This window comes from Massilia sp. HP4 (genome assembly GCF_005222695.1).
Lineage (GTDB): Bacteria > Pseudomonadota > Gammaproteobacteria > Burkholderiales > Burkholderiaceae_D > Telluria.
The window spans coordinates 55,349-113,019 of sequence record NZ_STGG01000023.1; the positions used below are offsets into that span (position 1 = coordinate 55,349).

The 57,671-nt window shown below is 65.6% G+C and carries 45 protein-coding genes and 1 riboswitch (1 of these 46 cut by a window edge); of the genes, 25 read left to right on the top strand and 20 right to left on the bottom strand.

What is annotated here, in order from left to right:
* Nucleotides 1-18 precede the first annotated feature (18 nt).
* Complete coding sequence (locus tag E8M83_RS11060; RefSeq protein WP_137173416.1) at nucleotides 19-918, top strand: ion transporter; 900 nt, start codon at nucleotides 19-21, stop codon at nucleotides 916-918.
* Nucleotides 919-971: 53 nt separating this feature from the next.
* On the opposite strand, the gene E8M83_RS11065 is transcribed toward E8M83_RS11060, so the two are convergent.
* On the bottom strand, nucleotides 972-1,766 hold the full coding sequence (locus tag E8M83_RS11065; RefSeq protein ID WP_137173417.1) for a hypothetical protein: 795 nt from the start codon (nucleotides 1,764-1,766) through the stop codon (nucleotides 972-974).
* Nucleotides 1,767-1,952: 186 nt separating this feature from the next.
* On the opposite strand from E8M83_RS11065, the gene E8M83_RS11070 reads away from it, so the two are divergent.
* A complete protein-coding gene (locus tag E8M83_RS11070; protein WP_137173418.1) occupies nucleotides 1,953-2,543 on the top strand; it encodes a phasin family protein in 591 nt (196 codons plus the stop codon).
* A gap of 12 nt (nucleotides 2,544-2,555) precedes the next feature.
* On the opposite strand, the gene E8M83_RS11075 is transcribed toward E8M83_RS11070, so the two are convergent.
* The 3 genes from E8M83_RS11075 to E8M83_RS11085 form a co-directional block, all read right to left on the bottom strand.
* On the bottom strand, nucleotides 2,556-3,785 hold the full coding sequence (locus E8M83_RS11075) for an acyltransferase family protein (RefSeq protein WP_137173419.1): 1,230 nt from the start codon (nucleotides 3,783-3,785) through the stop codon (nucleotides 2,556-2,558).
* An 80-nt stretch (nucleotides 3,786-3,865) separates the two neighbouring features.
* Nucleotides 3,866-4,591 (bottom strand): LytTR family DNA-binding domain-containing protein, encoded by a 726-nt coding sequence (locus E8M83_RS11080; RefSeq protein ID WP_137173420.1) that lies wholly within the window; start codon nucleotides 4,589-4,591, stop codon nucleotides 3,866-3,868.
* A gap of 1 nt (nucleotide 4,592) precedes the next feature.
* Nucleotides 4,593-5,648 (bottom strand): sensor histidine kinase, encoded by a 1,056-nt coding sequence (locus E8M83_RS11085; protein ID WP_137173421.1) that lies wholly within the window; start codon nucleotides 5,646-5,648, stop codon nucleotides 4,593-4,595.
* Nucleotides 5,649-5,783: 135 nt separating this feature from the next.
* On the opposite strand from E8M83_RS11085, the gene E8M83_RS11090 reads away from it, so the two are divergent.
* Nucleotides 5,784-8,213, top strand: a complete 2,430-nt coding sequence (locus E8M83_RS11090; RefSeq protein WP_137173422.1) for an ATP-binding protein — start codon at nucleotides 5,784-5,786, stop codon at nucleotides 8,211-8,213.
* Between the two features lie 16 nt (nucleotides 8,214-8,229).
* On the opposite strand, the gene E8M83_RS11095 is transcribed toward E8M83_RS11090, so the two are convergent.
* The 3 genes from E8M83_RS11095 to ribA form a co-directional block, all read right to left on the bottom strand.
* Nucleotides 8,230-9,249 (bottom strand): FHA domain-containing protein, encoded by a 1,020-nt coding sequence (locus tag E8M83_RS11095; RefSeq protein WP_137173423.1) that lies wholly within the window; start codon nucleotides 9,247-9,249, stop codon nucleotides 8,230-8,232.
* Nucleotides 9,246-10,721 (bottom strand): serine protease, encoded by a 1,476-nt coding sequence (locus E8M83_RS11100; protein ID WP_137173424.1) that lies wholly within the window; start codon nucleotides 10,719-10,721, stop codon nucleotides 9,246-9,248. Before E8M83_RS11100 ends, E8M83_RS11095 begins: the two co-directional genes overlap by 4 nt.
* 94 nt (nucleotides 10,722-10,815) lie before the next feature.
* Complete coding sequence (gene ribA, locus E8M83_RS11105; protein WP_137173425.1) at nucleotides 10,816-11,511, bottom strand: GTP cyclohydrolase II; 696 nt, start codon at nucleotides 11,509-11,511, stop codon at nucleotides 10,816-10,818.
* 243 nt (nucleotides 11,512-11,754) lie between these two features.
* Between ribA and E8M83_RS11110 the strand changes: the two genes are divergently transcribed.
* Nucleotides 11,755-14,037 (top strand): ATP-binding protein, encoded by a 2,283-nt coding sequence (locus E8M83_RS11110; RefSeq protein WP_137173426.1) that lies wholly within the window; start codon nucleotides 11,755-11,757, stop codon nucleotides 14,035-14,037.
* Between the two features lie 104 nt (nucleotides 14,038-14,141).
* Here the strand turns inward: E8M83_RS11110 and E8M83_RS11115 are convergent, their stop codons facing one another.
* From E8M83_RS11115 to E8M83_RS11125, 3 genes are all read right to left on the bottom strand, one after another.
* Nucleotides 14,142-15,461, bottom strand: a complete 1,320-nt coding sequence (locus E8M83_RS11115) for a hypothetical protein (protein ID WP_137173427.1) — start codon at nucleotides 15,459-15,461, stop codon at nucleotides 14,142-14,144.
* Between the two features lie 65 nt (nucleotides 15,462-15,526).
* Nucleotides 15,527-15,925 (bottom strand): response regulator transcription factor, encoded by a 399-nt coding sequence (locus tag E8M83_RS11120; protein ID WP_137173428.1) that lies wholly within the window; start codon nucleotides 15,923-15,925, stop codon nucleotides 15,527-15,529.
* A 73-nt stretch (nucleotides 15,926-15,998) separates the two neighbouring features.
* Complete coding sequence (locus tag E8M83_RS11125; protein ID WP_137173429.1) at nucleotides 15,999-16,220, bottom strand: DUF3820 family protein; 222 nt, start codon at nucleotides 16,218-16,220, stop codon at nucleotides 15,999-16,001.
* Between the two features lie 65 nt (nucleotides 16,221-16,285).
* On the opposite strand from E8M83_RS11125, the gene E8M83_RS11130 reads away from it, so the two are divergent.
* On the top strand, nucleotides 16,286-16,702 hold the full coding sequence (locus E8M83_RS11130) for a DUF1810 domain-containing protein (RefSeq protein ID WP_170976766.1): 417 nt from the start codon (nucleotides 16,286-16,288) through the stop codon (nucleotides 16,700-16,702).
* Between the two features lie 7 nt (nucleotides 16,703-16,709).
* Here the strand turns inward: E8M83_RS11130 and E8M83_RS11135 are convergent, their stop codons facing one another.
* Together E8M83_RS11135 and E8M83_RS11140 are read right to left on the bottom strand one after the other, a co-directional pair.
* Nucleotides 16,710-17,135, bottom strand: a complete 426-nt coding sequence (locus E8M83_RS11135; protein WP_137173431.1) for a hypothetical protein — start codon at nucleotides 17,133-17,135, stop codon at nucleotides 16,710-16,712.
* A 67-nt stretch (nucleotides 17,136-17,202) separates the two neighbouring features.
* Nucleotides 17,203-19,134: an ATP-binding protein gene (locus E8M83_RS11140; protein WP_137173432.1), complete on the bottom strand. Its 1,932-nt coding sequence runs from the start codon at nucleotides 19,132-19,134 to the stop codon at nucleotides 17,203-17,205.
* A 210-nt stretch (nucleotides 19,135-19,344) separates the two neighbouring features.
* On the opposite strand from E8M83_RS11140, the gene E8M83_RS11145 reads away from it, so the two are divergent.
* The 10 genes from E8M83_RS11145 to E8M83_RS11190 all read left to right on the top strand — a co-directional run bounded on the left by E8M83_RS11145 (nucleotide 19,345) and on the right by E8M83_RS11190 (nucleotide 36,147).
* Nucleotides 19,345-20,031 (top strand): hypothetical protein, encoded by a 687-nt coding sequence (locus tag E8M83_RS11145; RefSeq protein WP_137173433.1) that lies wholly within the window; start codon nucleotides 19,345-19,347, stop codon nucleotides 20,029-20,031.
* 124 nt (nucleotides 20,032-20,155) lie between these two features.
* The gene (locus E8M83_RS11150; RefSeq protein WP_137173434.1) at nucleotides 20,156-21,679 is read left to right on the top strand and encodes an NYN domain-containing protein; all 1,524 of its coding nucleotides are present in this window, start codon (nucleotides 20,156-20,158) and stop codon (nucleotides 21,677-21,679) included.
* Between the two features lie 120 nt (nucleotides 21,680-21,799).
* Entirely contained in the window at nucleotides 21,800-22,231 is a 432-nt protein-coding gene (locus E8M83_RS11155) for a hypothetical protein (protein WP_137173435.1), read from the top strand.
* 81 nt (nucleotides 22,232-22,312) lie between these two features.
* A complete protein-coding gene (locus E8M83_RS11160) occupies nucleotides 22,313-23,785 on the top strand; it encodes a sodium:solute symporter (RefSeq protein ID WP_137173436.1) in 1,473 nt (490 codons plus the stop codon).
* Nucleotides 23,786-23,819: 34 nt separating this feature from the next.
* Nucleotides 23,820-25,676 (top strand): signal peptide peptidase SppA, encoded by a 1,857-nt coding sequence (gene sppA / locus E8M83_RS11165; RefSeq protein WP_137173437.1) that lies wholly within the window; start codon nucleotides 23,820-23,822, stop codon nucleotides 25,674-25,676.
* A gap of 250 nt (nucleotides 25,677-25,926) precedes the next feature.
* Nucleotides 25,927-27,291 (top strand): efflux RND transporter periplasmic adaptor subunit, encoded by a 1,365-nt coding sequence (locus E8M83_RS11170; protein ID WP_137173438.1) that lies wholly within the window; start codon nucleotides 25,927-25,929, stop codon nucleotides 27,289-27,291.
* A 37-nt stretch (nucleotides 27,292-27,328) separates the two neighbouring features.
* Nucleotides 27,329-30,424 (top strand): efflux RND transporter permease subunit, encoded by a 3,096-nt coding sequence (locus E8M83_RS11175; protein ID WP_137173439.1) that lies wholly within the window; start codon nucleotides 27,329-27,331, stop codon nucleotides 30,422-30,424.
* The gene (locus tag E8M83_RS11180) at nucleotides 30,421-33,690 is read left to right on the top strand and encodes an efflux RND transporter permease subunit (protein WP_137173440.1); all 3,270 of its coding nucleotides are present in this window, start codon (nucleotides 30,421-30,423) and stop codon (nucleotides 33,688-33,690) included. Before E8M83_RS11175 ends, E8M83_RS11180 begins: the two co-directional genes overlap by 4 nt.
* Before the next feature lie 5 nt (nucleotides 33,691-33,695).
* Entirely contained in the window at nucleotides 33,696-35,120 is a 1,425-nt protein-coding gene (locus E8M83_RS11185) for an efflux transporter outer membrane subunit (protein WP_373995047.1), read from the top strand.
* A gap of 55 nt (nucleotides 35,121-35,175) precedes the next feature.
* Nucleotides 35,176-36,147 (top strand): HDOD domain-containing protein, encoded by a 972-nt coding sequence (locus tag E8M83_RS11190; protein WP_137173442.1) that lies wholly within the window; start codon nucleotides 35,176-35,178, stop codon nucleotides 36,145-36,147.
* 202 nt (nucleotides 36,148-36,349) lie between these two features.
* Here the strand turns inward: E8M83_RS11190 and E8M83_RS11195 are convergent, their stop codons facing one another.
* Nucleotides 36,350-37,672, bottom strand: coding sequence for a diguanylate cyclase (locus E8M83_RS11195; protein ID WP_137173443.1), 1,323 nt, complete (start codon nucleotides 37,670-37,672; stop codon nucleotides 36,350-36,352).
* Between the two features lie 159 nt (nucleotides 37,673-37,831).
* Here E8M83_RS11195 and E8M83_RS11200 point away from each other — a divergent pair, with 159 nt between their 5' ends.
* The 3 genes from E8M83_RS11200 to E8M83_RS11210 all read left to right on the top strand — a co-directional run bounded on the left by E8M83_RS11200 (nucleotide 37,832) and on the right by E8M83_RS11210 (nucleotide 41,177).
* On the top strand, nucleotides 37,832-39,970 hold the full coding sequence (locus E8M83_RS11200; RefSeq protein WP_137173444.1) for a S46 family peptidase: 2,139 nt from the start codon (nucleotides 37,832-37,834) through the stop codon (nucleotides 39,968-39,970).
* 86 nt (nucleotides 39,971-40,056) lie between these two features.
* Nucleotides 40,057-40,659: a nicotinamide riboside transporter PnuC gene (pnuC, locus tag E8M83_RS11205; RefSeq protein WP_137173445.1), complete on the top strand. Its 603-nt coding sequence runs from the start codon at nucleotides 40,057-40,059 to the stop codon at nucleotides 40,657-40,659.
* Complete coding sequence (locus tag E8M83_RS11210) at nucleotides 40,656-41,177, top strand: AAA family ATPase (protein WP_137173446.1); 522 nt, start codon at nucleotides 40,656-40,658, stop codon at nucleotides 41,175-41,177. The genes pnuC and E8M83_RS11210 overlap by 4 nt, the downstream gene beginning before the upstream one ends.
* A 3-nt stretch (nucleotides 41,178-41,180) precedes the next feature.
* Here E8M83_RS11210 and E8M83_RS11215 read toward each other — a convergent pair whose 3' ends face one another.
* Complete coding sequence (locus tag E8M83_RS11215) at nucleotides 41,181-42,320, bottom strand: hemin-degrading factor (protein ID WP_137173447.1); 1,140 nt, start codon at nucleotides 42,318-42,320, stop codon at nucleotides 41,181-41,183.
* Nucleotides 42,321-42,636: 316 nt separating this feature from the next.
* On the opposite strand from E8M83_RS11215, the gene E8M83_RS11220 reads away from it, so the two are divergent.
* The 5 genes from E8M83_RS11220 to E8M83_RS11240 all read left to right on the top strand — a co-directional run bounded on the left by E8M83_RS11220 (nucleotide 42,637) and on the right by E8M83_RS11240 (nucleotide 48,945).
* On the top strand, nucleotides 42,637-43,605 hold the full coding sequence (locus tag E8M83_RS11220; protein ID WP_137173448.1) for an HDOD domain-containing protein: 969 nt from the start codon (nucleotides 42,637-42,639) through the stop codon (nucleotides 43,603-43,605).
* A 310-nt stretch (nucleotides 43,606-43,915) separates the two neighbouring features.
* Nucleotides 43,916-46,672, top strand: coding sequence for a type VI secretion system Vgr family protein (locus E8M83_RS11225; RefSeq protein WP_137173449.1), 2,757 nt, complete (start codon nucleotides 43,916-43,918; stop codon nucleotides 46,670-46,672).
* Entirely contained in the window at nucleotides 46,669-47,958 is a 1,290-nt protein-coding gene (locus E8M83_RS11230; protein ID WP_137173450.1) for a hypothetical protein, read from the top strand. The genes E8M83_RS11225 and E8M83_RS11230 overlap by 4 nt, the downstream gene beginning before the upstream one ends.
* Nucleotides 47,959-47,960: 2 nt before the next feature.
* The gene (locus tag E8M83_RS11235) at nucleotides 47,961-48,308 is read left to right on the top strand and encodes a hypothetical protein (protein ID WP_137173451.1); all 348 of its coding nucleotides are present in this window, start codon (nucleotides 47,961-47,963) and stop codon (nucleotides 48,306-48,308) included.
* Nucleotide 48,309: 1 nt separating this feature from the next.
* A complete protein-coding gene (locus E8M83_RS11240) occupies nucleotides 48,310-48,945 on the top strand; it encodes a hypothetical protein (protein ID WP_137173452.1) in 636 nt (211 codons plus the stop codon).
* Nucleotides 48,946-49,251: 306 nt separating this feature from the next.
* Here the strand turns inward: E8M83_RS11240 and E8M83_RS11245 are convergent, their stop codons facing one another.
* From E8M83_RS11245 to E8M83_RS11255, 3 genes are all read right to left on the bottom strand, one after another.
* Complete coding sequence (locus E8M83_RS11245) at nucleotides 49,252-49,518, bottom strand: PAAR domain-containing protein (RefSeq protein WP_137173453.1); 267 nt, start codon at nucleotides 49,516-49,518, stop codon at nucleotides 49,252-49,254.
* A gap of 252 nt (nucleotides 49,519-49,770) precedes the next feature.
* Nucleotides 49,771-51,912 (bottom strand): TonB-dependent siderophore receptor, encoded by a 2,142-nt coding sequence (locus E8M83_RS11250; RefSeq protein ID WP_137173454.1) that lies wholly within the window; start codon nucleotides 51,910-51,912, stop codon nucleotides 49,771-49,773.
* 81 nt (nucleotides 51,913-51,993) lie between these two features.
* Nucleotides 51,994-52,091, bottom strand: a riboswitch (TPP riboswitch).
* A 61-nt stretch (nucleotides 52,092-52,152) separates the two neighbouring features.
* Nucleotides 52,153-53,046 (bottom strand): DUF535 family protein, encoded by an 894-nt coding sequence (locus E8M83_RS11255; protein WP_137173455.1) that lies wholly within the window; start codon nucleotides 53,044-53,046, stop codon nucleotides 52,153-52,155.
* Nucleotides 53,047-53,359: 313 nt separating this feature from the next.
* Between E8M83_RS11255 and E8M83_RS11260 the strand changes: the two genes are divergently transcribed.
* A complete protein-coding gene (locus tag E8M83_RS11260) occupies nucleotides 53,360-54,067 on the top strand; it encodes a glutathione S-transferase (RefSeq protein ID WP_137173456.1) in 708 nt (235 codons plus the stop codon).
* A gap of 4 nt (nucleotides 54,068-54,071) precedes the next feature.
* Here E8M83_RS11260 and dkgB read toward each other — a convergent pair whose 3' ends face one another.
* Together dkgB and E8M83_RS11270 are read right to left on the bottom strand one after the other, a co-directional pair.
* On the bottom strand, nucleotides 54,072-54,881 hold the full coding sequence (dkgB, locus tag E8M83_RS11265) for a 2,5-didehydrogluconate reductase DkgB (protein WP_137173457.1): 810 nt from the start codon (nucleotides 54,879-54,881) through the stop codon (nucleotides 54,072-54,074).
* 20 nt (nucleotides 54,882-54,901) lie between these two features.
* Nucleotides 54,902-56,107, bottom strand: coding sequence for an MFS transporter (locus E8M83_RS11270; RefSeq protein WP_137173458.1), 1,206 nt, complete (start codon nucleotides 56,105-56,107; stop codon nucleotides 54,902-54,904).
* Nucleotides 56,108-56,231: 124 nt separating this feature from the next.
* On the opposite strand from E8M83_RS11270, the gene E8M83_RS11275 reads away from it, so the two are divergent.
* Complete coding sequence (locus E8M83_RS11275) at nucleotides 56,232-57,128, top strand: LysR family transcriptional regulator (protein WP_137173459.1); 897 nt, start codon at nucleotides 56,232-56,234, stop codon at nucleotides 57,126-57,128.
* A gap of 36 nt (nucleotides 57,129-57,164) precedes the next feature.
* On the opposite strand, the gene E8M83_RS11280 is transcribed toward E8M83_RS11275, so the two are convergent.
* A protein-coding gene (locus E8M83_RS11280) for a TonB-dependent siderophore receptor (protein WP_137173460.1) crosses the window boundary here: on the bottom strand, nucleotides 57,165-57,671 show its end. It continues 1,992 nt past the right edge of the window; the window shows 507 of its 2,499 coding nt (coding positions 1,993-2,499); its start codon lies off the right edge, out of view — the gene reads right to left on this strand; its stop codon occupies nucleotides 57,165-57,167.

Genomic DNA, 57,671 nt, shown 5'->3' on the forward strand with positions numbered 1-57,671 from the left:
GAAAGGCCCGCCCGTCGCATGATCCGGTCGACCGACAGCAAGTTTGTTCCCATTCCGCCGCGCGACCTGCCCACCATCCTGGGCCGGCCGGCCATCGGCTGGCGCGCGCGCATGTTCGACGTCATTTTCGGCAACGATACGCCGGCCGGCCGCCGCTTCGACATCGTGCTCGTGATCCTGATCCTGCTCAGCATCCTGGTCGTGATCCTCGACAGCGTGCCGGCCATCTACAGCCAGTATTCCGGGGTGACCTCGGTGCTCGAGTGGGGCTTCACCCTGCTGTTCACGGTGGAGTACATCGCGCGCCTGGTGTGCATCCAGCGCCCGGTGCGCTATGCGCGCAGCTTCTACGGGATCATCGACCTGGTGTCGGTGCTGCCCACTTACCTGTCGCTGCTGCTGCCCGGCAGCCAGGTGTTCCTGGACGTGCGCATCCTGCGCCTGCTGCGCGTATTCCGCATCTTCAAGCTGACGCTGTATATCGAGGAATACACGCGCCTGGGCGAGGCGCTGGTCGCGAGCCGGCGCAAGATCATGGTGTTCCTGTCGGTGGTGCTGATGCTGATCCTGATCCTCGGCACCGTGATGTACGTGATCGAAGGCCCCGAGAACGGCTTCACCAGCATCCCGATGGCGATGTACTGGGCCACGGTGACCATCACCACGGTCGGCTATGGCGATATGGTGCCGCACACGCCGGTCGGCAAGGCGATCGCCTCGTTCATGGTGCTGCTGGGCTGGGGCATCCTGGCGGTGCCCACGGGGATCGTCTCGGCCGAGATGACTTCGCAGAAGATGTCGCGCCACGCGCCGCGCGGCACGCCGCGTCGATGCGGCGCCTGCGGCAGCGGCGACCACGATCCGCGCGCCCACTTCTGCAAGGATTGCGGGGCGCCGCTGGCGCCGGCGCAAGAATAGCCTAGCGCAAGAACGGCGCAGCGCACCACGATGGAGCGGCGCACCGCGATCGCTCAGGCCATGGCGGCGTGCATCGTGAACCTCGCAGGTGCATGTACCGGTGCGCGTTGGGGCGCAGGGCGCGCCGGCGTGACCGGCTGCGGCACGCTGGCGTCGCGCTCGAGCCAGTAGTTGAACTGGCCGAAGCTCGGCAGCGCACCGGCCTCGACGTCCTTGAAGCATTCCTCGATCATCTGGCGGTAGGCGGCGCGGCGCGAGAACTCGTCGTGGCTGGCCGCGTAGCGCGCGGCGGCGGCGCGGAAGATCGCGCGCATCCGTTCGTCGGCATTGGTGCCGGTGGCGGCATCCTTGCGCGGCCGCCCGCGCTTGATGCCGGCCGTGACCGCGCGGGTGCGCCCCGGGGCGCCCGAGTTGCCGTAGTCCGGCAGCAGGGCGTCGGGCGACTGGCCGCGCTCCCAGTAGCGGCGCAGGTAGCGCAGGACGCTCGACTTCGAGATGCCGTGGGCCGCCGCATAGGCGGCGAGCAGCCCGGCGCGCTGGCGCGGATCGACCAGCGCGCGGCGGTCGGCATGCAGGGTGCGCACGGCGGACCAGGCCTTGGCCTGCAGGTCCAGGTAACCCTGCGGCACCGGCTCGCGCGGCGGCGCCGCGGCGAACGGGTCGACCAGCAGGCGCCGTGCGCGGCCCGAGGCCAGCGCTTCTTCCAGCGCCGCCACCCGCACCGGCTCGGGCATGGCAGCATGGCTGCCCAGTTGATAGGTCCAGGCCAGCGCCGCGTCGATCCACAGCACCCGTACCGTGCGGCCCGGCATGCCCGCGTACTCGACTACATCGTTTTGTCCAATCATCGCCATCTCCCACAAAGCTCAGGTGACATTCACCATGCTTTCTGACATGCAAGGATCGGGCCAGCGCGCTCGTCTGGGGGCGTGCACGTTTGGTGCACCTCAACTGTGCAGGACGTCGTGCGCTTTAATCTTGGTTGTTCGTGCCCAGGCACGCCATCGGTTCAATCATTTCAAAGAGAGGCTTGCATGTATCCGTTCCCGCAATCCGTCACGCCGGCCGTGCGCACCCATGTGGACGCCCAGGCCGCCTTCGTCAACGAGATGTCGAAATCCCTGTTCCGTTCCTTCCAGCAGATGTGCGAGCTCAATATCCAGCTGGCCCAGACCATGCTCGAAGAAACCACGCTGGCCAGCCAGCACGTGCTGAGCGTCGATCGCCAGTCAGAGTTGCTGGGCGCCGCCTCGGCGCGGGCCCAGCCGGCCACCGAGAAACTGCGCGCCTACCAGCAGCACATCGCGCGCCTGGCCTCCGACGCCCAGGTCGAGCTGGCGCGGGTAACCGAGCAGCACGTGCAGAACACCACCCGCACCGCGCGCGCCGTGGTCGACGACCTGGCGCGCACCTCGGTCGAGGAGACCGAGCGCGGCATCCGTAGCCAGCAAGAGGCGCTGCGCACCATGAGCGACCCGTTCGCGCGCGCCGATGGTGCGATCCATGCGCGCGCCGATGGCGCCGCGCAGGCTGCGCAGCAGGCCGGCCAACAGGTGGCGCAGCAAACGGCACAGCAGGCCGCTCAGGCTAGCCAGCAGGTGCGACAGGCCGGCACGACCCACTGAGTCGGCGCCGGCTCAGCGGCGCGCCCGTGCCGGCGCCGGTGGCGTATCTTGTGCAGGCGCCACCAGGCTGGTCCTTGCTCGCGGCGCCAGGCCGAACAGCGGCCGGGCCCAGGGCAGGCGGCGCACGGCTTCGTACAGCGCGAAACTGCCGGTGGCGGTGAGCACCATCAGCAGCAGGGCTTCGACGCCGGGCGCCAGGTCGAGTGGCTTGAAGGCGTGCGCCATCGCCACGATCAGCGTCTGGTGCGCGATATATACCGGAAACACTGCGTCGGTGAGGTAGCGGCGCGCCGGTCCGTCGCGGTCCAGGTGGCGGTGCGCGAAACCGCAGGCGGCGACGATGGCGCTCCAGGCGCACAGTGCGACCACGCAGCGCATGATCGGCCGCCAGGTCGCCATCATCTGCTCGGTGTGCTCATGATGGGGTGCTGCATACCACACCACCGTGGCGGCCCATCCGGCCAGCGCGATGCCCAGGGCGGCCCAGCGCAGGGTCTCCATGTTTTGCCATACCGGGCGGCTGCGCGCCACCAGGGCGCCCAGCAAGAACACAGGCAGGTAGGTGGCGTGGTTGAACCAGTCGTCGACCAGTGCGTGGGTCGAGGGAAAGCGGTCGGCCAGCAGGATGCGCACGGTGGCCAGCAACAGCACGGGCAGCACGAGCAGCTTCCAGCCATCCAGGGCGGCGGCGCTGCGCCGCGCCACGGCATCGAGGCGGCCGGCCGGCAACAGCGCCGCGCACGCGGCAAGCACCAGCGTGTATACCCACAGGTAGGCGACGAACCACAGGTGATTCCAGGTCGGCAGGACCAGGCAGCCATCCTTGCAAAAGCCCCCATAACCGGTGAGGTACAGGCCCATGAAGGACTTGACGCCGTCGGCATAGCCGAGTTTCTCGACCACCTCGAAATAGGGCTGGGGCGGCACGATGACCAGCATGCCGAATAGCAGCGGCACCAGCAGGCGCAGGCTGCGCCGGCGCACGAAGGCGCCGGGAGCGGTCTTTTGCAACATGAAATGCGAGGCCGCGCCGGCCACGAAGAACAGCAGGGCCAGGCGCCAGGGCGAGGACAGCAGCATGAACGGTTCCGGGCCGGGGCCGGCGTGCGGGCTGTTCACGTGCCAGTCCCAGCTCACGTAGTACATGCCCACGTGATAGGCGATCAGCACGAAGAAGGCCAGGATGCGGACCCAGTCGAGGAAATACAGGCGGTGGTCGGTGGTCGACATGGCTGGCTGCATGGCGCGCGCTCGTGATGGAGGAGCTGCCAGCATCGCGCAAGGCGCAAGCGGGGCGCCAGCACGCTGGGGCGAAACGGGCTTCAGGCGGGGCGGGCCGGGTCCAGCAGCGCCAGCAGGGCGGGGCGGTACTGGCGGCTGCACGGCACCCGGGCGCCGCCGCGCAGCACCAGTTCGCAGTCGCCCTTGTCCAGCGGCGCGATGCGCTCGATGGCCGCCAGGCGCACCGCCGCGCGCCGGTGGCAGCGTACGAAGCCGGGACCGAGCTGCTCCAGCAGGGCGCCAAGGGTCTGGCGCAGCAGCGGCGCGCCGGCCGGCGTGTGCAACGCCACGTAGTTGTCGGCCGTCTCGAGCCAGTCAATGTCGGCCACTTGCACCACGCGCGTCACGCCGCGTTCGCTCACCAGCAATTGGCGAGGCGGACTGACGAGCGCCGCCACCGTTGGCACCGGCGCTGCCAGGCGCGCCTGCAGCCGCTCGAGCGCCCGCTGCAGGCGGGCCTGGTCGAAGGGTTTGAGCAGGTAGTCGACCGCTTCGCTGTCGAAGGCGCGCAGCGCATAGTCCTGATGGGCGGTGACGAACACCACCAGCGGCGTCGGGGCCGGCAGCGAAGCGGCAAGGTCGATGCCCGACAGTTCGGGCATCTCGATATCGAGCAGCAGCGCATCCGGCCGTTCGCTCTCCACCATGCGCAGCGCCTCGAGGCCATCGGCGGCCTCGCGCACCGATTCGATGCCCGGCGCCAAAGCCAGCATGCGGCGCAGCCGGTCGCGCGCAGGGCGTTCGTCGTCGACGATCAGCAGCCGCATGTCAGTCCCGGCATGGCACCCTCATCTCGGCGCGTACGCCGGCGGGCGCCAGCGCGGTCAATTCCAGGCCCGCGTCCAGGCCGTGCAAGGCAGCCAGTCGCGTACGCAGGTTGCGCACCGTGATGCCCGGCGTGCCCGCATCTTCCAGCACGCCGCCATCGTCCTCGACCCGCAACACCATGGCGTCGCCGTCGATGCGCGCCACGACCCGGATCGCGGTCGCCTCGCGCCGCCGTCCGACCGTGTGCTTGAACACGTTCTCGAGCAGCGGCTGCAGGCTGATGGCGGGCAGCAAGGCGTCCAGGGCGGCGGGATCGACGTCCCACGCCAACGTCACCCGTTCCTCGAAGCGCTCGGCCATCACCGCGGCATAGCCCTGGGCCAGGCGCAGCTCGTCGCGCAGGCTAGCCTGCGGCCGCTCTCCCAGGGCCAGCGTGGCGCGCAGCACGTCGGCCAGGCGCACCAGGGTGGCGTCGGCGCGCGCCACGTCGGTATGCATCAGCGAAGAAATCGTGTTGAGGGCGTTGAACAGGAAGTGCGGCTGCATCTGGCGCGTCAGCCGCTCAAGCTGGGCTTCGCGCAGCAGGGTGCCGGCCTGCTCGGCGCGCACCCTTTCCTTCATCATTTCGCGGTAGGACAGCAAGCCGAAGCCGATGGTCATGAACAGGCCGAAGTACAGCGAGATCTTGAGCGCCTCGTACACGAACACCTGGCCCCAGGGCTCGTGGTCGTAACTGGCGCCGGCCAGCGCATAGATGGCGTGGCGCACCGCAAACACGATCGGCGTGAAGCAGAACCAGTACATCGGCAGCCAGCGCAATTGCCGGCCGAACCAGCGCCGCGGCGTGGCGACCAGCGCGTCGTCGCGGCTGCTGAAGCGCCGCTGGACCAGGAACAGGAGCGTCGCCACCGCGGCGGACGAGGTCTCCCACAGGGTCGGCCGCCAGGGCGCCGTGCCGCCGTCGCGCCGGTAATCCTCCAGCGCGACCAGCACCATCAGCGTCCAGAACAGGACCCAGGCGACGCTGGCAAGGGTGAGGATGCGGTTGGAGGGCATGGACGGCAAGCAGGAAACGACAGGGCCGATCATCGTGCATTCCCCTGCGCTTGTCAAAACGGCGCGCCCGCACGCAGATGTGACAATTGGTGACGATTGCCGTGCCAGCCATGCTCATCGTGCGACAATGGGCCAATGAGCGCACTGAGCCAACACAGCGACGAACATACCGGCCAGCCGGCAATGCGGGCATTGCTCGCCGCCTACGACTGGTCCGCCAGCCCCATGGGCGACCCAAGTGCTTGGCCGGTCGAGCTGCGGGTGGCGTTCGACCTGATGCTCGACTCTCCGCATCCGACGCTGGTGTGCTGGACCGGACGCTACCTGATGCTGTACAACGACGCCTACGCCGGGCTGCTGGGTGCGCGCCATCCTTTCGCATTCGGCAGGCCGCTCGAGGACGTCATGCCCACCATGTGGCCCGACGTCCAGCCGCTGGCCGATGCGGCCATGGCCGGGCGTCCTGGCCACATCGATGAATTGTGCGTGACGCTGCCACCGGCGCAGGGACAGGAGTGCGAGCGCTGGTTCAGCGCATCATACGTGCCCTTGCGCAGCCCGGCGGGCGAGGTCGGCGGCTTCGTGCACACGGCTTTCGAAACCACCGGGCGCGTGCTCGAGGCGCGCCGCGCCGACCAGGCGCGGCGGGCGAGCGACGCGCGCCTGTCGGCCCTGTTCGACAGCCTGCCGGTCGGGGTCGGCGTCAGCGACGCCAGCGGCGCAATCGTGTTGGCCAACGATGCGATGGAACACTACCTGCCGACGCGCCGCATGCCGTCCCTCGACGAGCAGCCCCTGGCGCGCTGGACGATCCTCGACGCCGACGGCAATCGGGTGGCGCGCGCGGACTACCCGGGCGCACGCGCCCTGCGCGGCGAGCGCGTGGTGCCGGGCGTGGAGGCCCTGTACCGCGAAGACGACGGCCGCGAGACATGGGTGCATATCAGCTCGGTGCCGATCGTCGATGCCGACGGCAAGGTCAGCGGCCAGGTCTCGGCGGTCACCGACATCGACCGCGTCAAGCGCACCGAGGCGGCCCTGCGCGAATCCGAGGAAAAATACCGCAAGCTGTTCGAGGAAGTGGACGAGGCCTTCTGCATCCTGGAGGTGAAGTTCGATGCCGACGGAGCGCCGATCGACCTGGTGTTCCTCGAGGTGAACCCGATGTTCGCGATCCAGAGCGGCATCGTCGACGCCAGGGGACGCTCGGTGCACGAGCTGGCGCCGGGCCTCGAATCGGTCTGGCTGGAGCGGTATGGCGCCGTGGCGCGCAGCGGCGAGTCGATCCTGTTCGAGGAATACTCGCCCATGCTCGAACGCTGGTTCGAGGTCAATGCCTCGCGCATCGGCGCGCCCGAGGTCGGCCACGTGGCGCTGGTGTTCCGCGACACCAGCGAACGCAAGCGCATCGAGGAAGACATGCGGCGCCTGGCGCGCGAGGCGTCCGAGGCGAGCCGGCGCAAGAGCGAATTCCTGGCGGTGCTGGCGCACGAGCTGCGCAACCCGATGGCGACCATCCGCACCGGCCTCGAGATCATGCGCCTGCGCGCCGACAGCCCGGACACATTGGCGCGCGTGCGCGAGATGCTCGAACGCCAGACCCACCAGCTGTCGCACCTGGTCGACGACCTGCTCGACGTCGCCCGCGTCAGCAGCGGCAAGATCGAGATCCGCAAGCAGCTGGCCGACCTCAATCGGGTGGTGACGGGCGCGGTCGAGACCAGCACGGCGGTGATCCAGGGCGCGCGCCACCGGCTCGAGGTCGGGCTCTGGCCCGAGCCGCTGCTGCTGGACATCGACCCGATCCGCATCGCCCAGGTGGTGAGCAACCTCTTGACCAATGCCGCCAAGTACACGCCGCCCGGCGGCGACATCCGGCTGGCGGTGCGCAGGCAAGCCGATGCGGCCGTGGTCGCCGTGAGCGACAGCGGCGTCGGCATCCTGCCCGAACACCAGGGCGCGATCTTCGAGATGTTCAGCCAGGTCGGCGACAACGGTGGGCTGGCCCAGGGCGGGCTGGGCATCGGGCTATCGCTGGTGCGCCAGCTGGTGAACCTGCACGGCGGGACCATCGCGGTACATAGCGCTGGCGCCGGCCAGGGCAGCACCTTTACCGTGCGCCTGCCGCTGGGCGTGCGTCCCGCCGCCGGGCACGACGTCGCGGCGCCAGGGCTGCGGCGCGAACAGCGCGCGGTGCCGCGGCGCAGCTTCCGCATCCTGGTGGTGGACGACAATACCGATGCCGCCGAGAGCCTGTCGCTGCTACTGCAGCTGAACGCCCACGAGATCCGCAGCGCGACCAATGGCCGCGACGCGCTGGCGCTGGTGCGCGACTTCACCCCCGATATCGCCTTCCTCGACATCGGCATGCCGGGCATGACCGGTTATGAGCTCGCGCGGCAGTTGCGCGCGCTGCCGGCGCTGGCGCATACCACCTTCGTCGCCGTCACCGGCTGGGGTTCGGAAGAAGACCAGGCACGCTCGCGCGAGGCCGGTTTCGATCACCACTTCACCAAGCCGATCGCGGCCGAGACGGTCAGTCGCCTGCTGGGCCAGCTGGGGTAGGGTGGCCGCGCCTGGCTCAGTTCGTGCCGCCGCGCTCTTCGTCGATCTCTTTCTTCATCGCCCCGACCTGGTCGATATAGTCGGCCACCGGCACGTCCGGGCTGGCGCGCAGCTCGGGCGGCAGCAGCACCGGCATGTACAGTTCGTCGGCGGTACGGCCGTGGCGCTGCATATTCCCGGCCAGGATCAGGATCGACGACAGCACCGCGAGCAGGGCGCAGGCCAGGCGCAGGCGGCGCCGGAACTGCGGGGTGACGGTGGCGAGGTGGAAGTAGACCGCCACCGCCGCCGTGATCACCGCCGCATGCGAGGCATAGGCGGTGAGCCACTCGATCGACCAGGCATAGGCCACGACGCTGGCCAGCAGGCGCACGCCGACCAGCGCCGCCAGCGCGCAGCCGAAGATGAACAGGTGGCGCCCGAGGCGCGCGCGGCGACCGAACAGGCGGTTGCCGAAGGCCCACAGGCCGCTCCAGGCCAGGCCGATGCCGGCCGCGGCGGCCGGGAACTGGGCATAGCGTTCGAGGTCATTGCTCGAATCGGTCAGCCAGGCCACCAGCAGCGCCGCCAGCACCGCCAGCACGATGCCGGCGCCGCCCGGGAGCATGCCTTCCCAGCCGTGCATGGTGCGGTCGACCAGCTCGGGCGGGACCGGGTGTCCGGCGCCGCGGATGCGCAGCGTCGTATGGCCCATGCGCACCACGGTGCCGCCGTCCAGCGCCAGCTGGTCCTTGATGCGCCGGCCCTTGTGCACGATGCCGTTGCGGCTGCCGAGGTCGCGCAGCCGCAGCTTGCCGTCCGGCCCGGCCTCGACCACGGCGTGGTGGGAGGCGGCGTAATCGTCGTCGACGATGAAGTCGTTGTCATAGGCGCGCCCCATGCGGATCGGCAGTGCCGCGACGCGTTGGCGGTGCAGCACCTCGCCGTTGCGGGCCAGGGTCTCGACCGTCCACGGACCGCGCAGGCGAGCAGTGGCCGGTGCGCTCGCCGGCTCACCCATCGATGCATTGATCGTTTCGCTGGTCGACTCGCTCATCGGCGGCCGCTGCGCCCGAAGGCGCCCAGGTAGGCGCGCGTGACGCGCAGCCCGTTTTCGTAGGAGACGCCGGACACGTCGAGGCGGCTCTGCAGGCTCGATTGCGAGGCGTCGGTACTGGCGGTGAGCAGGGTAAAGTTATACAGGCCCTCGAACTTGCGGTAGGCGCGCACGCAGGTGACGGCCCGCATCGGCAGGCTGCGGGTGTGCACGAAGCGCTCGGTGCAGAACGGCTTGGTCAGGCGCGGGTCGCCCGTGCTGCCCAGGTTATTGACCTGGAAGGTGTCGCTGGCGAGCGTCGCGAAGCGCATCGGGTCCATGGTGCCGCTGCGGATGTACTGGTGGGTCATGGCCACGTTGCCGGTCTGCTGGACGTCCGACACGAACACCGCCGACTGCATCACGCAGCTCATCGCATCGGTGCTGTAGACCGCGCCGCGCGCGTTCGAGCGACCCCAGCAGCGCACCTCGCCCGATTCGCGCACCGGCACCAGGTACTGGCCCATGCCCTTGAGCGTAAGCGGCTCCTCGAGCAGCTTGTCGACCATGCTGGCCTGGTGCGCCAGCAGCTGCTTGCCGATCAGCGGGTTGAAGTCGCCGGGCGGCGCCGCCTGCTCGGCCACCTTGCGCAGCAGTTCCTGCGCGTGCTTGACCGGCACCAGGAAGCTGACCGATTCGCCGTCGCGCCGGCGCGAGACGTTGATGCCGGCCACGGTGCCGCTGGCGGTCACGCTCGGCCCGCCGCTCATGCCCGAGTTGATCGGACCGGAAAAGATCAGGCGGTCGTAGAAGCTGCGCGTGAGCACGCCGTTATACGCGCCTTCCGAGATCGCGAAGCCCAGGTCGAGCGGATTGCCGAGCGAGTACAGGCGCTGCCCCTGGCGCAGCCGCACCGGCTGCTCGGGCACCTTGAAGTAGCCGCTGCCGTTGCGGTTGATGCGCACCACCGCCAGGTCATGCAGCACGTCGACCGCCATCAGCTCGACCGGGCCGGTATTGCCGTCGGTGTCGATGTATTCGGCGGTATAGATGGCAGGGTCGAGCGCCATCTGCGACACCACGTGGTAGTTGGTCAGCGCCAGGTTGCTGGTGCCGACCAGGAAGCCCGAGCCGACCGTCGACTGGGTGCGGCCGTTCTTGAGCAGCATGCGGATCTGCAGCAGGTCGCCGCGCGCCGATTCGTACAGGTCCTGGGCCGCCGACGAAGGTTCGGGCAGGGCGTCCTGGGTCTCGGACTCGCCCGGCAGCGGCGCGTTCGGGGTGGCGGCAGGCGCGGTGTCGACCGGCATCTGGGGCGCGCCGACGTCGGCCCCGGCCCCCACCCCCGCAGCGGCCGTGTTCCGGGTCGCTTGCGGCGAAGGTTGCGCCAGGTTCTGCCCCTGGGGCTGGGCGGCAGCCGGCGGCGACATCGCCTCGAGGGCGGCGCCGATGGCGGTACAGGTCAGCAGGAAGGCCAGGACAGCTCGTTTCATGCAATATATTGATGGCAGTGTGAGATGCTATCTTGCCACCGGATCAACGAGCGTTGCGCGCGTTAGCGCACGTTTGACGGCAATTACGCGGCAATCAAGCGGCAGATTCCGGGCTTTTGGCGGCAACGACCAGCGCCTGCTCGCCCTGTTCGACGGCGGTCAGCGGCGCCATCATGTGGCCCAGCTTGGCCTGTTTGGTGTCCAGGTAGCTGTTGTTGTAGACATTGCGATTGACCAGCAGCGGCACGCGCTCGGCGACCTCGACGCCGATGCGGTTCAGGGCGTCGATCTTGCGCGGGTTGTTGGTCATCAGGCGCACCGATTTGATGCCGAACTGTTCCAGCATCGGGCGGCACAGCTCGTAGTTGCGGGCGTCGGCATGGAAGCCCAGCTGCAGGTTGGCCTCGACCGTGTCGGCGCCGGCTTCCTGCAAGCGGTAGGCGCGGATCTTGTTGACCAGGCCGATGCCGCGGCCTTCCTGTCGCAGGTAGAGCAGGATGCCGCGGCCTTCGTGGGCGATGCGCTGCAGCGCGCCTTCGAGCTGGGCGCCGCAGTCGCAGCGCTGCGAGAACATGACGTCGCCGGTCAGGCATTCGGAGTGCACCCGCGCCAGCACCGGCTCGCCGGTCGACAGGTCGCCCAGGGCCATCGCCAGGTGTTCCTTGCCGGTCGCCGGCTCGACCCAGGCGTGCAGCGTGAACTGGGCCCACGGCGTCGGCAGCGCGCACGAGGTGGCATAGTCCAGCAGGGGAGGCGGAGGCGAAGTAAGGGCGGCGGCGGTGGCTTGCATGACGGTGTTCCCAATCGATATCGGTGTACTTATAGCCGTCAAGTTTACCGGAAATCGGGCGTGGCCGTGCGGAATCACCCGCATTTGGGCCGGTGAGGCCGGGCACTCTGCCGTAAGGTAGAAGACACACGCTTTATGCGTGCCGGATGGAATGCGGTCGTGACGCACGATTGACCAGCTCTCCTCTTGCAGGAGCAGGTGAGTGGCGTGATACGCTGGCAAGAAAATAATCCCAGGTGCCGCATGCCGAACTTCCCCCGCTTCCCCGCCAGCCTGACTCCACGTGGCCTGGGCGCCTGGCTGGCGCTCGCATTCTCGGCGCTGACCGTGGTCCTGACCCTGCTGCTGGTCGAGGTGGTCGAGAGTGCGGCCACCGAGCAGGTCAAGAACAGCATCGGCAATGGGCTCGGCGAGATGGCGATGCAGACCGCCGACAAGCTCGATCGCGGCATGTACCAGCGCTATCGCGAGGTGCGGCTGATGGCGCGCCGCGGCGACCTGGTCGCGGCCGGCGCTTCGCAGGCCGAACGCCGTCGCATCCTGGCCGACATCCAGTCGACCTACGGGTACTACGAGTGGATCGGCATGGCGGCCCTCGACGGCACCGTGCTGGTCGAGGCGCGCGGCCTGCTGGAGGGGAAGAATGTAGCCAAGCGGCCGTGGTTCATCAACGCCCTGAAAGGCAACTACGTCGGCGACGTGCACGAGGCGGTCCTGCTGGCCAAGCTGCTGCCGGTACAGGAGGGTGAGCCGCGCCGCTTCGTGGACGTGGCATTTCCCTGGCTGGATGCGGACGGCAAGCCGGCCGGGGTGCTTGGCACCCACCTGTCCTGGGAATGGGCGCGCGACATCGAGCGCTCGATCATCGCGCCGGTGCAGACGCGGGGCCGGGTCCAGGCCCTGATCGTCAGCGCCGAAGGCGTGGTGCTATTGGGGCCCGCGGGGCTGCAGGACGCCAGGGTCGACCTGGCCAGCCTGGGCGAGGCGCGAAAGAAACGCACCGGCTATACGGTCGAGCGCTGGCCCGACGGGCGCGACTACCTGGTCGGCTACGCGGCCACGCGCGCGGTGGGCGACTATCCGGGCCTGGGCTGGCATGTGCTGGTGCGCCAGGACATCGAGGACGCCTACCGTCCGGTGCGCGAACTGCGTACGCGCGCGCTGTGGAGCGGCGCCGCGCTGGCGCTGCTGTTTTCACTGGCCGGCCTGCTGCTGGCGCGCCGCATCACGCGTCCGCTGGAAGCCCTGGCCGCATCGGCTGACCGCCTGCGGCGTGGCGACAGCGAGCAACTGGTGCCGGCGCGGCGCGGCTACACCGAAGTGCGCCAGTTGTCGGGGGCGCTCAATGCGCTGGTGAGTGCTCTGGTGCGCCAGCGTGGAGAGCTGCAGGCATTGAACGACACGCTCGAAGTGCGGGTCGAGCAGCGCACGCAGGAACTGGAGCGCGCGCTGGCCTCGGTGCGCGCCAGCGAGCAGCGCATGGCCGCCATCGTCGGCGCGGCCCAGGACGCCTTCATCGCGGTCGACCAGCGTGGCATGATCCTCGACTGGAACCCGGCCGCCGAGCGCATGTTCGGCTGGAGCCGCCACGATGCCGTGGGCTGGCCGCTGGCCGAGATGATCCTGCCCGAGCGCTACCGCACCAGCATTGCCAAGGCGTTGCGCGGCTATCACCAGAGCGGCGCATTCTCGTATGACCGGCGGCTGGAGCGCACCGTGGTCAACCGCCAGGGCGCCGAGTTCACGGTCGAAGTCACGGTGGCGCTGGCGGGCGAGGGCGAGGACACGTTCTTCAGCCTGTTCCTGAACGATATCTCCGAGCGCAAGAAGGTCGACCGCATGAAGAGCGAGTTCGTGTCCACCGTCTCGCACGAGCTGCGCACGCCGCTGACGTCGATCCACGCCTCGCTGTCGCTACTGGACACCGGCATGGCCGGCGAGCTGCCGTCCGACGTCGCCAAGCTGATCCACATCGCCAGCCGCGGCTGCGACCGCCTGATGCGGATGGTGAACGACCTGCTCGACATCCAGAAGATCGAGGCCGGCCAGATGGAATACGTGCGCAGTGTGCAGCCGCTGGCGCCGATGCTGCGCCATGCGGCCGAGATCATGGAAGGCCAGGCGCAGCAGGCCGGGGTGGCCCTGCGTCTCGACCTGCCCCCAGGCTCCGAACGGGTCGAGGCCGCGGTCGACCAGGACCGCATGGTGCAGGTGTTCAGCAACCTGCTGTCGAACGCGATCAAGTTCACGCCGGCGGGCAAGGCGGTGACGGTCGGCCTGGCACAACGTCCGGGCTGGGCGCGCCTGAGCGTGACCGACGAAGGGCCGGGCATCCCGCCCGCTTTCCAGGGCCGCATCTTCGAGCGCTTCGCCCAGGCCGACGGCGCCGATTCGCGCCAGCGCAGCGGCACCGGGCTGGGGCTGAGCATCAGCAAGGCGATCGTCGAGGAGCATAACGGGACGATCGGGTTCGAGACCAGGGTTGGTATGGGGACGCGGTTTACGGTTGAATTGCCGCTCGGGTAGGGTTGGCGGCTATGCCGCCGACGCGGTGACGGTTGGCGGCGAGATCATCCGGCGCGAGAACGGTGCCGAAAACAATCGACGCGTCGGCGGCGCAGCCGCCAACCCTACCGCAACTCGTGCACCACCAGCCCGCCAAAGCTTTTCCACGCACCGAATGTACGTTCGAGCTGCGGCAGCAGCCGCATCAGCGCGGGCTTGTCGAAGTGGAAGGTAGTGGCCGAGCCGGCGATGTCGCGGCGCCCGCCCAACAGGTAGCCCTGCGCTTCCTCTTGCGCCGCCGGCACCTTCAGCAGCATCAGCACCTTCTGTCCGCCGATCTCGAACAGCAGCAGGTCGCCTTTCGCGCCAGGCCCCGTGCGCCGGTAGCGGCGCTCGACGCCGATGCCGGCCGGTCCCGCCTCGAGCGCGATGCGCACCTGTTTGCCATGCTTGACGCCCCAGTCCAGGAAAGGCGCCGCATTGCGCCGGATTTCGCCGGGATCGGTGCGGTAGTTGCGCACCGTGAGCGCGTCGGCGTGGCGGGCCAGGCCGCGCAGCAATGCCGGCTCGCCGCTCCAGGCGGCCGGCGCCACGAACTCGAGCCGCATTTTTCCTGCGGCCTGGCGCAGCGCGGCGACCAGTTCCAGGTAGTGGCCGTCGCGCGCCGCCTGCGGCAGCTTGTCGTCGGCGAGCAGCTGAGGCTGGACGTCGAACTGGACGCCCCTCAGGCGCGCCTTGTCGCCGGCCTGCGCGTTGTAGGCGACGTAGGCGCGCATCCGGCCGATGGCGTCTTCGCGCCCGGTCGGCAGGATCAGGTCGGGGCCGTCCTCGAAGGCGGTGATGGCGATGCCGCGGCGTGCGGCCTCGCGCACGAAGGCCGCCAGCGCGTCGGGTTCGGCCACCCGGCCATCGCGCACCGGCACATTGATGAACAGTTCACCCATGCGCTCGGTGGCAGCCCAGTCGAGCATGGCCCCGGCGCGTTCGCGCCAGGCGTTCGGGCTCCAGGCCCAGGTCGCGCGCGGGGCGCGCGCGCGCACGTCGGCGGCATCGTCGGGGCGCTCGGTCGCCAGGCCCGGCGTCGCCGGAGCCGGAGCCGGCCGCTCGCTGTCCAACGTATGTCCGGTGACGGTGAATTCCTTGTTCTGTTCTTCTCCCTGCAGCAGGATGAGGTCGCCGGGCGTAGTGTCGGGCGGCAGGAAGTGCAGGGCCGTGACGCCGCTGGCGGCCACGTTCAGCGGCATGGCGTGGCAGCCGGGTTCCGGCTTGCCCGGCGCCTCGGTGACGATGGCGCGCATGCGCGCGCCCAGCGGCGTGGTGTAGTCCTCGGTCACGGCGCCGGACGAGGCGAGCGGCGCGCCGGGGCACAGCAGCAGGGTGGCGGCCTGGACCTCGAAGGACAAGGCCAGCAGCAGCGGCAGGGGTAAAAGTTGATATCGTGACATGCCCCAGAGTGTAAGCGAGGCAGTCGATTCGCCGCGCCCGCTTGGGGGGCGATCGGGGAAGCGGCTCAGGCGGCGGGCAGCAGCAGGCGGCGTACGCGCGCCAGCAATTCGTTGGGCTGGAAGGGCTTGCTGACGAAATCGTTGGCGCCGGCATCGAGCGCGCGCACGGTGTCGCGCTCGGTGTTCTTGGCGGTCAGCATCAGGATCGGCACCGCCGCCCAGCCGGCGCGGGCGCGGGCCAAGGCCACGATCTCGAAGCCGTCGAGATAGGGCAGCATCACGTCCATCAAGACCAGGTCCGGCACCTCGGGACTGGCGTCGACGTACTCGCTCGCGGCGCGGCCGTCGGCCAGGTGCATGACGCGATAACCCTGGCGTTCGAGCATGAAGCGCAATACCTGGGCGATGTGGTCGTCATCCTCGACCACCAGCACCAGGGGTGCGGGAGCGTGTTCGTTGAGCATGGTGGTGTCTTCGTTGAATGTTCGATTATACCCATGCCCAGGTAAATTTCGGCGTGTGTATTGCTAGAAGGAATTACCTAGTTCGCGCGCCCCGCAGCGGATCGAGCAGGCCGCGCAAGTCATTGTGGTCGAGCTCGTACATCAGGGCCAGCAATTGCCCCAGTTCGCCGCGCGGAAAGCCTTCGCGCGCGAACCAACCCAGGTAGTGGCCCGGCAGGTCGGCCAGCTTGCGGCCCTTGTATTTCCCATAGGGCATTTCGTGGACCAGGAGAAGTTGCAGGTGTTCAGCGTTCATCGTGCGGCACTTTAGCAAACAACGGCGACGTTGTAGCATTTCGCTGACAAGGGGAGGGAAACATCATGGATGAATTCAATCTGGCGCGCTTCGTCCAGGCGCAGGAGCCGGTCTATGCCAGGGTGCTGGCCGAATTGCGCGCCGGGCACAAGCGCAGCCACTGGATGTGGTTCGTCTTTCCGCAGATCCAGGGGCTGGGCAGCAGCGAGATGGCGCAGCGCTATGCCATCGCCTCCGAGGACGAAGCGGCTGCCTACCTCGCGCATCCGGTGCTGGGACGGCGCCTGCGCGAATGCGCTGGCATCGTGGCGGCGCTCGACGGGCCGTCGGCGCACGATATCTTCGGCGATCCGGACGCGCTGAAATTGCGCTCGTCGATGACCCTGTTCGCCGACGTGGCGCCGGACGAGGCGGTGTTCCAGGCCTGTATCGACAAATACTTCGATGGCGAGGCAGACCCGGAAACGCTGGCGCGGGTATAGTGCAGGTTCAGGCGTCGGCGAACTGCGCCAGCAGTTCGTCGGGCCGGCCGCGCACGGCCACGTGCAGGATCACCGCGGTGGTAAAGCGCAGCGCCGGATGGCTGGCGCGGTGGCGCGCGAACCAGAACACCTCGTCCAGGTCTTCATCCTCGTGCGCCGTCGTCAGCACGCTGTGTTCCGGCGCGACGTCTTCGTAATTGGCCGCTTCGAGCGCGGCGTCTTCGACCGCCTCGTTCCAGCTCGCGCACTCCTTGCCCCAGGCCAGCATGAAGCGGCAACCCGAGTCGACCAGCCAGCGCGCCACGTCCCAGCGCCACATCTCGTCGCTGTCGTCGTCGATCACGACCACCGCCATGAACGGCGCCAGGTGTTTCAGGTCGGGCAGGGCGTCATGGGGACGCAGCTGCAGGTAATGTGCCTTGTGTGCTTGCATGATGAAAGTGTCGAACAGGATGGCGCCATTATCGCCTTCTGTCGCGGATCGTGGAAGGGCGCGGCGTTCAGGCCGCTGGCACCGCCGCGCCTTCGAGCAGCGCGTACAGCCGCCCGGTATCGATCGGCTTGACCAGGTGGTGGTCGAAGCCGGCGCCCAGGATCTGCTCGCGGTCGCGCTCCTGGCCATAGCCGGTAACGGCAACCAGCACCGCCTCCATCGTTTCGGGCAGCGCGCGCAGGCGCCGCGCGAGCTCGAGCCCGTCGATCCCGGGCAGGCCGATATCGAGCAGGCAGACCTTGGGCACGAACCCGTGTGCGCATTCCAGGCCGCGCAGCGCATCGTGTTCCACCGCTACCAGGTGGCCGGCCGACTCGAGCAGCATCGACAGGGTGACCGCCGCATCGACGTTATCGTCGACGATCATCACGCGCAGCGATCCCGGCTGCGCGGCGCTGCGCAGTTCCTCGCTTGGCGGGGCGGCATCCGGGGCCTGCCGTTCCAGCAGCGGCAGGCAGACCGAGAAGCGGCTGCCGCGGCCCTGGCCGTCGCTGTCGCAGGCGACGGTGCCGCCATGCAGCTCGACCAGGCTTTTTACCAGCGCCAGGCCCAGGCCCAGCCCGCCCGAAGAACGGTCGGACGAGCGCTCGGCCTGGGCGAACAGCTCGAAGACGCGCACCGACAGCTCGGGCGCCATGCCGATGCCGTTGTCGTGGACATCGATGCACAGGCGCTGGGCGGCGTCGATGGAGGATGCAAGCTCGAGGCGGCCGCCTTCCGGCGTATACTTGGCGGCGTTATTGAGCAGGTTGGCGACCACCTGCACCAGCCGCTTGCGGTCGCCCGCGACCAGCGTGCCCGCCGGCGGCAGGCGCAGGGCCAGCTGGTGGCGGCGCGCCTGGATCAGCGGCGTGACCTGTTCCACCGCCTCGTGCAGCACGGCGCCGAAGTCCAGCGGCGCGCTGTCCAGCTCGACCAGCCCGCGCGTGACGCGCGACACGTCCAGCAGGTCGTCGATCAACGCCGTCATGTGGCCGACCTGGCGCCCGATGATCTGGCTGGTGCGCTGGATGATCGCTTCGTCCAGCTTCATGCGCTGCAGGAGCTCGGCCGCGGCGCCGATCGGCGCCAGGGGATTCCTCAGTTCGTGCGCCAGCATGGCCAGGAATTCGTCCTTGCGGCGGTCGGCCTCGCGCAGCTTTTCTTCGGATGCCTTGCGCTCGGTGATGTCGCTGGCGGCGCCGATCCATTCGTAGACCTGGCCGGCGGCGTCGAACATCGGCACCGCGCGCGAAAGGGTCCAGCCGTGGCTGCCGTCGGCGCGCCGCACCCGGTGCTCGAGCTCGAACACCGAGCTGTCGCGGATGGCGCGCGCGATCGCCTGGTGCAGCCGGGCCTGGTCCTCGGGCGGGATGTACTCTTCCAGCCAGAAGCGGGTGACGTCGGCCGAGTCCTTCAGGAAGCCGCGGCCCTCGAGATGGCGCAGCTGCGTCCAGTCGGGGCTCATGCGATAGATGACCTCGGCCGTCGCATTGGTCAGCGCGCGGAAGCGCTTCTCGCTTTCGCGCACGGCGGCCTCCGAGCGGACCTGGGCGGTCACGTCGCTGTTGCTGTGCGAGATGCAGACCAGTTCGCCGCCGGGGCCGAAGATCGGCGTGCTGGTCGAGGTCCAGAAGCGCTCCTCGAACACTGTCTCGCCATTGGGCTGCACGACCGGGATCGGATAGCGCACCGCGGGCAGGGTGTCGGGCCGGCCGGTCGCGCGCACCTTGTCGAGCGAAGTGCGCAGATCGGCTTCACCGGTATCGTTCGGATCGTCCGGATTGCCGGGGAAGGCCTGGAACAGGCTGACCCCGACCAGCTCCTCGCGCGTGCGCGCCGACGCCTTGAGGAAGGCATCGTTGACGGCAAGGATGATCGCGTCGGGCGTGGGCGACAGCAGGTAGTGCCCGAAAGGCGAGCTGATGAAGGCTGACTCGAACAGGATGGATGGGAACATCGTCGGCGACCGGTGGCAGGAGCCGAAATTATAGGGCAGAAGCGGGCGTGTTAAACGGACAATTGAAGCGGTCACAATCCTTGTATGCACGATTGGTAATTATTTCTGAATTGAAATAATGTGGCAGCTCTTCGCTATCATCGGGATTTGCACCGATCGTTGTTTCATTACCGTGATCGGGCTGTTCCCGAAATGGATAACGGAGAATTCATGGCTGACGCAGACCTTCATACGATCCTGGACACTCTTCATCAGAAGAAGCCCTTGCGGGTCGAGGATACGGAGAGCCGATTGGCGAAAATGCTCAAGAAACCTGCGCGTTACTTGCTGTGGTGTTCTGCCCTGTCATGCGTGGCCCTGGCTCTGCTCACGGTATTGGCCAGGTGGTTCGACCTTTCCGCAGCCTATTGGGCAAGCACAGCGTTATTTCTGTTCATCGGGTCTGCCGGGACGGGACTGTTATGGCTGGTTGTCGATACCGTGCCGGACCTGGTCGATATGTTCATTTATAAGGATGACTTTCACAGGGCGAAAAAGCTGACGCTTGTTCACGATTTGAATCAGGCAAAAGATCTTCACCGTTTTGATATCGCCGCCCTGAAACTGACGGATCAATGGCTCTCGCTTCGAATCGAACGGATGCGTCTTCAACTGGGCCTGCTGATCGGCGGCTCCGACAAGGTCGCCGTGTTAGGGCTCCTAATGGGGGCATGGGGAATCTGGACCAATTATCCAGCCAGCGGCATCATGCTGGCGCACTACGGATACGTGGTCGTCGGTGGGGCGCTTGCGGGAATCGGGGTTGGTGGGTTGCTCGCGAACGTCGTCATCAAGGAACTTTCCTACCAACGTGACTTGCTGTCGCTCGCATTGACTACGGCGACGAGCGACCGTTAGGCGAGCGCCCGATTCGGCCGCGAAACCGATTTTGAGATAGTGCGGCGAGCAAGACCCGGCAAAACGCTTCGGTTGCGTATAATCGCCGTACGCTTGTCTTATCATTATCAGAAAACAACAACTTATGGCCTCATCTTCCGACAACATCAGCATGGCGGTGTTCTGCGACTTCGAAAACGTCGCCCTCGGCGTACGCGACGCCAACTACGAGAAATTCGACATCAAGCCGGTGCTCGAACGCCTGCTGCTCAAGGGCAGCATCGTGGTCAAGAAGTCCTACTGCGACTGGGACCGCTACAAGGGCTTCAAGGCCGCCATGCACGAGGCGAACTTCGAGCTGATCGAGATCCCGCACGTGCGCCAGTCGGGCAAGAATTCGGCCGACATCCGCCTGGTCGTCGACGCCCTCGACCTGTGCTACACCAAGTCGCACGTCAATACCTTCGTCATCATCAGCGGCGACTCCGACTTTTCGCCGCTGGTGTCGAAGCTGCGCGAGAACGCCAAGCAGGTGATCGGCGTCGGCGTCAAGCAGTCGACTTCCGACCTGCTGGTGGCCAACTGCGACGAATTCATCTTCTACGACGACCTGGTGCGCGAAAAGAACCGCGCCACCGCCAAGCGCAAGGAAGAACAAGAGGCGCGCAAGGGCCAGTCGAATCGCCGTTCGGGGTCGACGGCCGGCGCCAGCGACGACAAGCGCAAGGAAGAACTCGAGGCGCGCAAGGTGCAGGCGCTGGACATGGTGGTCGAGACCTTCGACGCCCTGGTGTCCGAACGCGGCGACACCGGCAAGATCTGGGCGTCGCTGCTGAAAGATACCCTCAAGCGCCGCCGTCCGGACTTCTCCGAGACCTATTACGGCTTCCGCACCTTCGGCAACCTGCTCGAGGAAGCGCAGACCCGCGGCCTGTTCGAGTTCGGCCGCGACGAGAAGTCGGGTACCTATGTCTACCGCAGCGCCAACGCGCCGCTGCTGGCGCCAGGCCTCGACAGCGCAGCGCAGGATGGCGCGGAGACCGTGGTCGAAGACGGGATCGATGCCGCCACCCCGGTCGACGCCGCGCCTGAAGAAGCGGCCAAGCCCGACACCCGTCGCGGTCGAGGCCGCGGTGGCCGCAAGCAGGGCGGCCGTGGCGAATCGTCGTCCTCCGCGCCGATTCCTGCCCTGCTGGAGCCGGTGGCGATCGAACCCGATGCCCAGCCGCAGGACGAGGCCATCGAACAGCCGGCATCGCAGCCGACGCTGTTCGTGAGCGAACCCGAGGCGCCGGTCGCCGACGCCCAAACCGCTGCCCCGGCGCCTGAAGAAGCGCCGGCCCCGGCCAAGGAGCGCCGCCGCGCGCCGCGCAAGCCGTCGGCCAAGAAGCTGGCCGAGCAGGCTGCGCTCGACGCCGCCGCCGCCGCGCAGGCTGCAACGCCGGCCGTGGTCGCGCCCCCGGTCGATCCGCAACCGGACGCCGACTACGAGGAATCCGACGAAGCAATCGACGCCGCGGCCGAGGCCAAGCTGGCGCAATACGATCCGGATCGTCCAGCCCGCAAGGCGCCGGCCCGCAAGGCAGCCCCAGGCAAGGCTGCCCCGCGCAAGGCTGCGCCACGCAGCCGTCGTCCAGCCAAGCCGAAGGCCGGTTCCGACAAAGGCTGATCGATAGCGCACGCGGGGCACGCGCGCGGCGCGTGCGCCCTTGTGTGCCAGGCGATGCAATAATGGCATCGCCTGGCGCTCCTGCACAGGCATCGTCCGGTCGCGACCAAGGAGCCCGCCATGCGCGCCATTGCCAGCCTGTTGCTATTGTCCCTGCTCTGCGCCAGCCAGCCGGCGTTCGCGCAGAAGGGGCCGGCGTCCGACCATCCGATCCTTGGCATCTGGCGCCTCGAGGTGCCCGACACCGGCTGCTCCGAGACCTACCGCTTCCGCGGCGACGGCACCACCCTGGTCACCAGCGCCGCCGAGATTTCCGAGAGCGTCTACACGATCCCCAACGAGCCCGATGCCGAGGGCTTCTACCGCCTGACCGACCGCGTCACCAAGGACAACGGCAAGCCCGATTGCTCCGGCAATGTGATGAAGCCGGGCGCCAACGCCACCCATTTCGTGCGCTTCCACCCGTCCGGCAAGCTGTTCCTGCTGTGCGCCGAGGCCTCGATCGACGCCTGCATCGGCCCCTTTACGCGGGTGCGCGGCGAAGAAATCTAGTTGCCAGGCCGAGCACCCGGCCCTTGGGCCATGCCCGATGAAGGTGTATATTGCTGAGCGAAACGACAACCTCGGCACGCCATGTCCCCGCTACTCCTGTTCTGCATCCTCATCGCTTATTTCGCACTGCTGCTCGGCGTCGCCTGGGCCACTTCGAAAGGCGCCAACAACGACAGCTTCTTCATCGGTAACAAGAGCAGCAACTGGATGCTGGTCGCCTTCGGGATGGTCGGCACGACCCTCTCCGGCGTTACTTTTGTCAGCGTGCCGGGCGCGGTCGGCGTCGACGGCTTCGGCTACGCCCAGATCGTGATCGGCTACGTGATCGGCTACATCGCCGTGGCCTATGTGCTGCTGCCGCTGTACTACCGCCTGCAACTGACCTCGATCTACCACTACCTCGACGTGCGCCTCGGCCGGCGCGCCTACCAGAGCGGCGCGGGCTTTTTCATTATTTCGCGCCTGCTCGGCGCCACCGCGCGCCTGTACCTGGTCGTAAACATCCTGCAGGCCATCATCCTCGACAGCCTGGGCATCCCGTTCTGGCTCAGCACCCTGGTCGTGCTGGGCATGATCCTGCTCTACACCTACCAGGGCGGCGTCAAGACCATCGTCTGGACCGACACCCTGCAGACCAGCGGCATGCTGTTCGGCCTGTTCGCCTGCGTCTGGATCCTGCTGGGCGAACTGGATATGTCGGTGCCGGAGAGCCTGAACCAGATGCAGTCGCAGGGCCTGGCCACTATCTTCACGCATGACGTGGACAGCCCCAATTTCTGGCTCAAGCAGATCATCGCCGGCGCCCTGATCACGATCACCATGACCGGCATGGACCAGGAGATGATGCAGAAGACCATCTCGGTCAAGACCCTGAAGGACTCGCAAAAGAACATGCTGACCCTGACCGCGGTGCTGGTCGTGGTGCTGCTGTCCTTCCTGTTCCTGGGCGGGCTGCTGTACCTGTATGCGCCGCTGGCCGGCGTGACGGCCACTGGCGACAAGATCTTCCCGGCGGTGGTGATGGGCCACCTGCCGGCGGCCTTGCAGATCATCTTCCTGATCGCGCTGATCTCGGCCCTGTTCCCCAGCGCCGATGGCGCCATCACGGCGCTGACCTCGTCGACCTGCATCGACCTGCTGGGCATCAAGCGCCGCACCGACCTGTCGCAAGCCCAGGCCGAAAGCCTGCGCCGCCGCGTGCACCTGGGTTTCGCCTTCCTGTTCCTGCTGCTGGTGCTGGGCTTCAAGGCGGCCGACAACCCGAGCATGATCGGCGTGATCCTCAAACTGGCCGCCTATACCTATGGGCCCTTGCTCGGCCTGTTCGCCTTCGGCATGCTGACCCGGCGCATGCCCCGCGACGGGCTTGTCCCGCTGGTGACGATCGGCGCACCCGTCCTGTGCGCCATCCTTGAGTACAATCAGGCATACCTGCTCGGCTCATACCGGCTCGGGCTGGAATTGCTGATGATTAACGGCATACTGGTGTTTGCCGGCTTGTATGCGATCTCGCGACGAGACCCCGGCGTTGCCGGGGCCGGGCAGGTCCCCTGAGCATTCGTTACATTTGACTTTGACTGGAGTTTCGATGGCTTTCAAGCCCCTCTACGCCTTGCGGCGTGGGTTCGTGTTCCTGTGGACCGCGCTCGACGTGACCCGCCGCACCTTCTTCAATCTGCTGTTCCTGCTGATCCTGATCGTGATCGTCGCGATGTTCTTCGGCGGCGGCGTCAAGCCACTGTCCGAAAAAACGGCGCTGGTGGTCGAGGTCAGGGGCGACCTGGTCGAGCAGTACGAGACCACCTTGCGCGACACGGTGCTCGACAACGTCGGCGGCGACAGCAAGCGCACCGTGCGCCTGCGCGACGTGATCCAGGTGCTCGACAATGCCGCGCGCGACCCCAACATCACGAGCGTGGTGCTGCTGCTCGACGAGATGAACGGCGGCGGCATGGCCATGCTGCGCGAGTTCGGCGCCGCGGTCGAGCGCGTCAAGAAGGCCGGCAAGACGGTGGTGGCCTGGAGCGGCCAGTACGACCAGAAGCGCTACCTGGTGGCCTCGCATGCCAACGAGGTGTATGTGCACCCGATGGGCATGGTGCTCATCGAAGGCTTCGGCGGACGCCGCAACTACTACCGCGACGCGCTTGACAAGGTCGGCGTGACGGTCAACCTGGTCAAGGTCGGCACCTATAAGAGCGCGGCCGAACCGTATATCGCCAATGGCCCATCGGACGCCGCGCGCGAAGCCGACGCCTACCTGTATAACGCGATGTGGGCCGGCTACACCGGCCTGGTCGAAAAGAACCGCAAGCTGGCCGACGGCACGCTGGGCAGCTTGATCGACAGCCTGCCCGAGCGCATGGAAGCGGCCGGCGGCAGCGCCGCCAGGGTCGCGCTGCAGGCCAGGCTGGTCGACGGCCTCAAGACCCGCGACGAGCTGCGCGCCCTGATGATCAAGCGCGGCGTGTACGAAGAAGACATCAAGTCGTTCCGCCAGGTCGGCTTCCATGAATACCTGGCGCGCCACCCGCAAAAGCAGTTCGGCGACGCGGTCGGCGTGATCGTGGCATCCGGCACCATCACCGATGGCGCGGGCGGTCCGGGCAATATCGGCGGGCGCAGCACGGCCAACCTGATCCGCCAGGCGCGCGAGGACGACGCGATCAAGGCCCTGGTGCTGCGCGTCGATTCGCCCGGCGGCAGCGCCTATGGCTCCGAACTGATCCGGCGCGAGCTCGAACTGACCCGCGCCGCCGGCAAGCCGGTGGTGGTGTCGATGGGCAGCGTCGCGGCCTCGGGCGGCTACTGGATCTCGATGGCGTCCGACGAAGTCATCGCCGACCCGGCCACCATCACCGGCTCGATCGGCGTGTTCGCGCTGCTGCCGACTGCCGACAAGGTGGCCGACAAGCTGGGCGTGCGCACCGAGGGCGTGACCACCACCTGGCTGGCCGACGCCTACAATCCACTGCGTCCGCTCGACCCGCGCTTCGAGAAGCTGGTCCAGCAGAGCATCAACAATGTGTATGCCGACTTCACCAGCAAGGCAGCGGCGGCGCGCAAGACCACGCAAGCGAAGATCGACGAAGTGGGGCAGGGCCGGGTCTGGACCGGCGCCCAGGCCAAGGAGCGCGGCCTGGTCGATCGCCTGGGCAGCTATAACGATGCGCTGGCCTCGGCCGCCGGCCGCGCCAAGCTGGCCAAGGAATACCGCGTGGTCTATGTCGAGCGCCCGATCACGCGCGTCGAGCGCTTCCTGCAGATGGCGGGCGCCTCGGCGGCGCAGGCGATGACGATCCAGGTCAAGCTGGGCCTGGTCGAACAGGCGATCCCGGCCGGCCCGGTCGGCCAGGTGGCAGAGGATATGGCCTTCCTGTCCGAACTGACGGCCGAGCGCAAGCCGTTCGCCGCCGTTGCCCATTGCTTCTGCGGTAACTGGTGATGGAATATGTAAGCAGTTTGTAACTGATTAATACAAGCTTGGACGGGCGCGGCAGCGATTGCCGCGCCCGTTTTTTGTTTACTGCCCCTAAATAGCGGCGATCTGTGTAAATCGGCGTTAAGGCGGGCTTTCGAGGGCGATTTCAGCGGAACACCAATGTACGTTACGAAACATATCCCTTGAAACGCCCATGCTAAAGTCAATGTGAGCCGTATTGTGGAATTAGCATTTATATCGAACAAGGAAAAGCATGGACCAGCATTCCCCGACCCAACCGACCACCGGCCGACCAGTGCGCACCCGGCGCACGCGCATCATCGGCGGCGCGATCGCCGTGCTGTCGATGGTGGCGCTGGGCTACCTGGCCTGGTCGCTCACGCACCAGCCGGCGGGCGGGCCTGGCGGGCCGGGGATGGCGGCGGGCGGCCCTGGTGGCGGCCCGGGCGGGGGGCGTGGTCCCGGCGGTCCGGGCGGTCGGGGCGGCCCGGCCACCACGGTGGGCGTCGCCACCGCGGCGCAGGCCGATATCCCTGTCAACCTGGAAGCGCTGGGCACCGTGGCCGCCGCGGCCACCGCGACCGTGCGTCCCCAGGTGTCGGGCGTGATCCAGAAAATCCACTTCACCGAAGGCCAGATGGTCAAAGCCGGGCAGGTGCTGGCGACGATCGATCCGCGGCCATTCGAGATGGCGCTGCTGCAGGCGCGCGGCCAGCGCCAGCGCGATGAAGCCCAGCTCGAGAGCGCGCGCCTGATCCTGTCGCGCTACCGCACCCTGCTCGAACAGGACTCGATCGCGCGCCAGGAAGTCGATACCCAGGCCGCGCTGGTCAAGCAGCTCGAAGGCACGGTGTTGACCAACAAGGCGAGCGAGGGCACGGCCCAGCTGAACCTCGATTACGCGACGGTGCGCGCGCCGATCGGCGGGCGCGTCGGCCTGCGCACGGTGGACGTCGGCAACCTGGTCGGCAGCGGCGACGCGGCCGGCATCGCCGTCATCACCCAGCTATCGCCGATCGACGTCGAATTCGCCGTGCCGCAAGACCACCTGCCGGCGCTGCAGCGCCGCATTGCGCAAGCCAGCAAACTGCCGGCCATCGCGCTCGATCGCACGCGCACCGAGACACTGGCGAGCGGCAGCTTCATCGCGCTCGACAACCAGGTCGACACGCAAACCGGCACCGTGCGCGCCAAGGCCCGCTTCGCCAATACCGACAACCAGCTGTTCCCGAGCCAGTTCGTCAACCTGCGCCTGACCGTCAATACCTTGCAGGATGCGGTCGTGGTGCCGGTGACGGCGCTGCGCCATGGCGCCAATGGCGACTTCGTCTACGTGCTCAATGCGCAAGAGCGTACCGTGGCGCTGCGCACCGTCAAGCGTGGGCAGGCGACGGTCGACAAGGTGCAGATCGTGAGCGGCCTGAAGGTGGGCGAGCAGGTGATCACCGAAGGCGCCGACCGCCTGCGCGATGGCGCGAGCGTCGTGTTGCCGAACGATCGACCGGCCGGCGCCGTCGCGCGTGGCCAGGGGCAGGGCGCTCGCCAGGGACAAGGGCAGGGCGCTCGCCAGGGACAAGGGCAGGGCGCCGGCCGTCCGGCCCAGGGAGCGCAGCAATGATGTTGCGGTACCGCGATGATCGCGCGGGGAGCATCCGATGAGTCCATCCACTCCCTTCATCAACCGCCCGGTCGCCACCGCCCTCCTGATGCTGGCGATCGTGCTCTCGGGCCTGGTCGGCTACCGCTTCCTGCCCCTGTCGGCGCTGCCGCAGGTCGACTTCCCGACCATCCAGGTGCAGACGCTGTACCCCGGCGCCAGCCCGGAAGTGATGGCGCGCACCGTCACCGCGCCGCTGGAGCGCCAGTTCGGCCAGATGGCCGGCCTGACCCGCATGAGTTCCACCAGCGCCGCCGGCGTTTCGATCGTGACCCTGCAGTTCGCGCTGGGCGAGACGCTCGACGTGGCCGAGCAGGAAGTGCAGGCCGCGATCAATGCCGGCGGCTCGCTGCTGCCGACCGACCTGCCGGCGCCGCCGGTCTATGCCAAGGTCAACCCGGCCGACGCGCCGGTGCTGACCCTGGCGATCACGTCCGACACGCTGCCGCTGACCGAGGTGCAGAACCTGGTCAACACCCGCCTGGCGCTCAAGATCAGCCAGGTCTCGGGCGTGGGCCAGGTCTCGCTGTCGGGCGGCCAGCGCCCGGCGGTGCGGATCCAGGCCGATACCGAGGCGCTCGCGTCCTACGGCCTCGGGCTGGACACGCTGCGCACCGCGATCAGCGCCGCCAATGCCAACAGCGCCAAGGGCAGCTTCGACGGCCCGACCCGCTCGTATGCGATCAATGCCAACGACCAGCTGGTCACCGTCCCCGACTACGAAAGCCTGATCGTCGCCTACCGCAACGGCGCCCCCGTGAAACTGGACGAAGTGGCGAACGTGGTCGACAGCGCCGAGAACGTGCGCCTGGGCGCCTGGGCCAATATGAAGCCGGCGATCATCCTCAATGTGCAGCGCCAGCCGGGCGCCAACGTGATCGCGACTGTCGACGCGATCAAGGCGCGCCTGCCCGAGTTGCAGGCCGGCCTGCCGACGGCGCTGCGCATGGACGTGCTGAGCGACCGCACCACCGGTATCCGGGCCTCGGTCAAGCATGTGCAGATCGAGCTGCTGCTGGCCGTGGTGCTGGTGGTGCTGGTGATCTTCGCCTTCTTGCACAGCCTGCGCGCGACCATCATCGCCAGCCTCGCCGTGCCGATTTCCTTGATCGGCAGCTTCGGCGTGATGTACCTGCTCGGTTACAGCCTGAACAACCTGTCCCTGATGGCGCTGACGATCGCCACCGGCTTCGTGGTCGACGATGCGATCGTCATGATCGAGAACATCGCGCGCTATATCGAAAAAGGTGAGAAGCCGATGGCGGCCGCGATCAAGGGCGCGACCCAGATCGGCTTCACCATCATCTCGCTGACCGTGTCGCTGATCGCGGTGCTGATCCCGCTGCTGTTCATGGGCGACGTGGTCGGCCGCCTGTTCCGCGAATTCGCGGTGACCCTGGCGATCACGATCCTGATCTCGGGCGTCGTGTCGCTGACGCTGGTGCCGATGATGGCGGCGCGCTGGCTGCGTAGCCATGAACAAGAAAAGCCGAGCAAATTCGCCGTCAGGTTCCAGGCCTTCTTCGATCGCGTGATCGAGCGCTACGACGTGATGCTGGGGTGGGTATTGAAACGCCAGGGCCTGACCCTGCTGGTGGCGCTCGGCACCCTGGTGCTGACCGCGCTGCTGTGGATGATCATCCCCAAGGGCCTGTTCCCGACCCAGGACACCGGCCAGTTGCAGGCCAGGGTGCAGGCGCGCCAGTCGATCTCGTACGCCGACATGGCCAAGCTGCAGCAAGAGGCGGCGCGCCAGATCATGGCCGATCCCGAGGTCGCCACGGTGGCATCGTATGTCGGCGTCGATGCGGCCAACAACACCATGCTGCATACCGGGACCATGCTGATCAACCTGAAGGCCGACCGCGGCGACGCGCTTGAAACCATGCAGCGCCTGCGCCAGCGCGTGGCCAATGTGCCGGGCCTGCAGCTGTTCCTGCAACCGACGCAAGACCTGACCATCGACGCCGAGAGCGGCCCGACCCAGTACCGGCTGTCGATCGAAGGCGCCGACGAGGACACGGTCAACGAGTGGGCCCGCAAGCTCACCCAGAAAATCGGCAGCCTGCCCGAGCTGCGCACCGCCGTCACCGACGCCGGCGCGACGGGCGCCGCCGCCTTCATCGACATCGACCGCGACACCGCTTCGCGGCTGTCGATCACGGCCGCCTCGATCGACGACGCGCTGTACAGCGCCTTCGGCCAGCGCATCGTGTCGACCATCTTCACCGAAACCAACCAGTACCGCGTGATCCTGGAAGCGCAGCAGGACGAGGCGATGTCGATCGCCGCCCTGGGCCGCCTGCAGCTGCGCACCGGTTCCGGCCAGCCGACGCCGCTGTCGGCGATCGCCACCATCAGCGAGCGCCAGGCGCCGCTGCAGGTGATCCACGTGGCCCAGTACCCGGCGGCGACGGTCGGCTTCGACACGGCATCCGGCGCCTCTCTGGGGCAGGCGGTGAGCGCGATCCGCGCCGCGGCCGAGGAGATCGGCATGCCGGCCTCGGTCAGCATGACCTTCCTCGGCGCTTCCGGCGCCTACGAGGCTTCGCTGTCGAACCAGCTGTGGCTGATCCTGGCCGCGGTCGTCTGCGTCTACATCGTGCTGGGCGTGCTGTATGAGAGCTATATCCACCCGCTGACGATCCTGTCGACCCTGCCATCGGCCGGCGTCGGCGCGCTGCTGGCGCTGTGGGTCAGCGGCCAGGGCCTGGGCGTGATCGGCATCATCGGCATCATCCTCCTGATCGGCATCGTCAAGAAGAACGCGATCATGATGATCGACTTCGCGATCGAGGCCGAGCGCGAGGAAGGCAAATCTCCGCTGGTGGCGATCCGCCAGGCTGCCTTGCTGCGCTTCCGCCCGATCCTGATGACGACCCTGGCGGCGCTGTTCGCGGCGGTCCCGCTGATGCTGGGCACGGGCGAGGGCGCCGAGCTGCGCCGGCCGCTGGGCCTGGCCATCTTCGGCGGCCTGATCCTGAGCCAGCTGCTCACCTTGTTCACGACCCCGGTGATCTACCTGGCCTTCGACCGCACCGCGCGCCGCTGGACGGGTAAAGCACCGCACAAGACCGAAGGGGCGGGCGCATGAATTTGTCGCGCCCCTTCGTCGAGCGCCCGATCGCCACGGTCCTGCTGACCCTGGGCCTGGCGCTGGCCGGCATCGCCGCCTATTTCGTGCTGCCGGTGGCGCCGCTGCCCCAGGTCGACTATCCGACGGTGTCGGTGTCGGCCTCGCTGCCGGGCGCCAGCCCGGAAACCATGGCCTCGAGCGTGGCCACGCCGCTCGAGCGGCGCCTGGGCGTGATCGCCGGCGTGAACGAGATGACCTCGAGCAGCAGCACCGGCTCGACCCGCATCAACCTGCAATTCGAACTGAACCGCCAGATCGACGCCGCCGCGCGCGAGGTGCAGGCGGCGATCAATGCCTCGCGCGCCGACCTGCCGGCGACCTTGCGCAGCAACCCGACCTATCGCAAGGCCAACCCGTCGGACGCGCCGGTGATCATCCTGGCGCTGACGTCGAAAACGAAATCGCCGGCCCAGATCTATGAATCGGTGTCGAACCTGGTGCAGCAGCGCCTGGCCCAGGTCAAGGGCGTGGGCGAGGTGGAAATCGGCGGCGGCTCGCTGCCCGCGGTGCGGGTCGAGCTGGTGCCGTATTCGCTGAACCGCTACGGCGTCTCGGCCGAGGACGTGCGCGCCGCGATCCAGGCCAGCAATCCGAACCGCCCCAAGGGCGAGATCGACGGCAATGGCAACCGCCTGCAGATCTATTCGCAGCCGGCCGGCGGCGATGGCCGCAGCGCCAGCGACTATAAAGACCTGGTGGTGGCATGGCGCGATGGCGCCGCCGTGCGCCTGTCGGACGTGGCGAACGTGTTCGACGGCCCCGAGAACATCTATACGCTGGGCCTGTTCAACGGCCAGCCGGCGGTGATCGTGCTGGTCACGCGCCAGCCCGAGGCGAATGTGATCGAGACCGTGGACGGCATCCGCGACCTGCTGCCGTCGTTGCAGGCCCAACTGCCGGGTGACATCAACCTGGCGGTGGCGTCGGATCGCACCAATTCGATTCGCGCCTCGCTGCACGAGATCGAGTTCACCCTGGTGCTGTCGATCGTGCTGGTGGTGGGCGTGGTCAGCGTCTTCCTGCGGTCCCTGCGCGCCACCGTGGTGCCGGCGGTGGCGACCGTGGTGTCGCTGCTGGGCACCTTCGGCGTGATGTATGCGCTCGGCTTTTCGCTCAACAACCTGTCGCTGATGGCGCTGACGGTGGCCGCCGGCTTCGTCGTCGACGACGCCATCGTGGTGCTGGAAAACACCGCGCGCCATATCGAGAACGGCATGGACCGCATGCAGGCCGCGCTGCTCGGTGCGCGCGAGGTGGGCTTTACCGTGCTGTCGATTTCGCTGTCGCTGGTGGCGGTGTTCATTCCGCTGCTGTTCATGGGCGGCCAGGTGGGCCGGCTGTTCCGCGAATTCGCCGTGACCCTGTCGGCGGCGGTGCTGATTTCGCTGGTGATCTCGCTGACCACGACGCCGATGATGTGCGCCTGGCTGCTGCGCAAGGAAGACCCGGACAAGAAACCCGGGCGCCTGGCGCGCTGGTCCGAGAACGGCTTTGCGCGCGTGCTGCGTGTCTACGAGCATGCGCTCGACTGGGCGCTCGACAGCAAGCTGCTGGTGATGATCATCCTGCTGTTTACGGTGGCGCTGAACGTCTATCTGTTCTCCAGTGCACCGAAGGGTTTCTTCCCGCAGCAGGATTCGGGCCAGATGAATGGCGGCATCCGCGCCGACCAGAGCATCTCGTCGCAGGCGATGCAGCAAAAGATCTACCAGCTGGTCGAGATCATCCGCAAGGATCCGGCAGTGGACACCGTGGTGGCCTTCACCGGCGGCGGGCGCGCCGGCGGCGGCTTTATGTTCGTTAACCTGAAGCCCGTGGGCGAGCGCGACGTCGCCGCCCAGGCCGTGATCGCGCGTTTGCGCCCGCAGATGGCGAAGGTCACCGGCATCACGATCTTCTTGAATCCGGTGCAGGACTTGCGCATGGGCGGACGGTCCAGCAACTCCACCTACCAGTACACGCTCAAGAGCGACAACGCGGAAGACCTGAAACAGTGGGCCTCGCGCCTGGCCGAGGCCATGAAGGCGCAGCCGGCGCTGGTCGACGTCGACACCGACCAGGCCGAAAATGGCGTCGAAACCTATGTCACGATCGACAAGGAGACTGCGGCGCGCATGGGCATCAGCACGCGCGACGTGACCAACGCCCTGTACAACGCCTTCGGCCAGCGCCAGGTGGCCAATATCTACGATGAGCTGAACCAGTACCACGTGGTGATGGGCGTGGCGCAGAAGTATGCGCAGTCGCCCGAGGCCTTGAAGGACGTGTACGTGCCGGCGCGGCCGACCGGTGGATCGGGTGGCGTGGTGTCGGCCACCACCGGCACCGCGGCCGCCAGCGGTGCGGCGGGCGCCTCGACCTCGACGACCGCCAACCTGACCGCGGCGCGCGACCCGTCCGGTGGCCAGGCCCTGGCCAGCAACGCGGCCACCATGGTGCCGCTGTCGGCGATCGCGCGTTTCGCCGAGAGCGCGACCCCGACCTCGGTCAGCCACCAGGACGGAGAATTGGCGACCACCGTCTCGTACAACCTGAACCCGGGTTTCAGCCTGACCGACGGCGAGGCGGCGGTGCGCCAGGCCGAAGCCGATATCGGCATGCCGACCAATGTGCGCGGCAGCTTCCAGGGCACGGCGGCAGCGGCGCAAGAGTCGAGCAAGGAGCAGCCGCTGCTGATCCTGGCCGCGATCGTCGTCATTTATATTGTGCTGGGCATCCTGTACGAGAGCCTGGTGCATCCGGTGACGGTGCTCTCGACCCTGCCGTCGGCCGGCGTGGGCGCGGTGCTGGCGCTGCTGCTGTTCAAGATGGAGTTCTCGATCATCGCCCTGATCGGGGTGTTCCTGCTGATCGGCATCGTCAAGAAGAACGCGATCCTGATCATCGATTTCGCATTGGAGGCCGAGCGCGCGCGCGGGCTTACCGCGATGGAAGCGGTGCGCGAAGCCTGCATGCTGCGCTTCCGGCCGATCCTGATGACGACCCTGGCCGCGGCCCTGGGCGCGCTGCCGCTGGCGATCGGCTTCGGCGAAGGCTCGGAACTGCGCCGCCCGCTGGGCATCGCCATCATCGGCGGCCTGGTCGCGAGCCAGCTCCTGACCCTGCTCACCACGCCGGTGGTCTACGTCCTGCTCGACAAGCTGCGCACCCGCAAACTCGACGAACACAACCTGACCCGTCATCCTCACGAAGACGACACGGGTCCATCGCTGGCAAAACCATGATTTCTATGCGACATACCGTTCCAACACGTCTTACCCTGCTCGCCCTTGCCGCGGCCTTGGCCGGCTGCGCCGTCGGACCCGCCTACGAGCGTCCCGATCCGCTGCAGGCCGGCGCCGCGCTGCCGGGAACCTACAAGGAAGCCGAGGGCTGGGTGCCGGCGGCGCCCGCCGACGCGCTCGAGCGCGGCCCCTGGTGGACCCTGTTCGAAGACCCCGAACTCGACCGCCTTGCCAGGCAGGTGGAGGCCGCCAACCAGAACGTGGCGGTGGCGGTCGCCAACTATGCCCAGGCGCGCGCGCTGGTGGCGCAGCAGCGTGCCTCGCTGTTCCCGGTGGTGACGCTGGGCGCCGGCGCCGACCGTGCCGGTGGCGGAGAGCGCAGTGCAGATAATTCATACCGCCTGCAGATCGGCGCCAGCTGGGAGCCGGACGTGTTCGGCCGCCTGCGAAATGCCGTGACCGGCGCCGAGGCCAGCGCGCAAGCCACCGCCGCCGACCTGGCCAGCGCCGTCCTCGCGGCCCAGGGCGAATTGGCGATCAACTACTTTTCGCTGCGCCAGACCGACGCCCAGCGCGAGATGCTGGCCTCGACCATCGAAGGCTACGAGCGGGTGCTGCAGATCACCTCGAACCGCTTCGAGGCCGGCATCGCGGCGCGCTCCGACGTGCTGCAGGCCCAGACCCAGCTCGCCAATGCGCGCAGCGACGCCCTCGGCCTGCAAAACCAGCGGGCCCAGCTCGAGCATGCGATCGCGGTGCTGGTCGGCCAGACCCCGTCGACCTTCGCGCTGCCGCCGGCGCCATGGCATGTGTCGGTGCCGGACGTGCCGGTCGGCGTGCCGTCGACCTTGCTGCAGCGCCGTCCCGACATCGCCGCCGCCGAGCGCGACGTGGCGGCGGCCAATGCCGACATCGGCATCGCGCGTTCGGCCTATTTCCCCAATTTCGGCCTGTCGGCCAACTACGGCAATACCACCAGCCGCGTGGGCGACCTGTTCTCGGCGTCCGCCGCGGCCTGGTCGTTCGGCCTCTCGGCGGCCCAGACCATCTTCAATGCCGGCGCCACCCGCGCCAGCGTGCAAGGCGCCGAGGCGCGCCACCAGGCCACGGTGGCGCGCTACCGGCAGGTGGTGCTGGATGCCTTCGCCGCGGTCGAGAACGGGCTATCGGCCACCCGCGTGCTGGAACAGCAGCAGCAATTGCGGGCCGAGGCGGCCGAGGCGGCCGGACTGGTCGAAGAGCAGATCCTGAATCGCTACAAGGCTGGGCAGGTCAGCTATACCGAGGTGGTGCAGGCCCAGGTGACGGCGCTCAATGCGCGCCGCTCGCTGGTGCAGGTACAGGCCGACCGCCAGACGGCCGCGGTATCGCTGATCCAGTCGCTTGGTGGTGGCTGGCAAGAGGCGGCGCTGGCCACGGCCGCCCGTTAACTTCCGCTGCGCCAGGCATTACAATGCTGCGATTATTGATTGTCAGGCACACGCCATGAAAAACTGGATCAATCGCATGTTGAGCAGCGCCGACAAGGCGCCCGAGGCCGTCGCCGGCGCGAGCGCCGCGCCAGAGCAGGCCGCGCAAGACGATTACGGCGTCCAGGTCGACGCCGCGTATTACCGCTGGCTCACCGCGTCGGGCGGCTACCAGGCCGGCGCCGAGGTCGAAGAACACATCCTCGACCTGGTGCGCACCCTGGCGGCCGATCCGGTCGCGGCCAGCGGCCTGGTGCCGCGCGTGCCCGAGTTGATCCCGAAGCTGCTGCGCGACCTGGCCGACGACGACGTCTCGACCGGCGACCTGGCGCGCCAGGTCGAACAGGACCTGGTGCTGGTGGCCGAGGTGATCCGCGAGGCGAACAGCGCCTATTACCGGCCGCTGCAGGCGGTCAAGTCGCTCGACGTCGCCCTGATGATGATCGGCCAGAACGGCCTGCGCATGCTGCTTGCCCGGATCGCCTTCCGGCCGCTGATCAAGATGGCCGACCAGGGCTTTGCGCGCCAGGCCGCGCCGCTGGTCTGGAACCAGTCCGAGAAGTGCGCGCTGGCCTCGAGCCTGATGGCGCCGGGCCTGGGCGCCGGCGTGTTCGAAGCCTACCTGGCCGGCCTGATGCAGAACCTGGGCCTGGTGGTGGCGTTCCGCCTGGCCGAGCGCGCGGTCGAATCGGGCAAGATCCCCGGATCGAGCGAATTCGGCCGGCGCCTGTTCGACGTCAGCCGCGGCCTGTCGTCGACCATCGCCGCCCACTGGGAATTCCCGCCCGACGTGGTGGAAGGCATCGCAGGCTACGGCCAGCCGGACGGATCGCCGCTGGCCCGCACATTGGAACGGGGCGACCAGATCGCCAAGCTGCGGGTGCTGCTCGACGCCCGCGTGGTCGACGACGACGACGCGCTGGTCACTGAAGGCCTGGACAGTTTCGAGCGGCGCTGCCTGGGCAAGCTGACCGACTTGCCGGGCTGACCTGGACTGGGAAGCGTCGGGCTTGCTCGCGTAGGGTCGGCGGCTACGCCGCCGACGCGGTGATGGTTGGCTGCGAGATCATCCGACATGAAATCGGAGCCGATGCGAGATCACCCGACATGGAATTGGAGCCGATGCGAGATCACCCGACGTGGAATTGGAGCCGATAACAATCGACGCGTCGGCGGCGAAGCCGCCAACCCTACGGTGATTGCGTCGACACATCAGGGCAAATGCGATTGCGGCCAGTCTCCTTGGCCGTATATAACATCGCATCGGCCCGCAGGAACAGCTCGTTCTCGCTACGGTGTTCGGGAAACGCGGCCAATCCGCCGCTGAACGAAAAGCGCCGCAGGTCGCCGCGCGCAACCTGGAACTCGATCGCGCCGAAGGCCTGGCGCAGCGCATCGAGCCGGCGCCAGGCTGCATCGAGCGTGCAATCCCAGAACACGACCACGAATTCCTCGCCGCCGAAGCGCGAGAGCAGGTCGCGCTCGCCCATCTGCGGCGCCAGGCACAGGCACAGGCGCTTGATGACGATGTCGCCGAAGTGGTGGCCCCAGCTGTCGTTGATGGTCTTGAACTTGTCGATGTCGATCACGCCGAAGGCCAGCGGCTTTTCTTGTTGCGTCGCTTGCCGGATCAGGTCTTGCGTCTTGCGCTGCAGGCCGACCTTGTTCAACAGGCCCGTGGCGCGGTCCTTGCCGATCAGGTCCTTGCTGACGCGGATCTTGGCGGCGCGCCTGGCCAATTGGACCTCGACCATGCCGTCGCCGCTATCTTGCAGGATGGCGTCGAAACCGTCTTCCAGCGCACGCCGCGCCAGCGCGTCATCGGGCCGGCGCTGGAGCAGCACGATCTCGCGCACCGGATCGGCCTCGATATTCTTTTTCATGACCCGCGCCAGCGCTTCCTGGCGCCGGTACTCGTCGTCGGGAATCACGACCAGGTCGGGCTGCAGCGCCTTGACGCGCAGGTGCAGGGTGGCCGCATCGGGGTGGTGGACCACCTCGACGCGCTGCTCGCCGAGCGCTGCCGCATCCAGGCTGTCGGGCTGGCCGAGGTGGACCAGCGACACCAGGTCGCCGCGCCCCGTGCGCACGAACAGGTTGAACAGCTTGTCGACCAGGACGTCGTTGGCGATCGGCTTTTCGGCGTAGGCCAGGCAGTTGCTGTCCACCAGGCGCTGCTGGAGCAGGAAGCGGCTGCCCTGGCGGCTGGACTGGAGATAGACGTACTCGTGGCCGCGCGGCAGGCGTTCGAGCAGTTCGCCCAGCATCAGGGTCTTGCGGCTGTCTTGCAGGTCGGCCTGCATATTGTGCAGGGCGTCGAGGTCGATCACGAACAGGCTGCCGCCCCGGTCGGCCCCGACGGCGGCGGTGAATTCGGCCACTTCGCTGAAAAAACGGATGTCGAAATCGTATTTGTGCGCGTGCAGCAGCAGCTCGGCGCGGTTGTCCTTGATGAAGAAGCTCTGGGAGAGGAAGAGGACCTGGTGTCGGTACAGGGGCGCCTCGGTACTCATGTTGACTTGTCCTCTTTCTGCATAATGTGACATCTTGCCACGCCAATATGACGCGATGTTGACGCCACCGGGACGGCCGTCAATACGGCAGAAAACATGACGGGCATGACACAAGGGGGCTATACTCGCGCATTGTTTTTTTGATCCCGGGGACTTGTCTTGTTCAAATCGATCCTCCTGCCCGTGGCCCTCGCGGGCTTCGCCGGCGCCGCCTTCGCCGATGAAGGCCAGTGGCAACCGCACCAGCTGCCGCAACTGAAATCCGAACTGAAACGCATCGGCATCACCATGCCGGCCGAGAAGCTGGCCGACCTGGGCAAGCATCCGATGAGCGCCATCGTCTCGCTGGGCGGCTGCTCGGCATCGTTCGTGTCGCCCGACGGCCTGGTGGTAACCAACCACCACTGCGCCTACGGCGCCATCCAGCGCAACGCGACGCCCGAGAAGAACTACATCGTCGACGGCTTCCTGGCCAGGACCCGCGCCGACGAACTGCCGGGCGGCCCGAACACGCTGGTGTACGTGACCGAGAAGGTCGAGAACGTGACCGGGCGCGTGCTCAAGGACCTGAACCCGTCGATGTCGGGCCGTGAGCGCCACGCACTGGTCCAGTCGCGCATCAAGGCCCTGGTGGCGGAATGCGAAACCGACAAGTCCACCCGCTGCTCGGTGCCGGCCTTCCACCGCGGCCTGGAGTACTACCGCATCAAGCAGCTGATGATCCGCGACGTGCGCCTGGTGTACGCGCCGTCCGACCGCATCGGCAACTATGGCGGCGACATCGACAACTACGAATGGCCGCGCCACGTCGGCGACTATGCCTTCTACCGCGCCTACGTCGGCAAGGACGGCCGTCCGGCCGATCCGTCGCCCGACAACGTGCCGTACAAGTCGAAGGACTTCCTGGTCGTATCAAGCGAAGGCCTGAAGAACGGCGATCCGATCCTGCTGGCCGGCTATCCGGGCCGCACCAGCCGCTACAAGCTGCCGAGCGAGATCCGCTTCGCGCGCGACCTCGACTTGCCGGCCAAGGCCGCGAGCATCACTGCCGACCTGTCGGTGATCGCCGCCGCGACCCAGGGCAACCCGGCCTGGAACGTCGCGTATGCGAGCGTCGACAAGGGCCTGAACAACGTGCTCAAGAAAACCAGGGGCCTGCTGGACGGCTTCGCGCGCAAGGACATCGCCGCCATCAAGGATGTGCAGGATGCCGAGTTCCGCGCCTGGCAGAAGTCGCACGCGGGCGCCAATACCGGCCTGCTGGCGGAGCTCGATGGCGTGATCGCGCAGGACATGGCGCTGCAGCGCCAGGAAGCGGCGTGGCTCGAAGCCACCCACAGCGACCTGCTCAAGAGCGCGCGCACCCTGTACCGCCTGGCGCTGGAACGCCAGAAGCCGGACGCCCAGCGCGAAAGCGGCTACCAGGAACGCGACCTGTCGTTCATCAGGGCGCGCCTGACCCGCCTGGAGCAATCGTTCGTGCCGCAGGTGGACCAGGCCCGGTACGCCGCCGCGCTGGCGCGCTATGCGCAGATCGACGCCAAGGTGCGTCCACAGGGCGTGGATGCGCTGCTGCCGGCGCACGATGCGCTCGGCGGCATGGTTAAGGCCAGCGAGCTGTCGGACACCGCCAGGCGCCTGGCCTGGATCGGCAAGACTCCCGAGGCTTTCCGCGCGTCGCGCGATCCGTTCATCGTGCTCGCGGTGCGCCTGCACGAGGCCGGCATGGCGCTGGAAGAACGCCGCAACGAGATCGACGGCAACCTGGAACGCGTGATCCCGCAGTACATGGCGGCCGTGATCGCGTGGAAGAAATCGCAGGGCAAGCCCGTCTATCCGGACGCCAACTCGACCTTGCGCGTGACCTTTGGCACCGTGTCGCCGTTCTCGCCGCGCGACGGCCTGGTCAAGGGCCCGTTCACCACGGTCGAAGGCATCCTCGAGAAGGAAACCGGCAAGGATCCGTTCATCGTGCCGGCGCCGCTGAAGGAAGCGATCCAGGCCAGGCGTTACGGCGTGTTCAAGGATGCGGCGCTGGGCACGGTGCCGGTCAACTTCCTGTCGAGCGCCGATACCACCGGCGGCAACTCGGGTTCGGCGGTGATGAACAAAAACGGCGAACTGATTGGCCTGAACTTCGATTCGACCTATGAATCGATCACCAAAGACTGGTATTTCGACACCGCCATCACGCGTGCGATCCACGTCGACATCCGCTACATGCTGTGGGTGATGAAGGAAGTCGATCACGCCGATAACCTGCTCAAGGAAATGACGATCAAGTATCCGAAGAAGTAATTTCGGCCACGTCGTTACTGCCACTGGCAGTAACGACTCCCCGCCGGGCTCCCGCCTGCGCGGGGACGACGGTTCTTCTGCCCACTATGAACGAAGCCCTCATTCTCGCCGGTCTCACGACCTCGCCGCTGGAGCTCATCTCCTTCGTGCTGGCAGCCATCACGGTCATCCTCAATATCCGCCAGGTACACTGGGCCTGGTTGTTCGCGATCGTCTCATCGGCGACCTATGCGGGGGTGTTCTACGACGCGCGCCTGTACGGCGACATGGGGCTGCAGTTCGTGTTCATCGCGGCCTCGGTCTGGGGCTGGTACCAGTGGCTGCACGGCGGCGGCAAAACCGATGCCGCGCCGCTGGCGCCCACTTTCCTGAAGCCGGGTGGGCGCGCCTGGTCGCTGGCGGCATGGCTGGTGTGCTTCGTGATCCTGTCGACCTTCCTCGACAATTTCACCGACACCGACGTGCCGCACGCCGACGGCTTCCTGACCGCCGGCAGCCTGGTGGGCCAGCTGCTGCTGGCGAAGAAGAAGGTCGAGAACTGGCATGTGTGGATCGCGGTCGACATCCTGTACGTCGGCCTCTACCTGTACAAGGGCCTGGTGCTCACGGCCGTGCTGTACGGCGTGTTCGTGCTGCTGGCGATCGCCGGCCTGCGCACCTGGGCGGCGCTGGCGCGGGAGCGTGCATGAGCGTCGAGCCAGCACGGGTCGCCATCCTTGGCGCCGAGTCGTCCGGCAAGTCGACCGTGGCCGAAGCGCTGGCGCGCCGCTACGGCACGCTGTGGGTGCCCGAATACCTGCGCGAATTCGTCGATACCCGGGGGCGGGTGCCGCACGAGCAAGACCAGTACGCCATCGCGCTGACCCAGCGCGCGCGCGAAGATGCGGTAGCGCGCGACGCGCGCCGCTTCCTGTTCTGCGATACCACGCCCCTGATGACGGCCTTGTACAGCCGCGTGTACTGGGGCAGGGTGGATGCGCAGCTGGCCCGGCTCGACGCGGGCCACGACTACGCCTGGACGTTCGTGACGGCGCCCGATACCCCATGGGAGCCGGATGGCCTGCAGCGCGAATCGGAAGAAGTGCGCCAGCTGGTGCACAGCATGCTGCTCGAGACGCTGGCCGCGCGCGGCATCGACTATATGCTGCTCGAAGGCGACTTGCCGCACCGGATGCGGCAAGTCGAAGCGCTCCTGGGCCGGATCTGAGACTCAGGCCTTCGGCAGGCTGGCCGCCAGGTCGAGCCACGACTGCGGCTGCGGCTTGCCGCGTTCGCGCACGCCGAAGAAGGTCACTACCAGTTCGCCCTGGTCGTCGAAGAACTCGATCGAGGTGACGCCGGCGCGGCGCACCACGTAACCGCTGCGCAGCGCGCTGTCGCGCAGGTGCAGGTTGAAGTCCGGGTCGAGCACATTGAACCAGCCGTCGGCCGCCATCACCTTGTGCACCTTGCCGCTATAGATCTGGGTCAGGGCGCCATTGCCAAGGAAGGCCATGAGCGCCACCTGGCTTTTCGACGCGTCTTCCAGCAGCTTGCGCACGCCTTGCGGTGCGATTTTCTGTACCACGCCGCCCGGCGCCAGGCGCAGCGCCTGCTCGCGCGTCAGGCCGAACTCGGACACGATGCGGTTAAATTGGTGCACATCGGTCATCTCTTGCCAGGCGGCCTGGAATTCCTTGACGTCGATCGCGCTGTCGGGTTTTGCGGCGGGCTTGGGGGCCGCCGGCGTCACGTCCAGCGGCGCGCCCTGGTTCGGATTGCGGAACTCAAGCGCCAGCTTGTCGAACACGGCGATATTGGCGTCGTCGCGCAGATAGAGCTTGTGCACTGCGTTGCCGTGGGCGTCGAAGAATTGCAGGCTGCGGCTGACCGCGCCGTCGCGGCCGGGCTGGGTCACGGCGAAAGCGTACTTCCACTTGGCGAACTGGAAGCGCAGGTCGATCGGGCCGCCCAGGTAGCCGCCGGCGATGTTCAGGTTGCGCGCTTCGCGCTCGGCCTCGTCGGCGCTGCCTTTCTCGGCCTGTTTCGGGATGCGCATGGCGGTGCCGGTGGTCTCGATCACGCCGTTTTCGTTGCGGGTGAGGGCCATCACCTTGCCCAGGTCGAGGGCGCGGCGCATGATCTCGCGCGGGGCATGGTCGGTTTCCTTCAGGCGCACCACGGTAGTGCCGATGCCGGTGGCGAGCAGCTCGGCTTCGGATACCTTGAGCTGGCGCGCGGCGTCGCGTACCTGCAGGCGCGGCTCCTTGGCCTTGAGGGCATTCCACTGCTCCAGCAGCGGCGAGGCGGCGTGGCCCGGAATGACGGCCAGGGCGATGGCGGCGGCCAGGATGTGGCGGGTGAATTTCATGGGCATGTTCTCCTTATTGTATGAATGGACCAGCTCGAGGGGGCACATGCTCCGCCCAGCAAGCTTGCGAGGCAGGACAGTTGAATTGAGCTAATTACTGAGAATGATTATCATTTATTATATATGGTAAATGATAATCATTATTATTTGCAACATCAGCGGCAGAATTTTTGCCAACGCACGCCTCCCCATGTCGTCGGTGTTTGATGGAGAGCGATGCCAGCGTCGTTACAAACGATAAATCTTTACGAGATGATGACTATTTGTTTCCATATGGCATTACAATCATTTGATTTTGACTGCGTGGCGGAGCGCTATGAAAAACTGGATTGGACGCTTGTTGGGCGGTTCGGACAAAGAGGCGGAAGCGGCGGCCAGCGTCAGCACGCCGACGGCGCCTGAACATGACCAGGACCTGGTAGACCAGGTACACGCCACCTTCTACCGCTGGCTGACCGCGTCCAGCGGCTTCAACGCCAGGCCCGAGCAAGAGGCGCAGATCCTGGCCGAGGTGCGTTCGCTGGCGGCCGATCCCGTGTGCGCGTCCGGCCTGGTACCGCGCATTCCCGAGCTGGTGTCGCAACTGCTCACCGCGCTGTCCGACGAAAACATCTCGACTGGCGCGCTATCGGCCCAGGTCGGACGCGACCTGGTGCTGGTGGCCGAAGTGATCCGCGAGGCCAATAGCGCCTATTACCGGCCGGTGACGCCGATCGAGACGCTGGAAGGCGCGGTGACGATGCTCGGCCTGAACGGCCTGCGCATGCTGCTGGCGCGAATTGCGTTTCGCCCGCTGGTGCGGGTCAAGGTGCAGGGCGTGGCGCGCCAGGTGGCGCCGAATGTGTGGAAGCATTCCGAACGCTGCGCGTTTGCCGCCAGCGTGATGGCGCCGGGCCTGTCGGCCGGCGTGTTCGAATCCTACCTGGCCGGCCTGATGCAGAACCTGGGCCTGCAGGTGGCGTTCCAGGTGGCCGACCGCATCTGCGAGGGCAAGGTACCTGGTTCCAGCGAATTCGGCGTGGCGTTGTTCGCGGCCAGCCGCGAGTTGTCGTCGGTGATCGCCAATCACTGGGATTTCCCGCCCGAGGTGGTGGAAGCGATCGAGCAGGCGGGCGACCCGGACGGATCGCACCTGGCGCAAGCGCTGGCCCAGGGCGACCGCATCGCCAAGCTACGGCTGCTGCTCGATGCCGAGGTGATCTATGACGACGATACGCTCATCACCAAGGGGCTCAATGGCTTTCAGCGGCGGTGCCTGGGCAAGCTCGAGGATTTGTCGGACTGAGCGTACTTCTGGCCGCCGGCCACGCGTTCAGCGGATCAATGACACCCCCTATCTAATATTGTTGGCTGATCACCTCAGAATGTTGAGTCTGAGGTGTAGGACTCATTACGCGCATATTCGATAGCTTATCGACAGCCAATAGCGCCAGCTCACGGTTTTGCTGAAATAGCGCAAAACGCACGGGTACCGCAAGCGTACGATTCCCTCGCTGCATTTTTCGATTAGCAAGATTCGGCATTTGCCAGACCTAGCAGGTCATGGCATGTACCGATTTTGATCATAACTAATCCAGAGACGGGATGGTCCTCCAATGGTCGATCTGAATCAAGCCATGGCTCTCAATCGGGCGCTCATCGGCCAGCAAAATCGGCTCCTCAAACTGACCACCACTCTTGGTGACGACGTGCTGTTACCGCAGCGCGTGATTGGCCATGAGCGACTAGGAAGGTCTTACGAGTATGCGATGGACGTGATCGCCGTGCGCCATGACATCGAACTGAAAAAGCTCATTGCCCAGCCGGTAACCCTGTGGTTGCAACAGGACGATCGCAGCTACTCGCCCGTTCACGGGTACGTGCACACGGTTAAACGGCTTGGAAGCGATGGCCTGTTGACCTATTGCCAGATGTGCTTCGGGCCGTGGCTGCATTTCCTGAGATTCAGACGAGACGCGCGTATATGGCAGGACAAGACAGCGGACGATATTTTGGTTGATGTATTCAGGGGGCATCCCCAAGCACAAGGGAATTTCCGTTTCCATTTGAGTGCTCCTGTGGCCCCGCGTTCATACTGCACTCAGTACGAAACCGATTGGAACTTCGTCCAACGATTGATGGAAGAAGAGGGTTGGTACAGTTACCACGAACAGAAGGAAGATGGCACTGGTCACGTGCTCGTCATTACGGACTCGACCGATCATCTCAAGGCGGTCTCGCCAGAACGTGTTCAGTTTCATGGCGCAAGTACTGAGGACGAAGCGCACAAAATCATTCACTGGAGCGCTAGCCGTAGCCTGGCGCCGAGCCGATTCGCAACCAGCACGGATGATTACAAATCCCCCCGTTTTCCGAAGCAGACAAATATCTCTGTTTTCCCGGAACATGGCGATTTACCAAACCAGCTAGAGATATACGAGTACACGGGCGCCTACACTTATTCAAGACAAGAGCTGGGCGACAGGCAGTCGCGCATTCGTGTCGAAGAGTGGGAATCGACGATGAAGCGGTTCTATGGGGTATCAGGTCTGCGTTCACTGTCAGTCGGGCACTGGTTCACGCTGGACGATCATCCGGCGCATCGATCCGATCCAGTTGATGACCGTCAATTTGTCGTTATCGCCGTCGAGTGGTGCATCGAAAACAACCTGCCCTTTTCAACCAAGTCCAAGGAGTTTCCAGGGAGCCTTTCGCTGCAGACCGAGTCGTTCAAGACTGCCAACGGGCGACGTCTTCATCAGGACGTGGCAGGAGGTGGGGCGTCGAGCGACCAACAGACTGGTCATTGCTTCAATCGGTTTGAGGTGCAACGTCGCAAAGTCCCATTCCGCAGTCCAGCGGAGCATGTAAGGCCAGCCCTTCATCCACAAACTGCTGTCATCGTGGGGCCTGCCGGGGAAGAGATCCACACCGATGACCTCAACCGTGTCAAGGTCCGGTTGCGCTGGGACCGGATCAACCCGGGCGACGACAGGGCTTCTTGTTGGATGCGCGTTAGCTATCCGAATGCGGGACAGGGATGGGGAGGCTTGCATGTGCCTCGTGTTGGACAAGAGGTCATCGTTACCTTCCTCGGCGGCGATGCTGACAGGCCGGTCGTTACCGGTCGGCTGTACAACAACGATCAAGGGCCGCAATGGCATACCGATGGCAAGCTCTCTGGTTACAAGTCCAAGGAGTACAAGGGCGCCGGTTTCAATCAGCTGGTCCTGGATGATACGAGCACGCAAAACAGGATTCATCTGTACAGCACGAACACTCATGCGCAGCTGAACCTCGGCTATCTGGTATCCCAGAGCGGGAACGAGCGAAGGCGCTTTTTTGGGTCCGGTTTTGCGCTCAGCACGGACGATTTTGGCGCCATCGTCACGCACAAGGGTCTGTATATCAGCACCTATGGACGGCCCGGTGCACAGGGAACGCAGCTCGATGTAGCCGAAGCCACCGGCCAACTTAAGGCCGGAGCCTCGCTGACGAAGACATTGTCGGAGACTGCATCAAAAGCAGGCGCGGAAGCTTTGGTGGGACAAGAAGCGCTCGACCACTTTATCGACGCAACGCAAGACCGTTACCAGGGCGAGAGCCAGGGAGAAGCTAATCGGTTCAAGGAAGCGATATTGCTCGTCGCATCGCCATCCGGTATCGGACTGACCAGCGCTAAAGGAACACATGTGCACTCCGGTGAGGAAGTCACGTTCTCCTCGGGCAAGGACATCAACGTCGCCGTGGGCAAAAGCCTGCTCGCCAGCGTAGCCGAGAAGATCAGTTTGTTCGCATCCAACGCTGGCATCAAACTATTCGCGGCAAAAGGAAAGGTCGAAGTACAGGCGCAGAGCGACGATCTCGACATCATCGCTGAGAAAGTGCTGCGCCTGCTGTCGACCACGTCCCGCATCGAAATCCATGCGAAGGAAGAGGTCGTGATCTCTGCAGGAGGTTCGTCCGTCAAAATCGATGCCAGTGGAATTACTGAAAGCACGTCCGGGAAATGGATTGCGCATGCGTCGATGCATTTGATGCCTGGACCTGCAACGAGCAATTATGTGATGCCGCATTTGCAGAAGGCGGAATTGCAGAAGACGGATCTTGAATTTCGTCACATGACTGACTGGGGAGCGCCATTGGCAGGCGCAGCGTACAAAGCCACACTGAGCGACGGAAGTACGCGCAAGGGGACGCTCGATGCGGAAGGCATAGCTCGGATCAGCGGCGTACCAGCCGGCGCAATGGCGAAGATCGAGTACGACTACCGTCCAATGCAGGCAAGTTCCACCGTATCCGCCGAGATGGATAGCGATATCGATGAGCTGCTGAACTGGCAGGCCAGCCCTAGCAAGAGTGGTGCCGTATGAGTCAGAACCACCGAATGCCAGACAGTGGTTCCATAGTTGACGAGGCATGGGGCCATGTCGTTGGCGGTATGGACTGGCTGAAGTCGGTGTTCTTTGGAGAGTTCGTCGACAATCGCCCGCTCTCTGCTGTCGTCGTGGATATGCTCGTCAGCTTCGTGCCTGGCGTTGTCATCGTTACCAGCGCCAGGGACGCGATCGCGGTCATCCTACGGCTGGCGAATCACCCAGAAAAGCGCGAGGAGCTCATGGAATGGGTGCTCTTATGCGCATGTCTGATCACCATTGCGTTGCCGATCGCGATGGCGGCCGGTGGGGCAGTGGCCGCAGGAGTCGGCGCTGTTGTTGGCGGGATCGCTGGATCTGAGCTGGGTGCCGCGCTGCGCGCGGTGATGCTCATGCTGATCAAGAATGCGCAAAAACTGGTGGAGCTCGTCCAGTTCCTGCAGAAATTTATCAAAGGCGACGTCTTGAAATTTCTTCGCGCCGTGAAGTTTATTCAGTACGAGAAGCCGTTGCTGCAGGCCCTGACCAAGATTACTGGCAAACTTTTGGATATAGTCAGATCGTTGCGGACGCATTTTGAAGGACTGCGCTATTTTGAAGTTGTTAAAGGTTCCATCGCTAAGTTAGCAGAGTGGGAGCGCAAGTTCTACGATGTACAGCAGGATGCGCTTAGGCAGATTCCTAGGGCACTGGTTGAACTCGATGCGAGGTTGGTTAAGGTATTATCTGAGACCGCACCGAAAGAGGCGCATACTGTGCCGGCGGGTATTAAGGTAGGCGGAGAGAGAATAGCGACGCCGCCAAAGCAGCGGGTGCGGGATACTCCGGGCAAGGTGTTGTCTAAGTTGGATGGCACGGATCCACGGTCCGATGCGAGTTCTAGGGGTGTTGCCTCCAATAGGCAGTCATCCACTTCTACACCTACTCCAATTTTGAAGACTCCGCCTGGTGATAAGCCGGATGTCGGTAAGCCACCAGAAACTCAGGGAAATACGAGGAAGCAGACAGCTGCTGATGTCGCGGCAGCCGCCGACCGTGCGCGAATTAGTCAGCTATCCGAGGAGGCTCGACTAGCTGCGAAACGAGGAGATGCTGGACTTGCGAGAACGAAAATTAACGAAGCCCAGGATATACTGAAGCCCTACTTGCCAAGAAAAAATTCTAATGACAGTTGGGACGAGGTTGTTAAACGTTTGGACGTATCTTCACCTAAGGATAAGGCGGTTTTTGGTCAGGCGATCCAAAGGCAGCCAAACAATTCGCGGAAAGTATTGGCGGGGTGACCTTGGAGACCACTTCTGGAGGGAGTGTCATTGATAATTGGCCTGATTTGAAAGATTATAACTGGACTGGTGCGAATGGAGATCCTCCATATGCGAGGGATCTGTGGGCTGGCGTTTCCGAAAAATATGCCGAAGCAGCTAGCGGAAATATCAACGTTCTCCAAACTCCCGAGAAACTCTCAAGCACCAATACATTGTGGTATAACGTTGAAAAAATTGTTTTGCGGGATAAGATGGTTATTGGGGAAGTCACCTCAATCAAGATTCATGAAATTGATATGCGCGGTGAGGTTCGAGTCTTAGGAAAAGAGAAAATACAAGAATTGCTGGGTTTTAAAGGTGGAGTTTGAGATGACTAATAATCTAAAACGTTTCTATGAATTTTTCGAGAAAAATGACTCGGAGAGATATCGCGGGATCGATGAAAGTTATTTTGCGAATCTTAATGAGCTCGATAAGCAGGAGGCTTGGAGTTTTCTGGAAAAAAGTCGTAAGTTGTCCGAGGATAGTATCCGCGCGCTACACATTCTTGATAAGGTCCATGCTGTTGATATTTTCAAAAAGGTTATCTCTCAACCGCTTGTGAAATCTCAATATCCTACTCAACGATTCGAGGCTGAGCGCTGCAGGTTATTGATGCTGTCGTACATTCTCGAAGTTTGCGCTAAAAGGCAATATTTCCTGGAGGCGACAGTTTTCTCCAACAGTGAATTTGAAGAGGTGAGAGCTGGATTTGCAGAATCTGTTCCTTATAGTAAGACAATTCCTGAAGTGGTGGAGGCACTGAAGAAAATGATTCTTGTAGAGACAGCGCGAGCACCGCTCGGCGGTGCAGTGGCAAAACTAATGGCAATTCACGGGATGGATTTCGATGTCGATAATCCAAAATACAAATCGACTTATCTTGAGCTGCGATCAGGTTCTGTTGAAGATAAGATTCGAGCGATGAAGCGGCTTGCAGCAGTACATAGCCCGGAATATGTATGAATTTCCAAGTTAAGGAAGGGCGCCACCGGCGTAGAGCACTGCTGAGAAGGCTGCAGGGGGAGTGACATGAGCTAGAGATGCGCGGCCCGGCGGTGGCGCACATAAACGACGTCAGCGTGAACCTGTAGCGCATCACCGGTGCTGACCATTGACTCAAAAGTGCTTGCCGGAGAATTGAAAATTTCCTATGTGAAGATTTTGCAGTTAAGCGGTACTAAGCAAGTAGATGCCGGGAGATAGAAGTTTCTAAGGTGAATGTGGGCATTGATTGGCAAGATCGATTAGCAGTAATTAGGGCACAGATTACTAGCCATATTTCGCAGTAATCAGACTTGCTATCAATGCACATCCACATGCGCTACGATGCCCGTGCAGTGCGACCATGCGGCCTCCGATTAGATAGGTTATTGCACCTTCTACAATCGGGTTGACCCCATGTCCAGCCACCGGGCATGAGACTAAATCGCCGACTCGCGCGATCCCGATGCCATTAATCCGATGTGTAGTTGAAGCGGAAATTACTTTGCCGCCATGTGAGGTCGGGTCACCCATTCGAACGATCGGTAGTGGCATTTGTGCCTCTGGCTCGGTTGTCAAAGTCGGTGGAATTGAGGTTTATCTTATCGAATCCGTGTGAGTGTAGAAAGTGCACACTGCAGAACGTTCTGCGATGGCGCAATACTTGCGAACTTTGACATGTGATCGGTACACATTTGAATGCTCTGCCGGTGACATAAAAACAGCAGCCACCTAAATACTTATACTGTTACGCTACCCCGTATTTTTGCAACTGCAGCCATACAGGGGTAACGGTGAAATCAAGAATCAGAAATCGATCTGCGCCGACAGCCTGAACGTCCTTGGCGCCCCAGGCAGCAAATACCCACCCAGCGACTGCGTCACATCGCGCCAGTAGAACTTGTCGAAGGCATTGTCCACCCGCGCGCGGATGATCGTGTTCAGCCCACCCGCGCGCAGCAGGTAGGACGCGCCGAATCCGGCCACGTGGTAAGCCGGCACCTTCACGCGATTGGCCGGATCGAACACCTTGTTGCCCGAGTACTGCCACTGGGCGTCGAGCTTCAGCCCTGCCACCTGCGGCACCGCGTACTCGACCCAGGCGGTCGTGCGCAGCTCCGGCACATTGGTCACGCGCTTGCCTTCGGTGGTGGCGTCGCCGGTATCCTTTTGATCCGTATCGAGCGCCATCAGCGACAGGCTGTAGTTCAGGTCGGGCGTGGCGAGGCCCTGTGCCGACAGCTCGACGCCGCGGTGGGTCTGCTCGCCGGCGCGCACGAAGGTATTGGCGGCGTTCGTGTATTCCAGGCCCTGGCGGATCTCGAACAGCGCGCCGGACAGCGCCAGCTGCTCGTTCACATTGCGCTTGACCCCGAACTCGAGCTGCTTCGAGCGGCTCGGCGGCAGCGCGGTGTTCTGGTTGGTGGTTTCCATCGGCGCGATGCCGCCATACTGCAGGCCATGGCTGATCGAGCCGTACACACGCCAGTCCTGGGCCGGCGCATACACCAGCGCCACGTTCGGCAGCGCGAATGAATCCTTGGTATGCACCCAGCCGCCCTCGATTTCTTCCAGCGCGTCGAGCTCGAGCTTCACATAGCGCACGCCGGCATGCAGGGACAGTTGCGGCGACAGGGTCATCACGTCTTGCACGAACAGCGAGCGCTCCTGGGTCGCGCGGCGCTCCATCACGGGGCCCGTCACGCGGTCGCTCGCCACTGGCGGTACGATGGCGTTGTTCCAGATATTGCTGGAGCCGACGTAGTCGTAGACGTATTCGCCGAAGCTGTCGTGGCGTTCGGCATACGAGCCGCCGACGGTCAGGGCGTGGCGCACCGCGCCAGTGGCGAAGCGGCCCTGCAGCATCGCCTGCAGGCCCCACGGCGTCTTGCGCTCGCCCGTGCTCTGGAAGTCGTATACATCGTAGTCGCCGTTCGAGCAGTAGCCCGGATAGTAGCCGTCGCCCTCGTTGCTGCAACCATACGGGAAGGCGGTGAAGTCGTCGCGTTTGAACCAGTGCTTGTTGGCGCTGACGGTGGCATTCCACGCGTCGTTGATGCGGTATTCGAAGCGCAGGCCGAGATTGCTGCTGTCGGTGTCGACCGGTTTGGTCCAGGGCTGGTCGTTGAGCAGGGTCTTGGCCGAGACGCCGGTCGGCAGCACTTCGTTGCGCAGCAGCTGATAACCCGGCGCCGTGATTTGCGCCTTGTGCTGGTGGTCGAGGTCGATCTGGAACAGCGCGTCCGGCGTGATCTGCCAGTCGAAGGCGGCCGACACGAACTGGCGCTCGCCGTCGGCGCCGCGCACGTAGGATTTCAGGTCTTCGGCGGCGGCGTTGATGCGGTAGCCGAAGCGGCGGTCCTCGAAGCGGCCGCCCAGGTCGACCGCGCCGTACACGGTGCCGCGCTCGCGCACTTCGACGGTGGCCTGGCGCAGCGGCGCATTGGTCGGACGCTTGGTGACGAAGTTGATCATCCCGCCCGGCGCCGCGACGCCGGCCTGCAGGCCGGCCAGGCCGCGCAGGACCTCGATGCGTTCCTTGTTCTCGAGCGGGATCTGGGTGTCGCCCGAGATCGCGATCATGTCCTTGCGGTAGCTGGTGGCGTTGTCGAGCGCGAAGCCGCGGATCGAGAACTGCTCGGCGTAGCCGATCGCGTTGTAGGCATCGCCGATCGAGGCGTCGTAGCGGGCCGCGTCGCTTGCGCTGCGGATCGACAGGTCCTGCATCTGGCCCTGGCTGATCGAGGTGATCGAGGCCGGGGAGTCGAGCAGCGGCATGTCGGAGAAGCCGCCCACGCTGGCGCGGTCGAGGGCGATCCATTTGCTGCCGGTGACGACCACCGACGATACCGCTGCTTGCGTGGCCTCTTGCGCCGATGCCTGGGACGACAGGGAAAACGCCTGCACGATGGCGCAGGCGAGGATGGTGTGCTTCGAAGTGAATGTCATGGTTTGCTCGTGTTCGCGCGCCACATTGCGCGCAGCTTTTATCAAAGCCGGAGCCAACGTGGGGGAAGGGCAAACGAATGGAGATGCTGCTTTGCGCTTTCCTTCGCTGGCATTATCCAGATCAGGTACGAAGGGTATCTCTCACCCGGAACAGCATTCCAGGACCCCTAGCGAAGCGCGAGTGTACCACGGCCTACGGCGGCCGTGGTGATTCTGTCAAGACCGTCGGATTCGCGCCACTCAGGCCCTGGCGGTCGACGGCGCCTCGGCCGCTACCGGCGGGGTGGCGGCCGGCGTCACGATATGGCGCAGCAGTGCGCTGCGCGCGGCATCGCCGATGGCGCGCCAGTGTTCGCGGCGCTGGGCCGCGCGCTTGCGGTGCTTGGACGGCATATCTTGCAATGGCTTGAGGTAGAACGGCAGCGGCACGACAAAGCTGCGCGCATCCAGCTCGGCGCCGCCCAGGATGCGCCAGAAGCCGTCGTAGGCGTTTTCAAACGCCTTGTCTTGCGCCGCATCGTAGGCCACGTGGGCACTGCCGCGCACCGCGACCACGCGGTCGAAGCCCAGCGCCTGCGCCGCACCCTGCAGGGCGGCGAAGCAGAAGAAGCTCGGCGAATTATTGGGGAAGACGCGCTCGAAGGCATCGAAGGCGCCCCCGGCATCGCGCCACAGGCCGGCATTGCGCGAGATGAAGGGCACGGTCGGCAGGTCGACGCCTACCACGGCACCCTCGACCCAGGTCCAGGACAGGCGGTGCAGGACCGTGCCGTCGACGACCAGCGAAATCGTCAGTTCGCCTTCCGGGTCGATGCGAGGCGCATGTTCGAGCCGCAAATGGAAGCTGCCGCCATCGTCCTCGTGCTGCCAAAGGGCCAGGCCGCCCTGGTGCACGGCTTGCCGCCAGGCGCCGTTGAAGGTGGCGTCCTCGAAGCGGTGATGGGCCAGCACGCAGCGCATGCGCTCGCGCACTCCCAGGCCGCGCGCCAGGTAGTCGCGGCCGCTGACACGGCGGAACAGGTCGTCGTCGGGCGCGTTTTCGAGGCGGCGCACCAGCTTGAGGCGGGACAGGGACTGGTGCTCGCGCCAGTAGCGCACGGCGTGCCAGCGTTGGGTCAATCGAGCGAAGATCATCGAGCGCTCCATTCGGCATAAAGGGCTTTGTCTTGCAAACTACCCGCCATGGGGTGGCGGGCCATGCTCAGCGCAATAGCAAGAATAATTCCGCTGTGCAATTATGTGCCGAATTGCTAACTCGTGCCAGGACGCAGTGCAAACAGCGCTTGGGAACCAAGGCGGGGATGGTAGGTCATGGTGCTCTCTTTGGACGTGATTACTTATGGTTGTTTTTAGGCATGCACGACAAGACTACCATGTTTGCGGCGCGCCACGCTTCTTCATTCATCATCGATAATGCGCCGGAACCAACCAGCGAGGGAGGCACCAGATGGCGTATGAACTGTTTTATTGGCCGAGCATCCAGGGACGCGGTGAATTCGTCCGCCTGGCACTGGAAGAAGCGGGGGCCGACTATGTCGACGTGGCGCGCCGCGAAGGCGGCGTCGACCTGCTGATGGCGGCGCTCGAGGTCGAGGAATATCCGGCGTTCGCGCCGCCGTTCCTGAAGTCCGGCGAGCTGGTGATCGGCCAGGTGGCCAATATCCTGCTCTATCTCGGCGAGCAGCACGGCCTGGCGCCGCGCACCGATCCGGGCCGCCTGTGGGTGCACCAGCTGCAGCTGACCATCGCCGACCTGGTGACCGAGGCCCACGATACCCACCACCCGATCGCGTCCGCGCTGTACTACGAAGACCAGAAGCCCGAGGCGCTGCGGCGCTCGGCCGATTTCATCGAGTCGCGCATTCCCAAATTCATGGGCTATTTTGCGCGCCTGCTGTCCAATCCCGAGCCGCGCGACTACCTCACCGGCGACAAGCTCACCTATGCCGACCTGTCGCTGTTCCAGGTGATCGAGGGCCTGCGCTATGCCTTCCCGAACGCGATGAAGAAGATCGAGCAGGAGCATCCGGTCCTGACCGGCCTGCGCGACCGGGTGGCCGCGCGGCCGAACATCGCCGCCTACCTGGCATCGGAGCGGCGGATCCCTTTTAATGAAGAGGGTATCTTCCGCCGTTACAAAGAGCTGGATCAGTAACGCATCAGTCCCATTGCGGTGCGAAATCGGGGCTGACCAGGCGGCCGCCGCCATCCTGCACATCGAGGGCATCGATGGCGGCGCTGTCATCGAGACTCAGCACGAGCGAGCGCGCTTGCAGGTTGCCGGCCAGGTTCTCGCGCCTGGTCGACGACGGGATGACGGCGTAGCCCTTGGCCAGCAGCCAGGCCAGCGTCACCTGGGCCGGCGTCGCCCCATGGCGGCGCGCGATGGCCCCAATCACCGGGTCTTCCATCACCTTGCCGTAGGCCAGCGGCATATAGGCGGTGACGTGGATGCCGGCCGCGCCGGCGAATGCCGCCACGCTGCGGTTCTGCAAATACGGGTGCAGCTCGACCTGGTTGGTGGCGATGTTCGCCGCGCCAACTGCGTCGGCCGCCTCGCGCATCAGCGTCACCGGGAAATTCGACACGCCGATCGCGCCGGTCAATCCTGCCTCGCGCGCCGCCAGCAAGGCCTGCATCGATTCGGCCACGGAGACCGCGGCGCCGGGAGATGGCCAGTGGATCAGGGCCAGGTCGACCTGCTCGACCTGCAGCTTGTGCAAGCTGTCCTTCAGGCTGGCGGCCAGCTTATCAAAGGCCAGGTTCTCGGTCCAGATCTTGGTGGTCAGGTAGACCTCGCGGCGCGGCACGCCGGACGCGGCCAGCGCCTGGCCCACCTCGAGCTCGTTGCCGTAGATCTGGGCGGTGTCGATGTGGCGGTAGCCCAGTTCCAGGCCGGTGCCGACCGAATCGATGGCGGCCTGGCCTTGCAGGCGGAAGGTGCCGAGTCCGAGTTGAGGCATGTACATGATGGGTCCTTTCGACTTCATTAGTGGGTAACGACGGCGCTGCGCACGGCCGCCTTGGCCGGCACGCCTTCGCGCCGATCGAGCCAGCCGGCCAGGGTCGTGAGCAGCAGGGCGCCGACGACGACCAGGGCGCCGATCCACGGCGTGGCGATCAGGCCCAGCTTGGCGACGATCAGGCCGCCGCCCCAGGCGCCCAGCGCGATGCCGACGTTGAAGGCGGCAATGTTCAGGCCCGAGGCCACGTCCACCGCCTGCGGCGCATCGCGTTCGGCGCGCTGCACTACATACACCTGCAGGCCGGGCACATTGCCGAAGGCGACCGCGCCCCAGGCCAGCACCGTCAGCAGCACCAGCGGTTTGCTGGGCGCGGTGAAGGTCAGTACCAGCAGCACGACGGCCAGCAGCGCGAACACGATCTGCAGCGCGCGCACCGGGCCGTGGCGGTCGGCCAGCTTGCCGCCCCAGATATTCCCGGCCGCGACCGAGACGCCATACACCAGCATCACCAGGCTGACGGTCGACGCCGGGAAGCCCGAGACCTCTTGCAGGATCGGCGCCAGGTAGGTGAAGGCGATGAAGGTGCCGCCGTAGCCCAGCGTGGTCATGGCGTACACCAGCAGCAGGCGCGGTTTCTTGAGCACCGCGAGCTGGGTCAGCAGGCTCGATGGTGCGCTGCCGGCGATATTCGACGGCACCAGGATGGCGCTGCCGACCGCGGCGACCACGCCCAAGAGCGACACCGCCAGGAAGGTTGCCTGCCAGCCGAAGTGCTGGCCGATGAAGGTCCCGAGCGGCACGCCGGTGACCAGGGCCACGGTGAGACCCGTGAACATCAGGGCGATGGCGCTGGCGGCTTTTTCCTTCGGCACCAGGCTGGTGGCGATGGTCGACCCGATCGAGAAGAACACGCCGTGGGCGAGGCCCGTGAGTACGCGCGCGGCCATCAGGGATGCATAGTTGGGCGCCATCCAGGCCACCAGGTTACCGATCGTGAACAAGACCATGAGGCCGAGCAGCAGTTGCTTGCGCGGCACGCGGCCGGTGAGGGCCGTGAGCACCGGCGCGCCGATGGCGACGCCCAGCGCGTACAGGCTGACCAAGAGGCCGGCCGAGGGCACCGACACGTCCAGGCTGGCGGCGATGGTGGGGATCAGGCCGACGATCACGAATTCGGTCGTCCCGATGGCGAAGGCGCTCAAGGTGAGCGCCCAGAGTGCGAGTGGCATACGATTCTCCTTGTTGTTACCGTTACCTCAAAAGGGCAGGAATGACGCAGGCATGCAGTGTGCCGCGCCTGACTGCAAGGAAAAATAGGCCGCTGTACAATGGACTTTTGAGCTGGAGTCATCAATGATCGATGTCGATGCCTTGATTGTATTTGTTGCAGTCATAGATTCCGGCTCGTTTTCGGCCGCAGCCGAGCGCCTGGGACAGACACCGTCCGGGGTGTCGCGCACCATCTCGCGGCTCGAGGATGGCCTGGGTATGACGCTCATGCACCGCACCACGCGGCGCCTGCAACTGACCGAGGAGGGCGCCTGGCTGCTCGAGCGCGCCCGCGCCATCCTGCTCGACCTGGCCAATACCGAGGCCGAGGCGCAAGCGCGCCGCTCGCAGCCGTCAGGACTGGTGCGGGTGAATGCCTCGACGCCGGCCTTCGACCATTTGCTGGCGCCCCTGATTCCCGACTTCCTGGACGCATATCCGCTGGTGCAGCTGGAACTGACCAGCGGCGAGACCTACGTCGACCTGATCGAGGAGCGGGCCGACCTGGCGATCCGCATCGGCGCGCTGCCCGATTCCACGCTCAATGCGCGGCGCCTGGGAACGGGCAAGCTGCGGGTGGTGGCGGCGCCGTCCTACCTGGAGCGCCACGGCGTGCCACGCGACCCGGCCGAGCTGGCGCAGCACCGCACCGTGGGCTTTGCGGCGCCGGCCTCGCTCAATACCTGGCCGCTGCTGCACGCGGGCGGCGATGGCTACACGGTCACGCCGCAGGTGCTGGCGTCGAGCGGCGAGACGGTGCGCCACTTGGTCTTGCACGGTGCCGGAGTGGGGTCGATGGGGGAGTTTTTGGTACGCTCCGACATCGAGGCGGGGCGACTGGTGCCGGTGCTGCAAGAGCACACCCTGCCGTGGACCCAGCCCGTGTGGGCCGTGTTCTACAAGCAGGGCGCGCTGGCGCCGCGGGTGGCGGCGCTGGTGGATTTCCTCGCCCGCAGGCTGGGCGAGGTGCTTGACCGGTAGGGTGGGCGGCTCTGCCGCCCATGCGTTCAACCAGCGTCAGAACGCATAGGTCGCGCGGCCGTAGATATACCGACCCGAACGCCCGAACGGTGCATAGGTCGAGAACGGCATATTGCTGGTGGTATTGATCGCCGGCGGCAGCGTCTCGGGGTACTGGTCGAAAACGTTGTCCGCGCCCAGCGCCAGGGTCAGCTTGGGCGTGACGGCAAAGCGTCCTTCCAGGTCGACCACGGTCTTGGCGCCAAGCTCGAAGTCGAAGGCCGCCGTGGTGCCCGGCGACAGTACCTCGCCATAGCGCGTGGCGCGCAGGGTCGCGCCCCATGGCCCCAGTTTCCAGTTGACGTTGGCGCTGATCTTGTTCTTCGGTTGGCCTTTCTCAAGCGACAGCACATTGACGCGGTCGAACAGCACCGGGGAAGGGCTCAGGTTCGACAGCTGCTCGGTCACCGGCACCTTCGTGACTTCGGTGTCGGTGTAGTTGCCTGCCAGCGTAAAGTCGAAACGGCCGGCCGCGCCCGCGTTATGCGCCCAGTTGATCACCAC

Excerpts from the sequence above, each read along its gene's own strand:
- dkgB (WP_137173457.1), bottom strand. The coding sequence starts at position 54,881 with ATGTACATGCCTCAACTCGGACTCGGCACCTTCCGCCTGCAAGGCCAG.
- E8M83_RS11220 (WP_137173448.1), top strand. The coding sequence starts at position 42,637 with ATGAAAAACTGGATTGGACGCTTGTTGGGCGGTTCGGACAAAGAGGCG.
- E8M83_RS11090 (WP_137173422.1), top strand. The coding sequence starts at position 5,784 with ATGAGCGCACTGAGCCAACACAGCGACGAACATACCGGCCAGCCGGCA.
- E8M83_RS11085 (WP_137173421.1), bottom strand. The coding sequence starts at position 5,648 with ATGCCCTCCAACCGCATCCTCACCCTTGCCAGCGTCGCCTGGGTCCTG.
- E8M83_RS11275 (WP_137173459.1), top strand. The coding sequence starts at position 56,232 with ATGATCGATGTCGATGCCTTGATTGTATTTGTTGCAGTCATAGATTCC.
- E8M83_RS11180 (WP_137173440.1), top strand. The coding sequence starts at position 30,421 with ATGAATTTGTCGCGCCCCTTCGTCGAGCGCCCGATCGCCACGGTCCTG.
- E8M83_RS11140 (WP_137173432.1), bottom strand. The coding sequence starts at position 19,134 with ATGTTCCCATCCATCCTGTTCGAGTCAGCCTTCATCAGCTCGCCTTTC.
- E8M83_RS11100 (WP_137173424.1), bottom strand. The coding sequence starts at position 10,721 with ATGAAACGAGCTGTCCTGGCCTTCCTGCTGACCTGTACCGCCATCGGC.
- E8M83_RS11080 (WP_137173420.1), bottom strand. The coding sequence starts at position 4,591 with ATGCGGCTGCTGATCGTCGACGACGAACGCCCTGCGCGCGACCGGCTG.
- E8M83_RS11240 (WP_137173452.1), top strand. The coding sequence starts at position 48,310 with ATGACTAATAATCTAAAACGTTTCTATGAATTTTTCGAGAAAAATGAC.
- E8M83_RS11060 (WP_137173416.1), top strand. The coding sequence starts at position 19 with ATGATCCGGTCGACCGACAGCAAGTTTGTTCCCATTCCGCCGCGCGAC.
- E8M83_RS11170 (WP_137173438.1), top strand. The coding sequence starts at position 25,927 with ATGGACCAGCATTCCCCGACCCAACCGACCACCGGCCGACCAGTGCGC.
- E8M83_RS11120 (WP_137173428.1), bottom strand. The coding sequence starts at position 15,925 with ATGCTCAACGAACACGCTCCCGCACCCCTGGTGCTGGTGGTCGAGGAT.
- E8M83_RS11260 (WP_137173456.1), top strand. The coding sequence starts at position 53,360 with ATGGCGTATGAACTGTTTTATTGGCCGAGCATCCAGGGACGCGGTGAA.
- E8M83_RS11075 (WP_137173419.1), bottom strand. The coding sequence starts at position 3,785 with ATGCAGCCAGCCATGTCGACCACCGACCACCGCCTGTATTTCCTCGAC.
- E8M83_RS11150 (WP_137173434.1), top strand. The coding sequence starts at position 20,156 with ATGGCCTCATCTTCCGACAACATCAGCATGGCGGTGTTCTGCGACTTC.
- E8M83_RS11145 (WP_137173433.1), top strand. The coding sequence starts at position 19,345 with ATGGCTGACGCAGACCTTCATACGATCCTGGACACTCTTCATCAGAAG.
- sppA (WP_137173437.1), top strand. The coding sequence starts at position 23,820 with ATGGCTTTCAAGCCCCTCTACGCCTTGCGGCGTGGGTTCGTGTTCCTG.
- ribA (WP_137173425.1), bottom strand. The coding sequence starts at position 11,511 with ATGCAAGCCACCGCCGCCGCCCTTACTTCGCCTCCGCCTCCCCTGCTG.
- E8M83_RS11190 (WP_137173442.1), top strand. The coding sequence starts at position 35,176 with ATGAAAAACTGGATCAATCGCATGTTGAGCAGCGCCGACAAGGCGCCC.
- E8M83_RS11110 (WP_137173426.1), top strand. The coding sequence starts at position 11,755 with ATGCCGAACTTCCCCCGCTTCCCCGCCAGCCTGACTCCACGTGGCCTG.
- E8M83_RS11245 (WP_137173453.1), bottom strand. The coding sequence starts at position 49,518 with ATGCCACTACCGATCGTTCGAATGGGTGACCCGACCTCACATGGCGGC.
- E8M83_RS11065 (WP_137173417.1), bottom strand. The coding sequence starts at position 1,766 with ATGATTGGACAAAACGATGTAGTCGAGTACGCGGGCATGCCGGGCCGC.
- E8M83_RS11215 (WP_137173447.1), bottom strand. The coding sequence starts at position 42,320 with ATGAAATTCACCCGCCACATCCTGGCCGCCGCCATCGCCCTGGCCGTC.
- E8M83_RS11210 (WP_137173446.1), top strand. The coding sequence starts at position 40,656 with ATGAGCGTCGAGCCAGCACGGGTCGCCATCCTTGGCGCCGAGTCGTCC.
- E8M83_RS11135 (WP_137173431.1), bottom strand. The coding sequence starts at position 17,135 with ATGCAAGCACACAAGGCACATTACCTGCAGCTGCGTCCCCATGACGCC.
- E8M83_RS11125 (WP_137173429.1), bottom strand. The coding sequence starts at position 16,220 with ATGAACGCTGAACACCTGCAACTTCTCCTGGTCCACGAAATGCCCTAT.
- E8M83_RS11185 (WP_373995047.1), top strand. The coding sequence starts at position 33,696 with ATGCGACATACCGTTCCAACACGTCTTACCCTGCTCGCCCTTGCCGCG.
- E8M83_RS11070 (WP_137173418.1), top strand. The coding sequence starts at position 1,953 with ATGTATCCGTTCCCGCAATCCGTCACGCCGGCCGTGCGCACCCATGTG.
- pnuC (WP_137173445.1), top strand. The coding sequence starts at position 40,057 with ATGAACGAAGCCCTCATTCTCGCCGGTCTCACGACCTCGCCGCTGGAG.
- E8M83_RS11175 (WP_137173439.1), top strand. The coding sequence starts at position 27,329 with ATGAGTCCATCCACTCCCTTCATCAACCGCCCGGTCGCCACCGCCCTC.
- E8M83_RS11160 (WP_137173436.1), top strand. The coding sequence starts at position 22,313 with ATGTCCCCGCTACTCCTGTTCTGCATCCTCATCGCTTATTTCGCACTG.
- E8M83_RS11255 (WP_137173455.1), bottom strand. The coding sequence starts at position 53,046 with ATGATCTTCGCTCGATTGACCCAACGCTGGCACGCCGTGCGCTACTGG.
- E8M83_RS11270 (WP_137173458.1), bottom strand. The coding sequence starts at position 56,107 with ATGCCACTCGCACTCTGGGCGCTCACCTTGAGCGCCTTCGCCATCGGG.
- E8M83_RS11195 (WP_137173443.1), bottom strand. The coding sequence starts at position 37,672 with ATGAGTACCGAGGCGCCCCTGTACCGACACCAGGTCCTCTTCCTCTCC.
- E8M83_RS11230 (WP_137173450.1), top strand. The coding sequence starts at position 46,669 with ATGAGTCAGAACCACCGAATGCCAGACAGTGGTTCCATAGTTGACGAG.
- E8M83_RS11115 (WP_137173427.1), bottom strand. The coding sequence starts at position 15,461 with ATGTCACGATATCAACTTTTACCCCTGCCGCTGCTGCTGGCCTTGTCC.
- E8M83_RS11225 (WP_137173449.1), top strand. The coding sequence starts at position 43,916 with ATGGTCGATCTGAATCAAGCCATGGCTCTCAATCGGGCGCTCATCGGC.
- E8M83_RS11095 (WP_137173423.1), bottom strand. The coding sequence starts at position 9,249 with ATGAGCGAGTCGACCAGCGAAACGATCAATGCATCGATGGGTGAGCCG.
- E8M83_RS11130 (WP_170976766.1), top strand. The coding sequence starts at position 16,286 with ATGGATGAATTCAATCTGGCGCGCTTCGTCCAGGCGCAGGAGCCGGTC.
- E8M83_RS11250 (WP_137173454.1), bottom strand. The coding sequence starts at position 51,912 with ATGACATTCACTTCGAAGCACACCATCCTCGCCTGCGCCATCGTGCAG.
- E8M83_RS11155 (WP_137173435.1), top strand. The coding sequence starts at position 21,800 with ATGCGCGCCATTGCCAGCCTGTTGCTATTGTCCCTGCTCTGCGCCAGC.